This is a genomic window from Aminobacter sp. MDW-2 (assembly GCF_014250155.1).
GTDB lineage: Bacteria > Pseudomonadota > Alphaproteobacteria > Rhizobiales > Rhizobiaceae > Aminobacter > Aminobacter ciceronei.
Genome location: NZ_CP060199.1, coordinates 55,104 through 112,774 on the forward strand (window position 1 = coordinate 55,104; position 57,671 = coordinate 112,774).

Annotated in this window: 41 protein-coding genes and 11 pseudogenes (1 of these 52 only partly in view); 27 read left to right on the forward strand and 25 right to left on the reverse strand. The window is 62.4% G+C overall.

Annotated features, from left to right (window positions below):
- Nucleotides 1-121: 121 nt before the first annotated feature.
- Nucleotides 122-1,318: a DUF932 domain-containing protein gene (locus H5P29_RS31390; RefSeq protein WP_185910463.1), complete on the reverse strand. Its 1,197-nt coding sequence runs from the start codon at nucleotides 1,316-1,318 to the stop codon at nucleotides 122-124.
- Between the two features lie 217 nt (nucleotides 1,319-1,535).
- On the opposite strand from H5P29_RS31390, the gene H5P29_RS31395 reads away from it, so the two are divergent.
- From H5P29_RS31395 to H5P29_RS31405, 3 genes and pseudogenes are all read left to right on the forward strand, one after another.
- Nucleotides 1,536-2,732 carry a DUF1173 domain-containing protein gene (locus H5P29_RS31395; RefSeq protein ID WP_154387118.1) on the forward strand — a complete coding sequence of 399 codons (1,197 nt, stop codon included), beginning with the start codon at nucleotides 1,536-1,538 and terminating at the stop codon, nucleotides 2,730-2,732.
- 185 nt (nucleotides 2,733-2,917) lie between these two features.
- The gene (locus tag H5P29_RS31400; protein ID WP_154387119.1) at nucleotides 2,918-3,658 is read left to right on the forward strand and encodes a DUF6088 family protein; all 741 of its coding nucleotides are present in this window, start codon (nucleotides 2,918-2,920) and stop codon (nucleotides 3,656-3,658) included.
- Nucleotides 3,639-4,343, forward strand: a pseudogene (locus tag H5P29_RS31405) (nucleotidyl transferase AbiEii/AbiGii toxin family protein); the annotation flags it as partial. The gene H5P29_RS31400 and the pseudogene H5P29_RS31405, both read left to right, overlap by 20 nt.
- Here H5P29_RS31405 and H5P29_RS31410 read toward each other — a convergent pair.
- From H5P29_RS31410 to H5P29_RS31435, 7 genes and pseudogenes are all read right to left on the reverse strand, one after another.
- Nucleotides 4,343-4,477: pseudogene (locus tag H5P29_RS31410) on the reverse strand (helix-turn-helix domain-containing protein); the annotation flags it as partial. The pseudogenes H5P29_RS31405 and H5P29_RS31410 sit on opposite strands and share 1 nt — an antisense overlap.
- 297 nt (nucleotides 4,478-4,774) lie before the next feature.
- Nucleotides 4,775-5,977 carry a plasmid replication protein RepC gene (gene repC, locus H5P29_RS31415; protein ID WP_154387120.1) on the reverse strand — a complete coding sequence of 401 codons (1,203 nt, stop codon included), beginning with the start codon at nucleotides 5,975-5,977 and terminating at the stop codon, nucleotides 4,775-4,777.
- 154 nt (nucleotides 5,978-6,131) lie between these two features.
- Nucleotides 6,132-7,139, reverse strand: a complete 1,008-nt coding sequence (gene repB, locus H5P29_RS31420) for a plasmid partitioning protein RepB (RefSeq protein ID WP_154387121.1) — start codon at nucleotides 7,137-7,139, stop codon at nucleotides 6,132-6,134.
- Nucleotides 7,139-8,335, reverse strand: a complete 1,197-nt coding sequence (gene repA / locus H5P29_RS31425) for a plasmid partitioning protein RepA (protein ID WP_154387122.1) — start codon at nucleotides 8,333-8,335, stop codon at nucleotides 7,139-7,141. Before repA ends, repB begins: the two co-directional genes overlap by 1 nt.
- A gap of 761 nt (nucleotides 8,336-9,096) precedes the next feature.
- Nucleotides 9,097-9,420 (reverse strand): annotated as a pseudogene (locus tag H5P29_RS31430) (PIN domain-containing protein); the annotation flags it as partial.
- 8 nt (nucleotides 9,421-9,428) lie between these two features.
- Nucleotides 9,429-9,584: pseudogene (locus H5P29_RS32775) on the reverse strand (prevent-host-death protein); the annotation flags it as partial.
- Between the two features lie 13 nt (nucleotides 9,585-9,597).
- Complete coding sequence (locus H5P29_RS31435; RefSeq protein WP_154387123.1) at nucleotides 9,598-10,713, reverse strand: site-specific integrase; 1,116 nt, start codon at nucleotides 10,711-10,713, stop codon at nucleotides 9,598-9,600.
- Nucleotides 10,714-10,812: 99 nt separating this feature from the next.
- Between H5P29_RS31435 and H5P29_RS31440 the strand changes: the two genes are divergently transcribed.
- From H5P29_RS31440 to H5P29_RS31475, 8 genes are all read left to right on the forward strand, one after another.
- Nucleotides 10,813-11,091 (forward strand): DUF1778 domain-containing protein, encoded by a 279-nt coding sequence (locus tag H5P29_RS31440; protein WP_154387124.1) that lies wholly within the window; start codon nucleotides 10,813-10,815, stop codon nucleotides 11,089-11,091.
- A complete protein-coding gene (locus H5P29_RS31445) occupies nucleotides 11,088-11,615 on the forward strand; it encodes a GNAT family N-acetyltransferase (RefSeq protein ID WP_185910464.1) in 528 nt (175 codons plus the stop codon). Before H5P29_RS31440 ends, H5P29_RS31445 begins: the two co-directional genes overlap by 4 nt.
- 282 nt (nucleotides 11,616-11,897) lie before the next feature.
- A complete protein-coding gene (locus H5P29_RS31450) occupies nucleotides 11,898-12,860 on the forward strand; it encodes a DUF1403 family protein (RefSeq protein WP_154387125.1) in 963 nt (320 codons plus the stop codon).
- A 5-nt stretch (nucleotides 12,861-12,865) separates the two neighbouring features.
- Nucleotides 12,866-13,576 carry an SMC-Scp complex subunit ScpB gene (locus tag H5P29_RS31455; protein ID WP_154387126.1) on the forward strand — a complete coding sequence of 237 codons (711 nt, stop codon included), beginning with the start codon at nucleotides 12,866-12,868 and terminating at the stop codon, nucleotides 13,574-13,576.
- A gap of 58 nt (nucleotides 13,577-13,634) precedes the next feature.
- A complete protein-coding gene (locus tag H5P29_RS31460; RefSeq protein ID WP_154387127.1) occupies nucleotides 13,635-16,286 on the forward strand; it encodes a PD-(D/E)XK nuclease family protein in 2,652 nt (883 codons plus the stop codon).
- Complete coding sequence (locus H5P29_RS31465; RefSeq protein WP_154387128.1) at nucleotides 16,283-19,594, forward strand: exodeoxyribonuclease V subunit beta; 3,312 nt, start codon at nucleotides 16,283-16,285, stop codon at nucleotides 19,592-19,594. Before H5P29_RS31460 ends, H5P29_RS31465 begins: the two co-directional genes overlap by 4 nt.
- 114 nt (nucleotides 19,595-19,708) lie before the next feature.
- Complete coding sequence (locus H5P29_RS31470) at nucleotides 19,709-20,446, forward strand: type IV toxin-antitoxin system AbiEi family antitoxin domain-containing protein (protein WP_154387129.1); 738 nt, start codon at nucleotides 19,709-19,711, stop codon at nucleotides 20,444-20,446.
- The gene (locus H5P29_RS31475; RefSeq protein ID WP_154387130.1) at nucleotides 20,443-21,357 is read left to right on the forward strand and encodes a nucleotidyl transferase AbiEii/AbiGii toxin family protein; all 915 of its coding nucleotides are present in this window, start codon (nucleotides 20,443-20,445) and stop codon (nucleotides 21,355-21,357) included. Before H5P29_RS31470 ends, H5P29_RS31475 begins: the two co-directional genes overlap by 4 nt.
- Before the next feature lie 208 nt (nucleotides 21,358-21,565).
- Here H5P29_RS31475 and H5P29_RS33035 read toward each other — a convergent pair whose 3' ends face one another.
- Nucleotides 21,566-21,718: a hypothetical protein gene (locus H5P29_RS33035; RefSeq protein ID WP_185910465.1), complete on the reverse strand. Its 153-nt coding sequence runs from the start codon at nucleotides 21,716-21,718 to the stop codon at nucleotides 21,566-21,568.
- Between the two features lie 354 nt (nucleotides 21,719-22,072).
- Here H5P29_RS33035 and H5P29_RS33040 point away from each other — a divergent pair, with 354 nt between their 5' ends.
- Nucleotides 22,073-22,309, forward strand: a complete 237-nt coding sequence (locus H5P29_RS33040) for a MipA/OmpV family protein (protein ID WP_185910466.1) — start codon at nucleotides 22,073-22,075, stop codon at nucleotides 22,307-22,309.
- A 60-nt stretch (nucleotides 22,310-22,369) separates the two neighbouring features.
- Here H5P29_RS33040 and H5P29_RS33045 read toward each other — a convergent pair whose 3' ends face one another.
- From H5P29_RS33045 to H5P29_RS31510, 6 genes and pseudogenes are all read right to left on the reverse strand, one after another.
- Nucleotides 22,370-22,552 carry an Rmf/CrpP family protein gene (locus H5P29_RS33045; protein ID WP_371818671.1) on the reverse strand — a complete coding sequence of 61 codons (183 nt, stop codon included), beginning with the start codon at nucleotides 22,550-22,552 and terminating at the stop codon, nucleotides 22,370-22,372.
- Between the two features lie 205 nt (nucleotides 22,553-22,757).
- Complete coding sequence (gene istB / locus H5P29_RS31490) at nucleotides 22,758-23,528, reverse strand: IS21-like element helper ATPase IstB (protein WP_154387131.1); 771 nt, start codon at nucleotides 23,526-23,528, stop codon at nucleotides 22,758-22,760.
- On the reverse strand, nucleotides 23,525-24,976 hold the full coding sequence (istA, locus tag H5P29_RS31495; RefSeq protein WP_154387140.1) for an IS21 family transposase: 1,452 nt from the start codon (nucleotides 24,974-24,976) through the stop codon (nucleotides 23,525-23,527). Before istA (H5P29_RS31495) ends, istB (H5P29_RS31490) begins: the two co-directional genes overlap by 4 nt.
- 162 nt (nucleotides 24,977-25,138) lie before the next feature.
- Nucleotides 25,139-25,824: pseudogene (locus tag H5P29_RS31500) on the reverse strand (helix-turn-helix domain-containing protein); the annotation flags it as partial.
- Nucleotides 25,825-25,911: 87 nt separating this feature from the next.
- Nucleotides 25,912-26,121 (reverse strand): annotated as a pseudogene (locus H5P29_RS31505) (TIGR03756 family integrating conjugative element protein); the annotation flags it as partial.
- Nucleotides 26,121-26,561 (reverse strand): TIGR03757 family integrating conjugative element protein, encoded by a 441-nt coding sequence (locus tag H5P29_RS31510; protein ID WP_210252550.1) that lies wholly within the window; start codon nucleotides 26,559-26,561, stop codon nucleotides 26,121-26,123. The gene H5P29_RS31510 and the pseudogene H5P29_RS31505, both read right to left, overlap by 1 nt.
- Nucleotides 26,562-26,874: 313 nt before the next feature.
- Here H5P29_RS31510 and H5P29_RS31515 point away from each other — a divergent pair, with 313 nt between their 5' ends.
- From H5P29_RS31515 to H5P29_RS31530, 4 genes are all read left to right on the forward strand, one after another.
- Nucleotides 26,875-27,993 carry an acyl-CoA dehydrogenase family protein gene (locus H5P29_RS31515; RefSeq protein WP_154387517.1) on the forward strand — a complete coding sequence of 373 codons (1,119 nt, stop codon included), beginning with the start codon at nucleotides 26,875-26,877 and terminating at the stop codon, nucleotides 27,991-27,993.
- A gap of 14 nt (nucleotides 27,994-28,007) precedes the next feature.
- On the forward strand, nucleotides 28,008-29,150 hold the full coding sequence (locus H5P29_RS31520) for an iron-containing alcohol dehydrogenase (RefSeq protein ID WP_154387518.1): 1,143 nt from the start codon (nucleotides 28,008-28,010) through the stop codon (nucleotides 29,148-29,150).
- 92 nt (nucleotides 29,151-29,242) lie between these two features.
- Nucleotides 29,243-30,301 (forward strand): CaiB/BaiF CoA-transferase family protein, encoded by a 1,059-nt coding sequence (locus tag H5P29_RS31525; RefSeq protein ID WP_246670940.1) that lies wholly within the window; start codon nucleotides 29,243-29,245, stop codon nucleotides 30,299-30,301.
- Between the two features lie 135 nt (nucleotides 30,302-30,436).
- Complete coding sequence (locus H5P29_RS31530) at nucleotides 30,437-31,075, forward strand: TetR/AcrR family transcriptional regulator (protein ID WP_154387520.1); 639 nt, start codon at nucleotides 30,437-30,439, stop codon at nucleotides 31,073-31,075.
- Here H5P29_RS31530 and H5P29_RS31535 read toward each other — a convergent pair.
- On the reverse strand, nucleotides 31,072-32,739 hold the full coding sequence (locus H5P29_RS31535) for an AMP-binding protein (protein ID WP_154387521.1): 1,668 nt from the start codon (nucleotides 32,737-32,739) through the stop codon (nucleotides 31,072-31,074). The two genes, H5P29_RS31530 and H5P29_RS31535, sit on opposite strands and share 4 nt — an antisense overlap.
- Nucleotides 32,740-32,887: 148 nt before the next feature.
- On the opposite strand from H5P29_RS31535, the gene H5P29_RS31540 reads away from it, so the two are divergent.
- The 8 genes from H5P29_RS31540 (at nucleotide 32,888) to H5P29_RS31575 (ending at nucleotide 41,602) form a co-directional block, all read left to right on the forward strand.
- On the forward strand, nucleotides 32,888-34,129 hold the full coding sequence (locus H5P29_RS31540; protein ID WP_154387522.1) for a CaiB/BaiF CoA-transferase family protein: 1,242 nt from the start codon (nucleotides 32,888-32,890) through the stop codon (nucleotides 34,127-34,129).
- Nucleotides 34,130-34,231: 102 nt separating this feature from the next.
- Nucleotides 34,232-35,308, forward strand: coding sequence for a glycoside hydrolase family 88 protein (locus H5P29_RS31545; protein ID WP_210252551.1), 1,077 nt, complete (start codon nucleotides 34,232-34,234; stop codon nucleotides 35,306-35,308).
- A 13-nt stretch (nucleotides 35,309-35,321) separates the two neighbouring features.
- The gene (locus tag H5P29_RS31550) at nucleotides 35,322-36,077 is read left to right on the forward strand and encodes an ABC transporter ATP-binding protein (RefSeq protein ID WP_154387524.1); all 756 of its coding nucleotides are present in this window, start codon (nucleotides 35,322-35,324) and stop codon (nucleotides 36,075-36,077) included.
- A complete protein-coding gene (locus H5P29_RS31555) occupies nucleotides 36,070-36,813 on the forward strand; it encodes an ABC transporter ATP-binding protein (RefSeq protein WP_154387525.1) in 744 nt (247 codons plus the stop codon). Before H5P29_RS31550 ends, H5P29_RS31555 begins: the two co-directional genes overlap by 8 nt.
- Nucleotides 36,814-36,849: 36 nt before the next feature.
- Nucleotides 36,850-38,049 (forward strand): ABC transporter substrate-binding protein, encoded by a 1,200-nt coding sequence (locus H5P29_RS31560; protein WP_154387531.1) that lies wholly within the window; start codon nucleotides 36,850-36,852, stop codon nucleotides 38,047-38,049.
- A gap of 123 nt (nucleotides 38,050-38,172) precedes the next feature.
- Nucleotides 38,173-39,060 (forward strand): branched-chain amino acid ABC transporter permease, encoded by an 888-nt coding sequence (locus tag H5P29_RS31565; RefSeq protein ID WP_154387526.1) that lies wholly within the window; start codon nucleotides 38,173-38,175, stop codon nucleotides 39,058-39,060.
- A gap of 59 nt (nucleotides 39,061-39,119) precedes the next feature.
- Entirely contained in the window at nucleotides 39,120-40,043 is a 924-nt protein-coding gene (locus H5P29_RS31570) for a branched-chain amino acid ABC transporter permease (protein ID WP_210252552.1), read from the forward strand.
- Between the two features lie 107 nt (nucleotides 40,044-40,150).
- Nucleotides 40,151-41,602 carry an NAD-dependent succinate-semialdehyde dehydrogenase gene (locus H5P29_RS31575; protein ID WP_154387528.1) on the forward strand — a complete coding sequence of 484 codons (1,452 nt, stop codon included), beginning with the start codon at nucleotides 40,151-40,153 and terminating at the stop codon, nucleotides 41,600-41,602.
- 78 nt (nucleotides 41,603-41,680) lie between these two features.
- Here H5P29_RS31575 and H5P29_RS31580 read toward each other — a convergent pair whose 3' ends face one another.
- Nucleotides 41,681-42,127 (reverse strand): PaaI family thioesterase, encoded by a 447-nt coding sequence (locus tag H5P29_RS31580; protein ID WP_246670941.1) that lies wholly within the window; start codon nucleotides 42,125-42,127, stop codon nucleotides 41,681-41,683.
- 346 nt (nucleotides 42,128-42,473) lie between these two features.
- Here H5P29_RS31580 and H5P29_RS31585 point away from each other — a divergent pair.
- Nucleotides 42,474-43,489 (forward strand): annotated as a pseudogene (locus H5P29_RS31585) (IS3 family transposase); the annotation flags it as partial.
- Between the two features lie 56 nt (nucleotides 43,490-43,545).
- Here H5P29_RS31585 and H5P29_RS31590 read toward each other — a convergent pair.
- The 7 genes and pseudogenes from H5P29_RS31590 to istA (H5P29_RS31620) form a co-directional block, all read right to left on the reverse strand.
- Nucleotides 43,546-46,521, reverse strand: coding sequence for a Tn3 family transposase (locus tag H5P29_RS31590; RefSeq protein WP_185910452.1), 2,976 nt, complete (start codon nucleotides 46,519-46,521; stop codon nucleotides 43,546-43,548).
- A 211-nt stretch (nucleotides 46,522-46,732) separates the two neighbouring features.
- A pseudogene (locus H5P29_RS31595) lies at nucleotides 46,733-47,538 on the reverse strand (IS3 family transposase); the annotation flags it as partial.
- A gap of 33 nt (nucleotides 47,539-47,571) precedes the next feature.
- Nucleotides 47,572-48,030, reverse strand: a pseudogene (locus tag H5P29_RS31600) (hypothetical protein).
- Nucleotides 48,031-48,069: 39 nt separating this feature from the next.
- A complete protein-coding gene (scpA, locus tag H5P29_RS31605) occupies nucleotides 48,070-50,211 on the reverse strand; it encodes a methylmalonyl-CoA mutase (protein ID WP_154387598.1) in 2,142 nt (713 codons plus the stop codon).
- A 2-nt stretch (nucleotides 50,212-50,213) separates the two neighbouring features.
- The gene (locus H5P29_RS31610) at nucleotides 50,214-52,208 is read right to left on the reverse strand and encodes an acetyl/propionyl/methylcrotonyl-CoA carboxylase subunit alpha (RefSeq protein ID WP_185910471.1); all 1,995 of its coding nucleotides are present in this window, start codon (nucleotides 52,206-52,208) and stop codon (nucleotides 50,214-50,216) included.
- Between the two features lie 98 nt (nucleotides 52,209-52,306).
- A complete protein-coding gene (istB, locus tag H5P29_RS31615) occupies nucleotides 52,307-53,041 on the reverse strand; it encodes an IS21-like element helper ATPase IstB (protein ID WP_154387638.1) in 735 nt (244 codons plus the stop codon).
- Nucleotides 52,974-54,540: pseudogene (gene istA / locus H5P29_RS31620) on the reverse strand (IS21 family transposase). Before istA (H5P29_RS31620) ends, istB (H5P29_RS31615) begins: the two are co-directional and overlap by 68 nt.
- 119 nt (nucleotides 54,541-54,659) lie before the next feature.
- On the opposite strand from istA (H5P29_RS31620), the pseudogene H5P29_RS31625 reads away from it, so the two are divergent.
- A pseudogene (locus H5P29_RS31625) lies at nucleotides 54,660-55,730 on the forward strand (short-chain fatty acyl-CoA regulator family protein); the annotation flags it as partial.
- A 353-nt stretch (nucleotides 55,731-56,083) separates the two neighbouring features.
- Here the strand turns inward: H5P29_RS31625 and H5P29_RS31630 are convergent.
- Nucleotides 56,084-56,539: an Lrp/AsnC family transcriptional regulator gene (locus H5P29_RS31630; protein WP_154387463.1), complete on the reverse strand. Its 456-nt coding sequence runs from the start codon at nucleotides 56,537-56,539 to the stop codon at nucleotides 56,084-56,086.
- A 138-nt stretch (nucleotides 56,540-56,677) separates the two neighbouring features.
- Here H5P29_RS31630 and H5P29_RS31635 point away from each other — a divergent pair, with 138 nt between their 5' ends.
- On the forward strand, nucleotides 56,678-57,671 hold the beginning of the coding sequence (locus H5P29_RS31635; RefSeq protein WP_154387462.1) for a transketolase. 1,394 nt of this gene lie beyond the right edge of the window; only the first 994 of its 2,388 coding nucleotides appear in the window; it begins with the start codon at nucleotides 56,678-56,680; the stop codon falls past the right edge of the window.

Below are 57,671 nucleotides of genomic sequence, written 5' to 3' on the forward strand. Positions count from 1 at the left end.
GCGACCTCCTGACCCGTCACGACGAAAGGCGCCGTCCTCCTGGCTGGGAGGAGCGGCGCCTTGGGTTGCGATGATCGGAAAGCCGACAGTGCGACGTGAGGGGTCGCCGGTGAGGGCAGGATCAGTGAACGAGGTCGAGGAGCTTCTTGGCCTTGCCTTCTAGTTCGAGCCGCACGTCCTGATGCTGCTTGTCGCGTGCGACGCGCGTGATGCCCTGTACGAAGTCGAAGACCGACGATGGTGGATGACCCTCGTCGGTGAGCACGGCGTCGATGATCCTGGTGGTTTCGCCCTTGGAGAATCCGCGCTTGCGCAGGAAGGTCGTGCGATCGTCGTCGTCACGGGCGACGATGCGCTCACGCGCCGCCTTGATGCCGTTGACGAAAGGCATCGGGGAGGATTCCGCGAACTGGATCAGCGCCGGTTCGGCTTCGAGCGCGAACCGCGAGGCGGCATATTTGGAATGGCGAATGGTGATTTCCTGGAAATCTTCGACGCCCCACAAATTGCGATTTTGGCATACGGCACGGAGGTAAAAGCTTGCAATTCCGAGTGTTTTTGAGCCGACCTCGCTGTTCCAGGCGTAGAATCCGCGGAAATACAGATCCGGTTCGCCATTCGGCAGGCGACCGGCTTCGATGGGATTCAGATCGTCCACCAGGAACACGAAGATGTCGCGGTCAGAGGCATAGAGCGTCGTCGTGTCTTTCGAGATGTCGACATTGGGGTTGTAGATGCTGGTCGACCAGTCGAGCACGCCCGGCACTTTCCAGCGTGTGTCGCCGGTGCCGTTGCCGGCGATCTTCTGGACGGCGTCGATCAATTCTGAGTCGAATATCCGCCCGTAGTCCGGCCCCGTTACCGCCCGAAGTTCGAGGCGGTCGTTCTCGATTTCGAGCGTCTTGACCTGCTCGGCGCGGTGCGTGGAGAGCCCATACTGCAGATTGATGCCAGCGAGCGCGGCCGGCAGCTGGCGCAGATAGGTCGCCGGCGCCCCGACCAAGCTGGCGAGCTGACCAAAACTCCAGTGTGTCGGCGCAACCGGGGTGTGTGAGCCGGGAAGCATGAGCGTCAGCCGCTCGGGATTGTCGCGGGATGCTTCGACGCGGATCGCCTCGCTTTCAACGATCCGGGTCTTGCTGCGTTCGGACCGCCGCTTCACCGCATTGTTGAGGTCGGTGAGCGACAGAAAGCGTTCGTCGTCCGGCCGGTTGAACCATTCCGACGACACGCGGCCGATGCGCTGTCCACGGCCGACATCAACCTTGTAGCCGTTTGACACGCTGCGCGCCGGCGCCTGGATTTCCATATGGGTCATGATCGTTCTCCGCGACGGGCGCCGGGAGCCTCTCTCCTGGCCTCGGCCCGCCATCGCATCCCGGCCTCCCCTCTGCCTCTCCCTGCGCCAGCCGGCGCGCGAAGCGCGCGGGCATCGCGGCCGCACTCTCCGTTCGCCTGTTGAAGGTTGCGTCGCCGCCGAAACCATGAATCAATGAAGGACAGGGGATGCGGCGGCGTCCGGAGCGATGGAGGCGATGCGACGATTCAAACTTGCCGAGCAGGTGATCGAAGAGACGGCGCCGGATCTTCACACCGCGTTAGCCGATGCTTACCGTAAGCGGATTCGACCGCTCTGCCTTTGCAGGGAAGGCGGGCTTTTAATGTACATTGCCCATGTCGGCGACCAGTACATCGTCAAGCGCATGCCAATGTCAGGTGGGGAGCACGATCCGGCTTGTCCATCTTACGAGCCGCCGGACGAACTGTCCGGACTCGGCGTGTTGATGGGCAGCGCGATCCAGGTCGATCCGGAGAGCGGAATGTCCGCGCTGAAGGTCTCCTTCAGTCTCACGAAAATCGGCACACGGGCGGCGCCAGGCTCCGGATCTAGCGCAACCGATACCATCGCCGGCGACGCAAGGAAGCTCTCGTTGCGCAGCGTGCTCCATTATCTCTGGCACCAGGCCGAGCTAACAGCCTGGACCTCGCGATGGGCGGGCAAGCGTCACTGGTGGAATATTCGATGGCACGTGATCGAGGCTGCCGGTCAGATGATGGTGAAAGGCGGAATGCTCAACGAGATACTCTTCGTGCCTGAACCGTTCCGGGCGGCGGACAAGGCCGCGATTGAGCAGCGCCGGGCAGCGGCGCTGGTACGCGCACTTCCGCCGAAGAGCGGACCACGCAAATTGATGATCCTGGTGGGTGAGGTTAAGGATTTTGCTCCGACACGCAGTAGCCATCGCTTGATTGTCAAGCACATGCCGGACTTTCCGTTCTTGATGGACGAAAGGATCTATCTGCGTTTAAAGGGTCGCTTCGAGAACGAGCTGGCGCTGTGGGACGCGGACGAGGCTTCTCATTTGATGACAATCGCGACGTTCGGCCTCACGTCGGCCGGCCTTGCGGTGGTTGAGGACATGGCGCTGATGGTCGTCGCCGAAAACTGGGTGCCCTACGACTCCGCATACGAAAAGAGGCTGGTTGACACATTGGCCAAGCTGCGTGATCGCAGCGTCAAAGGGTTGCGCTACAATTTGTCGGGAGAAACACCAACCGCGGCTGCATTGGTGCAGCGTCAATCGCAGCCGATCGCGCTTTATGTCGTTCCGCCTTCGGCGGACAAGGCTTACGAAGAGGCGCTGCAAGAACTGATCAAGTCACGGCCGGAAATCGGCTCCTGGATCTGGCGCACTGCGGAGGGTGAGATACCTCCCCTGCCCTTCCGGTGAACATCGCACGGAGATGGGTCCCGGCTGTCTGTGCATCCTGGTCGACTGGAAGTTCTTCGCTGAGCACCGCCGAGGAAGATGGCGAGGCACTGACCAAAGTTTGAATATAAATTCTGGTCAAAACCTTGGCGCCGATTGCTACTGACCAACTTTTATATATAATCTTCGGTCAGAAAGGCGGCCAAATGCCAGACCCGACATCCGACACGCTCGATCGCATTCACGACCGGATCGCCCAGGCGGCGCCGGCCGGCGTGTGGTCGCGTGCCGACTTTCTCGACATCGGCACACCGAACGCCGTCGAAAAAGCGCTGCAGCGACTGACGCTGCGGGGCGACATACGGCGCCCCTATCGCGGTCTCTACGACAAGCCGACCGTCAGCAAGCTAACCGGCAAGATGGTGTTCCCGCCCCGCGCTTCGTTCGTCGACGCGATCGCGCGCCGCGACAAGTTGCGCGTCCTTGTCGACGGGATGACCGCCGCGAACGATCTCGGCCTCACGACGGCCGTCCCGGCGCGCTCGACGATTCATGCCGATACCTACCCTCGAACAATCGAGATCGAGGCGAGCGCCGGCGATCCGAAGGCGACGACGCCGGTCATCTACAAGCTCGATTTCAAGCGCATCTCCGCCAAGACGGCGTTTTGGGCGGGGCGGCCGGCGATGCGGGTGGTGCAGGCGCTGGCGTGGTTTCGGGATGAGCGATCGAGCCTCGAGGCAGCCGTCAACGGCATCGTCCGCTACCTGTCCCGCACTTCCGATCGGGACGCCATCGTCCAGGACCTGCGCGAGAATATTCACGCGGTCCCCGCCTGGATGTATCCGCTGGTCGAGACCATCACGCGCCGGATCGCCGAGGGTCAAACCGAAAGCGCGCCGGCGTCGGAACCCGCGAAGGGCGATCATGAAGCAGACGTTCATTGAGATCCTGCGCTCGAGCGTCGATGAACGCCGTGCGCTCTTCGAGGCCACCGCCGCCCATTTGGGCACCCAGGCGGCCAATGTCGAAAAGGATCTCTACGTCTGCTGGGTGCTCGACTTCCTGTTCAACCGTCGCGGCGGCGATCCGATCGGGCTCTATTTCAAGGGTGGCACCAGCCTGAGCAAGGCGTATGGGCTGATCCGGCGCTTCTCCGAGGACATCGATATCGGCATATACAAGGCCGATCTACATGTCCCGCTCGAGGACGATATTGCCGCGCTCCCGTCGGTCAACCAGCAGCAGAAGGCGCTTGCCGAGAAGGTCGACGAGGCCGCGCGGCAGTACATTTCCGGGCCTCTCAAGGAGCTGCTGACAAAGGAGATCGCTTCGGTCGAGGAAGCCGCCGAGCGACCCGGACATTTTTCGCTCGGCGTCGGCTTTGATCTTTACCGCAATAAGGACGCGCTCGACATTCTCGTTGTCGGCTACAAGAGCGTCTTCGAGTCCGCGGGCAGCTATGTCCAGGCTGCGGTCCGCATCGAGGGTGGTGCGCGTCCCGATCCCGAACCGGCTGAGCCGCGCGAGATCGTGCCCTACATCGCCGCCGAGATGCCGGAAGCGGCCAACCTCACCGCACGGAACGTGACCACGGTGAGACCGGAACGGACCTTCTGGGAGAAGGTGCTGAAGCGAGGCTCGACCTCGTCGGATCGCAGGTATTTGCGGATCGTGTTCCGCGACAGTCCCGTGCGCCGCGCAATCTCCCGGATCGAAAGTCCATCCCGCAGATGCCAGCGCCGGATAACGCTCAGTAACGCCATGTCTATCACTCCAATGTCCCCTGCGATCATCAAGCAGGGGTGGGTTCAAACATGGGTCACTTCTCGATGGAAAAATCCCTCAATCCCGGGTCAGTTCTCGGCGGAAATCAACACTCTGTACTTTCCCATGATCGCTTCGCCTGACATCGAGAGCGCATTGCACCTCCCATAGGTTAATCTCCGTCGAGCGACGCGCTTGTGTCAAATGACGATTTGCTCACGAGATGATCGGCCAACAATAGTCAAGTGGACAGCCGGCGGCAGCATGGTGGGCGAACCACCACCGAAGACCCCATATCACCCTGCCCTCCTGTCTGGCGCGGCAGTATTGGCCTTGAGCGCAGCCATGAGCATCGGTCCAACCGAGAACTGCCCTGCCCTTGCCTTCTCGGTCAGCACCCGCAAGTAGCCACCCGCGGAATTGATGTGCTGTGCCCGCTGCAGGATGCAGGCGATGACTATCGCCGTGTTTTCCTGCCCCAGAACCTCGAGAGCGTCACCATATGCCGACGGCGAGATCCCCAGGTATCCCCTCACCTGCGCCGCGGTCGCCATCAGGTCGCGCCGGTTCGTAATCCCGTCGACGGCGTAGTCGACAATGTCTGGACAGGCTTTCAGTATCAACCCTAGCGGGTAAGGCTTCTCGTTGGGTCGCCGTTCTGGCTCGATCGTGACCCCGCTTTTCTCTAAAGCAGGTTCAAAATCAAATAAGGGGTCGGTATTTGAATCAGATTGCTGCCGTCCATTATGGGATTCATTGCCGTCCGGATTCTGAACATTCATGTGTGAATCCAGCAAGTTGTCGATTTCCTCACGGATCGCGGCTAGATCGACCACAAACTGCTCCAGGTCCCCGACAGCCGCCCGCCGGGGCAATCTATCGACGACGGCACGGAACCGCCTCCACAGGCCTCCCCAGTCGCCGGCGACGTCTTCCTCGACGGCCGCCTCGATTAGCTTCGAGATATCGCGCCTGTAGAGCGTTATCCGCTCTCTCATGAGCTTCAGGGCCCGATTGTCGGCCCGGACGCGCTCAGCCGCCTCCTGGAACTCGTCAGCGCGCACGAGCAGCGGCGCGAGGGAGAAACCGAAAGCATCCTCGAAGTCCCCTCCCCTGCCTTTGCGGGCGTACCGCTTCCCGTTGGGGCTGTCTCTACGAAGGATGAGGCCGCAGTCGAGCAAGGCCGCCAGATGCCGTCGCAGGGTCGTGTCTGGCATCCCGTGTGCCCTGAGCGACAGCTGCTTGTTCGACGGGAAAACGATCAGGCCGTTTTCCTCGCTCAGCTCGCTGTCTGGGTAGAACGACAGCAGGGCTGCCAGGATCGCCAGAGCGCGATCACCGATCCCCACGAGGCTCTTGCCCTCGCACAGATCGCGGTACACCTGCCATTTGTCGACGGCCTTCCCTTCGGGAATTTCACGTGAATCATTTTGCGCTGCCAATAGGGCAAGCGACATCGGTCGGCTCCCAAAGGGAGTCGTTGCAATTTCCCTCTCCATTTCCTTCACCTTCAATCAGGCAAAAGAAATCTGCTCGCCGAAATGACGCCGTGACTCTTGACAGTGATTCGCGGATTTGCGATTCTCGATCTTGCTAGGAATACGAGAGAGGCTTCCGCGGTTCGCCGTTCGGGGGCCTTTTTCTTTTGCGGTTTCAGACTCCTGTTGATGTTCTTTCCGACTTCCGAAAGGCCTCATAGAGGTCATCCAGTCGCTGTGCGATGTATGTTGCGAAGCTCGGGCCGTCCTTCGCTTCGTAGGTCACAACTGCCTTTTTCGAGGTAGCCCTAACGGTGACACTGACCGAGCCATCTGCGGGCTCCCAAGGCTTAGATCTCGGCGTTTCTTTGATTGGCATGGCCGGCGTCAGCGCATCGAAGGCGTCCTGAAAGCGCTGGTCGCTCGAGTTGTCCGCGGACAACGATCCGAGAATTCTCTTCAATTCGACATGCGTGCTCGCCAACTTTTCAGCAAGTTCCATCCAGCGTCGACGCCCGATCTGCGGCGCAGCGCCGATCGCCTCAATCAACTCGATCGGAATTTGGCGCACTACCGATATCATCTTCGATAACGCTGCTTTGTCGACGTTAAGCGCCGCCATGATCACGTCCCGCTCGAAGGATCGATCCTCAAGCCGCGACGCGAACAACGCCCGTTCTATGTACGACAGATCGGTTCGAGCATTGTTTTCCTGCCCCTGACTCACGACCAATTGGTCGTCGGACAGTTCCCGGATAACAGCCTTTACCCTGAGGCCGAGTTGCCTCACTGCCGCTAGCCGGCGGTGGCCATACGCGACCTGATATCGGCCGTCGATCGCCGGGTGCGGACGAACGAGGATTGGCACTTGCTGTCCATGCTCGCGGATCTGGTCGACGAGGGTGCCCAGTTCCGCGGGGTCCATGCCGAGACGATCGCTGATGAAGGAGCCGTCAACCAGGACCGGATCGAGTTCTACGATCAGCTTGCCCTCAGCCAACTGCTTCTCGATGTCCTGCGCGCGTTCGAACTTCTGGGTGATGTTGCCCAGCGTCCGCGTGATCCCGCCGATAGGGGCGCTCCGCGCCTTCGGCGGAACGAAGCCGGCAATTGGCCTGACATCCGCCGGCGAGGTCGGCGTTTCGTCCGAAGAGGATATCCCTATGAGATTCTTGCGCGCCATTATTTCCTGCTCCACGTGGTACGAAGCAGGCCTTCGATCTCGGAATTCACAGCGTTGAGCGATTCCATCGCCCTGTCATAGGTGCCCCGTGTGAACTGGGAGCGCTCGACCTCATAAAGCGTCTGCTTGGTGACACCGGCGTCGGAAATCGCGGTGGACTTCAGCATATGGTTGTGAAGCATGCGATTTCCGAAAATGGCCCGCATGAAGCCCGTCATCTGGCTTTGTGGACCGTCGTTTGGCTCGTATCTGGTAACGAGATATCGCATCCAATCATAGCTGGTACGGCCGCCGGCTCTCTCCACGACAGCCATCATCTCGCTCGTCATAGCCAGAAACTGGCTCATCGACATCACGTCGAGCATTTGGGGATGTACGGTGATCAGAACAGATGTCGCAGCGCATAGGGCCGACATCGTTAGGAAGCCAAGCTGCGGGGGGCAATCAATGATTACGACATCATAGAGGCTCTCGATGTCGGCCAACACTTCTCCGATCCGCGCAAAGAACATCGATTCCGCCGATCCGGAGGTGATAGCTCTAGGCGTCTCGTGTTCAAACTCCATGAGCTCAAGATTGCCAGGGACGATATGGAGGTTCTGGGTGTAGGTGGCTCGAACGATCCCGGCTATGGACACCGGCTCCTCGTAGCGTATCGCTCCATAGAGTGTTTCGCCTTCGCCGACGTCGAGCTCGGGCTGGTGGCCGAAGAGTGCCGAGAGCGACGCCTGCGGGTCGAGGTCGATAGCCAGCACGCGGTAGCCGCGCAAAGCCATATACTGGGCCAGATGCGCCGATGTCGTCGTCTTCGCGGAACCACCCTTAAAGTTCATGACTGCCACGACCTGGAGCTTCTCACCCGGCCGCCTGATGGGAACATACTTCGGGGTTCCGTTCTTTTCGTCGAGCGATCGACGGATGTTTTCCATGTCGGCGGGGGAATAGACACGGCGGCCATTGGCTAGTGGTTCGGGACCGTTTCCCTCCGAAGCGACTTGCCGCAGGTAGCCCTCGCCGATACCGATATAGTAGGCGGCTTCGGCCGGCGTGAAATGCCGAATCGTCTTTTGGGACGTGGGCGGAAATATCTTCTGCTGATGCAATTGAAGCTGGCGTGACAGCTCCAGCGAATCCGCGGACAACAGCGACGGAAGATGCTCTTGATGATCCCTGCTTCGGATGGTCGTCTGCAGCATGGTAGTCCCTCGAACTGCGCTTCTGATCGGTATTTCGTTCAATCTGCGCAGCTACAGTATGGTCCGATTCGTAAAGAATTTACAAACGTTTAACCAAGAGAGAATTGGCTAGCCGAAACTAGTTGTCCGCGGACAACTCGTCATGCCTGCGAACGTGAACCAGCGTAATCACCGGCGTAAGGGTGCTTAGCTCGATCACGAAGGCATTTGCCTGAGGGGCGGCCGTTAGTCATACGGCCATGTCTTCCTACGGGCATCGGCCGCTTCGGTTGGCGCCTACGTGACTAACCCGCCGTCGGGCAGTCTAGACTGCTAGGGAAGTCCGTTTCGGTCCCCTACGTTCATACACTTGGAAGCCACCGCGTCCGTCCGATGCGTGACACGCTGGCGCGTATTTCCCTAGGGGACCACGCTAAAGGTCCGCTGCGGCCGATTTCGCGAGCTAGCCCGCCAGGTAAGGTCGGTCGCAGGCACGGACGGTGAACGGGGCAAGCTACTCTTACTTATAGAGCGTCGCACGGTTGCTCGCGCGCCATCCCGTCTGAGTGGTCTTCTCCGTCGAAGTGCCCGAGCTGTCGCTTGGACCAGATGCGTATGCCAAAAGATCGCTCATTCACGTCGTGGACAACTTCGTGGAGTCGGCGAAGCGAGGTGTAGTCTCCAATCAGCGAGATGCTCACATGGTTCTTCAACAGGCGAAACGACGCCAAATCCACCCCTCCCTTTGCAGTTAGCTTTGGATGTTTTGTCCGCCTTGCGGCTCAGACGGACCATTGGTCGAAGAGGTCGATTCCGAAGCCCTTGAAATCCTTCGTATTGCCGGTCGCCAAGGTGAGCTGTTTCGCGGTCGCTGTTGCAGCGATCCAGCATCCATGGATGACAGACCGCGACCGCGACTCTTCGCCAGGGCCATCAGATCGCCTCAAGCCAGAGCGATCTGCTCGTAATATGGAGAACCCTTTGCTCGAAACGCTGCGGCAGATCCTGCGCCAGGCAATCGGCCAGATCCTCGCGTCCATGAGGGCGACGCCGCGCCGGATTTCGGCGATCGACACCACGCTGATGAAAGAACGATCGTCATCGAGCAGTAGCCTCACAGCCGCAGATCACGCGGTTCATCGCGCTGGCACGCGAAGTCAAGATCGGTACCGCGCAGCGGCGAATCCATCAGGAACTCCGCAAGCGTGCCCTTGCGCACCGTCTTGCGCTGCCATTCCTCGGCCGAGACGACAACGACGCTCGGCTTGCCGGGGAGGGGACCTTTAGAGTCCCGACGCCTTGGTGAGATTGACGCGAAAGCGGTCGCGGCGTCGCTGGTACTTGCGGGTCATTTCCGCCGAGGCATGGCCAAGCTGCTTTTGGACAAAGCGCTCGTCGACTTCAGCCGAGGAGGCGAGGCCCGCGCGGAGCGAATGTCCGGCGAACAGCTTGCCCCGTTCACCCTCGGCCAGATCGCTGCGCACACCGGCCGCCAGCGCGGTGCGTTTGACGAGGCGGGCCACCTCCTGGTCGTTGAGCCGGTCGGCACCAACGGCCTTTCCCTTGCCGGTGACGCGTCGAAACAGCGGTCCGTGGGCGATGCGCGCGAACTTGAGCCAAGTTTCGAGTGCCACGACAGGACAGGTGGCATCAGACGACCCGCGCCCGACCTCGACCTCGCGCCAGCCGGTCTTGCCGCGCAACGTCACCAGCATGCCCTTATCCAGGATCTCCACCCAGCCGGAAGAATCTTCGGTCTGGTCGCGGCCGACATCGAGACCGACAATTTCGGAGCGGCGAAGTCCACCGGCGAAGCCCAGCAGCAGCATGGCGCGATCACGCAAGCCGCGGAGCGTGCCGCGGTCGAGTGTTTCGAGCATGGCGATCAGATCCTCCGGCAGTACCGCTTCCTTCTGCCGGGGCGGGGCGGCATGCTTATTGAGAATGCCGGCCATGACGGTGGCGATGTGCCTGTCTTTGCGATCGAGTGGCTGGCCGCGCTGCGCAAAATTCCAGGACAGCGCGGACAGCCGCCGCTCGATCGTCGCCACGGACTTTTTGTCCCCTGAGGTTGCACCTGCAGCACTGCCAGAGGCGAGCGCCGTGATGTACAGCCCGACCGTCTGCGGATCGGGCGGCATGAGCGCAAAACCCTGACGACGGCACCAGCTGGCAAAATGCTTCCAGTCGGCGGCGTAGGCGCGCCGCGTATTGGCTGAGCTCGCCGCTTCGACATAGTCGCGCGCGCGGTTGGCCAGCGCTTCAAGGTGAACCAGCAAACGTGGATCCGTGGCGGCTGGAAGGGGAGGGGACGGGGCTTCTCGCCCGGCATCTTCCGTCCGCCCCATCTCCATGACCAGGTCAACAATGTCGGGAAGATCGTCCTCGCCAGGGTTCATGATGACGCCTCATCTCTGTGCGCATTCAATGCGCACATCATTGCAATTGTGCCCCAGCAGATGTATCTGTCCTGGACAAGCAATACCGGAGTCGAAGTCATGCCACGCACCGCGCTCGACGATACCGATCGCATGAACATCCGGGTGAAGCCGGAGGTGAAAGCGCGCCTGCTGCGAGCGGCAGCGCTGCGCCATACCGACCTCACCAGCTTCGTCACTCAGTCGGCGCTGCGCGAAGCCGAAACCGTCATTGCCGAGGCTGATGCCATTAAAGTTTCGGAGCGCGATTTCGGCCGCATCCTAACCCTTCTGGACAATCCTCCGAAGCCGAATGCCAGATTGCGGGCAGCTGCAGCGGCGCTCCCCAAAACTCTGTGAACGTTCCGCCATGGCATGAGGCGGCGATCGCCCGGTCCCACGATCGGAAAGCCTTTGATTGCGGCGACGTCGAGATGAATGGCTTTCTGCAGCGGTTCGCGCGCCAGGGACACGAGCAGAATGCCGTTAAGACCTACTGTGCGGTTCCTGATGATGCGCCCACCAGGGTTCTGGGCTTCTACAGTCTGGCGCCGGCCTCTGTCGAACATGATGCGGTTCCTGCCGCGATGACGAAGGGCATGGCGCGCCACGCCGTGCCGGGTTTTCTTCTGGCGCGGCTTGCCGTCGACCAATCGCTGGCGGGCAGGGGGCTTGGGGGTCAGCTTCTGCTGGCGGCCGCCCTGCGCTGCATCCGCGTCACCGTGGAAGTCGGCGGCGTACTGATGATCATCGACGCCAAAAACGAGCGGGCTGCGAATTGGTATGCGCGCTACGGCGCCGAGCCGCTGAAGGATCGCCCGCTGACGCTTGTCGTGCCACTCGCGACCTTTGCCAAAGCCCTGGAGGCCACCGGGCACCTCTGACGGCGCGCCGGCGGCCGACGACCCCGCACCTAAAACATCGTCCGCGGGCGCTGTGCTGTAGGACGCTCCGGCGGGTCGCTCGGCGTGATTTTTGGGCTTCTGCGCGACAAAAACGGCCATTTCCTATATAGAGAATAAAACGAACGATAATGCAACATTATCGTTCGTTTTAGTAGCGCGACAGGCGCGGCGCTTGTAGGCTTTGACGGTTGCAAAAAGCGCCGCGCCGATTCATCCTCGTCGGCGATGATTCTCCGCCCGAAACTGCTTCGCCATACACCTATGGTAGTCACCAGCGCGGCCTCGGCTGCGCCGGCCGCCGTGCCGACCTGGCTGCGCGCTGCAGCGGTTGGCCCCGGATCGCTTGAAGATGCTGCCTTTGCCGCAGCGGCGGCGCTGACCGCCCTCGACGCCGTGGTGCGCCGGCAGGCGCGATGGGCCGGCGCTTGGCGGCACCGCCTGGCGCTGACAGCGGCCGCGGTGACGGCGAAGCTGGCGGGGCGCGTCGAGGATGAGGCCGTATTGCGCGACGCGGTGCTGCTCACCCGAGCGGGCGATGATGTCGGCCCCGCAGGCCGCATGCTGTTGGCGTGGCGTCGGCTCGCCGCTCGGCCCGCCGAGGATCTTCTGTCGAGAAAGAACATCGCCGCGGTGCTGGAGGAATTCGATCACGCCCACGACGATGAGGCAGTGAGCGATCTGGTCGATGAATTGAAGCAGCTCGCCGCCAAGGGCGGGACGGTCGGCGTTCTGACCGGCGCGTTCATGGCCGTCGAGCGCTGCGGCTTCGACCGCATCCTCGGAGCCTGGCTCGCCGACGCCCTGCTGGCGCAGCGCCTGGGCTGGATTTTTGCGATGCCGTTGCTGGGCGGCGAGGCCGCGTTGGGCGCAGGCGCCGCTCGTCGCCGTCGGGATGTCGTGGCAGGGGTGTCGCCTGCCGAGACCCAAGCTGACCGCGCGAAAAGCCTGCTTGTCGCACAGGCGCGCGCCGCGTTGCGCGCCATCGACCTGTTTGCCGAGCTCGACCGCCGATCAGAGCGGTTGCTCGTGGTGGCGCCGAAGTTGCGTGCGCGAGCGTCGGACCTCGTCGTCGAAAGGCTCTTGTCCGACGACGCGATCGTTGCTTCGGAACAGATCGCCGGCATGAGCGATCGCGGCCTGCGCCGCCTGTTCGACCGGCTCGTTGAGCTTGGTGCTGTGCGCGAGCTCTCCGGCCGCCCCACGTTCCGCATCTACGGGCTGTGAAAACGATGGCGGAGCGTGCGGCCAGGCGACGAAATGGGGAGCGGGGAGGCGAAGGCCGACCAAACGACGGTTTGTTTGATCGGGAGCTGGATCATTTGCCGGCGGAAGCGCGCTGGCGCGAATGGATGCACCGCGTCGAGGCGACCATTTTTGCTGCCAGCGAGCCGGTCGGCCGCGAGACTCTGGCGCGGATCGTCGGCAAGAGCTGCAGCATCGACCTTTTGATCGACGACATTCGCGAGGAGTTGCGCGGCCGGCCTTACGACCTGGTCGCCGTCGCCGGCGGCTGGAAGCATCTGACCCGGCCGGCCTATGCCGACGCCATTCGAGCCGCAGTCGGCAGCAGTGAGAAGGCTGCCGCCCTCACGCAAGCCGAAGTGCTGGTGCTGATGTGCATCGCCTATTTTCAGCCGATCACCCGCGCCGAACTGTCGTCCTTCTTTGGCAAGGAGATATCGCGCGACCTGATCGGCCAACTGCGCGGCGCCGGACTGATTGCTTCGGGGCCGCGCAGCCCGACGCCCGGCGCGCCCTATACCTACGTGACGACCAAAGACTTCCTGCTGGAGTTCGGGCTCGACACGTTGCGCGACCTGCCGGATTTTGAGGCGCTCGAGGACGCTGGGCTGCTGTCGAAAGAAAAGCTGTTGGCCGGCGACATATTGCCAGAGTTCGCTGGCGGCCAAGCCGACGTCGATGCCAATAGCGAGGGATAGCGAAGGCTGACGATCCAACGACGAAGAAATCGCGATCGAGAGGGAGAACAGGGGGACGATGAATCGTCGCACCGTTGTCGTTGAAGGACCGCTCGCCTTCCGCATGAGGCGTGTCGCGGCCGCGCGGAACGCCGAAGCCGGCGTGCAGATCACGACGCTGCCGCAACTGGCGGCTCGGCTGGCCGGCGGTTTTGTGCGGCCGACCCGATCGCAGGATCTCGATCCCGCAATCCGGTCGGCGCTCGAGGCAGGCGGCTTCATTGACCTAGAAGGCATCCGAAGCCTTCCGGGCATGACCCGTTCCGCGGCGTCGACGCTGACACGATTGTGGAACGCTGATTTTTCTTTGGCCGACCGCACCCATGAGAGCACGCGGCTGCAGGATCTCGCGATGATCGAGGCGAGAGTGCAGGACAATCTGCCTGCCGGCGTGCTCACCTCGCGCGATCTCCGCGATGCGGCCCTGCGGCGCGTGCCTTTCGCTCCTGCAGTACTCGGGCCGATCGAGCTTGATCGCGTCGTACAGGTCGCGCCAGTCTGGCGGCCGCTGCTGATCGCCTTGGCCCGTGTCGTGCCGCTCCGCTGGCGAAACCCGGGCGCGGCCGATTTCGCCTGGTTCGCCGGCGCTGTCGAGATCGATGAGCGGCCCACGCCGGCCGCGCCGGAAGTCGTCTCCTGCGCCGCGCCGCGTGCCGAAGTGGTGGAAGCCTTGCGGTGGGTGCGCGAGCTTATCGCGTCGGGGCGGGCACGCCCGGACGAGATCGCGGTTTGCGCGACCGCGACCGAGGATTGGGACGAGCACATGCTGGTGCTGGCCACCGACGCGGGCCTGCCTGTGCACTTCTCGCACGGGGTGCCCGCACTGGCGTCGCGTGAGGGTCAGGCCTGTGCGGCGGTGGCCGACATCCTGCTCAACGGATTGAGCCAGAATCGCGTGCGCCGGCTGTTCGGCCACGCAGCCGGGCGAAGTCGGGCCCTGGAGGCGCTCCCGCAGACCTGGTCTGAGGGCCTGCGGCCGGGTGCTGCGCTATTCGAGCTCGATCAGTGGCGTCGGGCCCTAGAGGACGCGCACGCGCGAAAGGCCGAGGCCGTCGACGTGCGCCCGATTGTCGGGTCCGTTCTCGAGCTGCTCGCCAGAGGTCCCGACGCTGCCGCCGAAGCCGGCGACCTGCTGCTCGGCGCCGCGGCGCGAGCGCTCTGGACGGAGGCGCTTCGGCGCGCGGCGCCGGAGGCGCTCGAATTCTCTTTGCAAGAACTGCGGCTGCCCGACGGTCGCGATCCGGGCGCCTGCGCGGTCTGGTGCCCCGCGAGCCATCTGGCCGCGGCGCCACGGCCGTTCGTGCGGCTGCTGGGGCTGACGACGCGGTCCTGGCCGCGCCGCGTCGGCGAAGATCCGCTGATGCCGAGCCACATCCTGTCGCGCGAGGCGCTGGACGCCGAGTCGATCACCGACCGGGACCGACGCGCATTCGAGCTCGTCAGCGCGTATGCGACCGGAGGCTTAGTGTTGTCGCGAAGCCGCCGCAACGCGCAAGGCGGCCTACAGGCGGCAAGCCCGCTCGTGCCGAAGGGCGCCAATACCACCGCCCTGCGGCGTGCCCGCATTCCGAGACACGCTTTCAGCCCCGCCGACCGCCTGCTCGCGAGGCCGCAGGAGGCGGAAAGCTTTCCTTCGGTGCGCAGCGCTGACGCCTGCTGGCGGGACTGGCGAAACCCCGGCGTGACCGGCCACGACGGTCGCGTGCGGGCCAATCATCCGATGATCGCCAAAGCGATCGGCGAGGTGCAGTCGGCGACCTCTCTGCGCGTCATGCTGCGAGATCCGCTGGCTTTTGTCTGGCGCTACGCGCTGGGATGGCGTTCGCTCGTCGAGGAGGAGCAGCCGCTGTCGCTCGATACCCGCGCCTATGGCGAGTTGGTTCATGACGTTCTGAAGCGAACCGTCGACGCGCTGGAAGCCGGCCCGGGCTATGAGAAGGCCGCCCGCAACGAGATCGAAGCTGCGCTCGAGGCCGCGTGCGCCACGATCAGCGCCCAATGGCCGCTCGAGCGCTCAACCCCGCCGCTTCTGCTCTGGAGGCACACGCTCGACGCCGCTCGCGAACTCGCGTTGAAAGCGCTCACCCTCGACGAGGCGTTTCAGCCCGACACCCGAAGCTGGACCGAGCTGGCGTTCGGCCAAACCGAGGCGGCGGCCGACCCGAAACGCCTGTGGCCGCCAACGGCGCAGGTGATCATCCCAGACACGGCCGTCCGGATCCGCGGCAGCATCGATCGAGTCGACTACAACGCCGCGCGCAACGGCGTGCGGGTGTCCGACTACAAGACCGGCGCCGAGCCGCCGAGGGCGGAGGAGATCGTGCTTGGTCGCGGCGCCGAGCTGCAGCGCGTCCTCTATGCGATCGCGGCACGCCAGCTCGTGCCGGACGATCCTCGGGTCATCGCCCGGCTGGTGTTCCTCGGCGCCGACCAACCGAGACCGCACAGATTGCCGGACGTCGACCAGGCGATCGCCGACATCGGCGTGCATGTCACGGCAGCCATCGACCTTCTGAACCGCGGCGTCGCCTTGCCGGGACCGGATGCGCGTGAGGACTGGAATGACTTCGCGCTGGCTCTGCCGGCGTCGCCGACGACGTATTTCCAGATCAAGCAGGCCGCGCTGGCGCGCGCCTTCGGCGACTTCGCCAGCATCTGGAGTGCACGATGACCGGGCTGGCCGACGATGCCGCGCGGCTGAGAGCGCTGAACGAGCTCGACGCGACGCTGCTGGTCGAAGCGGCGGCCGGCACCGGCAAGACGGCTCTGATGGCAGGACGCGTCACGATGCTGCTGGCCAGCGGCGCACACCCGCGATCGATCGCGGCGATCACCTTCACCGAGCTTGCGGCCAGCGCGCTGGGCGCGCGTGTGCACCGCTACGTCCACGAATTGCTCGCGGGGACTGTTCCCAAGCCGTTGCGGATCGCCTTGCCCGACGGTCTGACGGAGGCGCAGCGCGGCGCGCTGGCGGCGGCCGCGAGCCAGCTGGATGAGCTGACGGCGACGACAATCCACGCCTTCTGCCAGGTGATCATCTGCAGCTATGCGGTCGAGGCCGACATCGATCCGGGCGCGCGCATCCTAGATGCGACCCAGGCCGAGGCGGCGTTCGACGCCGTGTTCGAGCAGTGGTTCCGGCGGCGGCTGAGTGGGTCGCAGCGAGCCGATGATCCCATCGCCGCCTTGTCGCGCTACTACCCGCGTGATGTGGCCGACACGCTGCAGAGCCTGGCGCGGTTTCGCCTGCAGCATCGCGGCGCGCGCGCCCCGGCCGCCGATCTGGGCGGGCGGCCCGACATCGATCTCGTCGAGGCGGTCGCTGACTTCCGCCGTTGGCTGTCGGCGCAGCCCGCGGAGCGCAGGACGCTCGAGCTGGTCGGGCATCTGGAGGCGCTGGCAAATCACTTCGCCGGCAGCTTCGAGACCCCGCCCGGCTTCGATACGCTCTGGCGTCTTGCCCATCCGGAGCGTCTGCCTTGCATGCGGCGGCACACGTTCGACCTGTTGACCCCGAAAACCAAGTCCGCCTGGGACCGCGCTGCCGGCAAGGATCGCGGTGCCGCGCTGAACGAGGCCGCCGGCCAGCATTTTGAGCGGGTGGATCACTGCTACCGGGTGATCCTCGGCCGGATCGCGACCGCTCTTGTCGAGAAGCTGTCCGACGGGCTCGATGAGGTGTTGGGCGAGTACGCCGCCTTCAAGCGCGCCGCCGCAGTGCTCGACTTCGATGACCTTCTGGAGCGGGCGCGCGCGCTGGTGCGCGAGCACGATACTGTGCGTCGCGCGCTCGGGCGGCGTTATCAGTACATCTTCGTCGACGAATTCCAGGACACCGATCCGATCCAGGCCGAGATCCTGTTCTGGATCGCGGCCGAGGACGCAGCACCTCGCTGGCAAGATAGCGCCTTGCGTGAAGGCGGCCTCTTCATGGTCGGCGACCCCAAGCAGTCGATCTACAGATTTCGCGGGGCGGACGTCGGCTCCTATGCCGACGCCCGTGATGCGATCCTGCGGCGCTGGCCTGACAACATCGTCCAGATCACCGCCAATTTCCGGTCGCGGCCGGCTATCCTGACGCATATCAACGGCTGCTTTGCCGCGCCGCTCTCGGGGCCTGACCAGCCGGGCTATGTGGCCCTCACGCCTACCTTGGATCCGCCAGGCCTTGATCTGCCTTGCGTAGCCAAGATCGCGATGGAGCTGCCGCCCAACGCGCGTTCGTCGGAGATTCGCGACGCCGAGGCCGAGGCGGTCGCCGAGGTCTGCACGCGCCTGATCGGCAACGTCGATGTCCGCGACGACGACGGCGAACACGCGCCGCTCACCCCTGGCGGCATCGCGCTCTTGGCGCCGACCGGCGCGGAGCTGTGGCGCTATGAACGCGCGCTGGAAGCCCGCGGGCTGCCGATCGCCTCCCAGGCCGGGAAGGGGCTGTTCCGCCGCCAGGAGGTGCAGGACATTCTGGCGCTGGCGCGCGTGCTTGCCGACGGCGGCGACACGCTCGCATTCGGCGCCTTGATGCGTGGACCGCTCGTCGGCCTGACCGAGGAGGAGCTGCTCGACATCACCGCAGCGCTCCCCCCCGTGCCGGCGGACCGGCCCGAGGCCATGCCGCGGTTTTCGGTGAGGACGCCGGTTGATCAGGTCGGCCACCCGATCGCGAGCGAGGCGCTGTCGATCCTGCAGGGCCTGCGACGCCGCGCCCGCACGACCACGCCGGCGCTGTTGCTGGCCGAGGCCGTCGAGCGTCTATCGGCGCGTCCGATCCTGAGCGCGCGCGAAGGCGATCGCAGCGGCCGGGCCCTCGCCAACGTCGAGGCGGTGCTTGAGAAGGCGAGGCCGTACGGTGTCCGAGGCCTGAAGCGCTTTGTCCGCGACTTCAACCGCGACTGGCGCCTGGGCACGGCGTGCAGCGAAGGCCGTGTCGACGCCGAAGGCGACGCCATCGAGATCATCACGATCCACAGCGCCAAGGGCCTGGAGTGGCCCGTTGTGATTCCGATCAACGCCGCCACGATGCTGCGCTCGCGCGATCGGTTCGTGCATCGCGCCGACGATGACACCCTGCACTGGGTGATCGGCGACGTCGTGCCGCCGGACCTGCTCGCTGCTCTCAGGGCCGACGACGAAAGCCTGAGGCGTGAGCGGGAACGGCTCTGGTACGTGGCGTGCACGCGCGCCCGCGAGCTGCTGATCGTGCCGGAGCTCCCGCCAGCCGAGCAGAATTCGTGGGCGCGGGTGGTCGACCTCGCCCATCGGGCGCTGCCGGAACTCGAGGTCTCGCATCTGGCGCCGGCGCCGGCGACGATCGTCGCCGACTCGCCGAACGCCCAGACCGCCGAGGTGTTCGCCTCCGAGCGCGCCGTCGTCGACGAGACCGCCGTTCCGCTGACGTGGATCCGACCGAGCGATCATGATCGCGATCGCCTGCCGGTGGCTGAGGTTGTCGCATTGGAAGCCGGCGAAGCGCCTGAGGTCGACGGGCCGGTCGGGGCGGGTCGCGTGCGGGGCCTCCTGCTGCAGAAGCTGATGGAGGAGATGCTAACCGGGGAGCTCAGCGAGGACTTGGCGGATTTCGTTGGCCGCGCCCGGATGCTCCTGGGCGAGCTGGTGCTCGACCCGACCGACCAAGGCGCGCTGCCGGATCCGGAAGAAATCGCCAGGACGGGCTGGCGCACCCTGCAGCTGCCGGAGGTCGCAGCGCTGCGCGATCGGCTCATCCCGGAGTGGCCGGTCTATGGTCTGCTTGCCGGCCGCACGGAGCCAAGCGCGCTTGCCGGGCGCATCGACGCCATCGCCTTTGCAGGCGACGCGGCTGAGGTGGTCGTCGATTGGAAGAGCGACATCGATCCTACAGAGGCAGACATGCGCCTGCACGCGGTCCAGCTTGAGGACTACCTGCGCGCCACCGGCGCGGCGCGAGGCGCGCTCGTGTACATGACCCCGGGAACCGTTCGGTGGGTCGTGCCGCGATGAGAGGCGCGATTCAGCGGCAATCTTTTGGTTTGTTGTGAATTGTCGTAGTCCAGCTACGATTGGAGCGTCAATTGCAAACTTGCCGGCGCTTTGAAAAATTCATATCATCGTAGTATGGCTACGACACAACGAAACAAGCTAAATCAACTCTATACGCTTTTGGCGCCAGGGACACCGGTGACTTCCGAGGATCTCGCCAACCTCGGGATATCGGCCGATCTGGCCGTCCACTACGTCCGGTCTGGCTGGCTTGAGCGATTGGCGCGGGGCGTCTATTCTCGGCCCAATGATCCGCCAGCACTGCACCCGAGCCTCGCCCTGCTTCGGCGGAGCTTCGCGGGTCTGCACGTCGGCGGCAAGTCCGCGCTGGATTGGCATGGCATTCGCCAATACGTGTCGCAGCGGCCGGTCCTCCATCTCTACGGCTGGAAGGCGGGACGGCTGCCTGACTGGTTCACGGAGCGGTTTCCAGCCGAGTATCACCGCAAGCGGCTTTTCGAGGAGCAACCCGGCGCGCTGCTTCATGTCCGGCCTTTCGAGAATCGCGACGGCGCGCCGCTTGTGTCGGCGCCGGAGCGCGCGCTGCTCGAGGTATTGAGCGAAGTTGGCGTGCGCCAGCCCCTCCAGGAGGCGCGCGAGCTGGTCGAGAGCGCCTACAGCCTGCGCGCGGACGTCCTGCGCGATCTCCTCAAGCGCTGCCTGAGCGTCAAGACCGTACGTCTTTGCCTGCAGCTCGGTCGCGAGCTACAGCAGCCTTGGGTCGGCAAACTAGATCCATCCAAGCTGCCCAAGGGGAGCGACAGGCCCTGGGTGTCGCGCTCGCCTGACGGGCTTCTTGTGCTGAAGCCATGAACCAGCTCTATCTCGAGACCGCTCGGCTGCTGACGCGCGTGGCTCCGCTGGTGTTCGTCGACGACACGTTCGCGCTGAAGGGCGGCACGGCAATCAACCTGTTCGTGCGCGACATGCCGCGGCTGTCGGTCGATCTCGACCTGGTGTTCCCGGACGCGGCCTTGCCGCGCGAGGAGGCGCTGCTGCGGATCAACGAGGCAATCCGTCAGTCCGCGGGCCGCCTGCAGAAGCGGGGCTTCCAGACGCATACGCCGGCGGCGCCGGAGTCCGGCGAGACCAAGCTGCTGGTGCGGCGCGGCGCCACACAGGTGAAGATCGAGGTGAACTTCGTCATGCGCGGCACGGTTCATCCCGTCCGGGCCGCGTCGCTGACGGGAAACGCGCGCGAGACCTTGGAGGCGGATCTCGAGATCCCGGTTGTGTCGCTGGAGGATATGTACGGCGGCAAGCTGGTCGCGGCGATGGATCGGCAGCATCCGCGCGATCTGTTTGACGTGGAGCAGCTGTTCGCGCACGAGGGGATCACCGCCGGCATCCGTCGCGCCTTCGTCGTCTACCTGGCAAGCCACAACAGGCCGGTGCACGAGGTTCTCTTCCCGTCGATGCGCGACATCCGCCAGGAGTTCGAGCACAATTTCGCGGGCATGACCGTGCAGCCCGTCGAGATCGACACGCTGCTCGCCGCGCGCGAGCGGATGACGCGCGAGCTGCAGCAGGGCCTCACGGCCGACGAACGCCGATTCCTGCTGTCGCTGGTCGCCGCGGCACCCGAATGGTCGCTGCTGGGCGTGCCGCATCTCGAACAGCTCCCCGGCTTGCGATGGAAGCTGCAGAATCTCGAGCGGCTGCGCAAGGCCAACACGCGAAAGTTTGCTGAGCAGTCGGATGCGCTCGCACGATTACTGGCATAAGCCGGTGGATCAAGAGAACCGGTCGAGGTCCCTCGACCCATTCATCATCGTACTTGAAGAGGATCGTCTCGCCTGCACGAGATGATGGGTGTGGGGATTGTCTAGCTGCTTCGCTTGGACTGATTTGCGGATACACTGACATAGTAGTCACGCCCCGAATCGTGTCCCCTAGTAAAGCGCTCCTGATGGTAGAACGAGAAATCCATCTTTACATCGACGACACCGGCAGCCGTGATCCGACAGAGAGCCGTAGGAAAAACGGCGTGACGAGATGGACTGCTTTGGCCTCGGCGGCATTCTGATCAACGAGGAGGATGTCGACGAGTTGTTCGCCGGCCACAAGGAGTTCTGCCAGCGGCATGGCATCGATTATCCCTTGCATTCTTGGGCGATCAGGGGCGGCCGGGCAATTTCGGCTGGCTGAGGAAGCCGGAAGCGGCATTCGCCTTTTTGACGGACCTCGAGAAATTCCTGACCAATTTGCCAATTGTCGGGATCGCGGCCGTTATTGATAGACAGGTTATGTCGCGCGCTACAGGGAAAGATATCAAGATCGGCTTTGGCTGATGTGTAAAACCGCGTACTGTATCCTGATCGAGCGGGCAGCCAAATTCGCTCGCGGCCGGGATCGTAAGCTGCGCGTATTCTTCGAGCGTGTGGCAAGGCTGAAGACAGAGATCTCATCGCCTACACCCGATCGCTGAAGAAGGAGGGCATGCCGTTCGATGAGAACAATACGTCCTCCTACCAGTCGCTGCGAGCGGAAGATTTCAGGGAAATCGTCCGCGGCGAACCGCGTGGCCGGACTAAAGCAACGCCGATGATGCAGATCGCCGACTTAGTGCTCTATTCGCGCATCATTGGCGACGCAGCCGATAGTCCAATAGTTACGGCTGAAGATCAGTTCTCAGGTGGCCTCGGCCTGACCTACACTTTCGATCGCACGGACTGACGCGTCATCGTCGTGAGCAATGAAGCCGGTATCGGGAAATACTTTTAGCTTGGGCTCGGTTCACCCGTCGCTTTCTTCCAGATCGATCCAAGCGGCATCGTCCCAACCTCGAAGCCACGCCTTGCCAATGTCGCTCTGTGTGCAATAAGGACACGCGTCACGAGCAATTCCCCTGCAGTACGCGTCAAGGCCCTCTGTTTTGGCAGAGTTAACCTCAGGTGACCGCTTCGGATGCTCCTTCATAGCGCGACATACCGGCCCTACGCGAACGGCCTCAATCCTGTACCAATACCGATGCCCAAAAACACCACCTCGTGCTCGATCATGTCAACGGCGGCGCAAAAGTCGGCCATTGGGCGGCGCAAAAGTAGGCCACTTGGCGCCGCCAGCGGGGAACGTCGGGAGGGCGTAGCCCGACCAGAGTTTCCCGCTGGCGGCGTCGGCGATCTTATGGGGTGGCGGCGGCGGTTCTTCGTACCCGGCTTTGGGCGAGGCGATAGCTGTCGCCATTCATCTCGAGGATGCTGACGTGGTGGGTCAGGCGGTCGAGGAGTGCGCCTGTGAGGCGCTCGGAGCCGAACGTTTCGGTCCATTCGTCGAAGGGCAGATTGCTGGTGATCAGGGTGGAGCCACGCTCGTAACGCTGCGAGATCAGCTCGAACAGCAGTTCCGCTCCGGTCTTTGACAGCGGCACGAAGCCCAACTCGTCGATGATGAGCAGCTTGTAGCCGGCCATCTGCTTCTGGCAACGCAGAAGACGACGTTCGTCGCGCGCCTCCATCATCTCGCTGACGAGCGCGGCGGCCGTGGTGAAGCCCACGGACAATCCCTTCTGGCAGGCCGCCAGACCGAGGCCGATTGCGACATGGGTCTTGCCCGTCCCGCTGGGCCCGAGCGCGATGACGTTCTCGCGCCTTTCGATCCATTCGCAGCGCGCCAGTTCCAGCACCAGCATCTTGTTGAGCTTCGGGATGGCGGCGAAGTCGAAGCTGTCGAGGCTTTTGGCTGCCGGGAACCTCGCCGCCTTGATGCGACGCTCGACCATCCTGCGTTCCCGATCGATCAGTTCCAGCTCGACCAGCCGTGCAAGGTAGCGGACATGATCGACGCCCTCGACCGCGCATTGCCGGGCAAGCTTGTGGTGCTCGCGCAGGAAGGTCGGCAGCTTCAAGGTCTTGAGGTGATGAGCGAGCAGGAGTTCAGGAGCATCGCTGCTCATGCCGGCTCCTCCTCACGGTCCAGCAGCCGCATATAGGCCTTGGCCGAGGTTGTCTCGACAGTGGCCCTGGGCAGATAGGGATAGATGTCGAGGTCCAGCCTGGGCGGCCTGCGCTCGGCCCGGCACAGGACGAGGTGCTTCACGGCATCGAAGCTGATGGCGGCCAGATGCAGCGCCTGCTTCACGGCCGCATGCAGATCGGCCAGATCGAAGCTTTCCAGAAGGCGCAGCACCTGCACATAGGCGCGTCGGCCCTGTTTGCCCATCCGCGCTTCCATGAGGCGGCGCAGTGTCGTGAACGCCTCCGGTAGTTCCCAGCCCTGCAAGGGTGCCGCCTGGTCAAGCGCGTTGATCTTCTGCTCGATCAGCGGCAGGTAATGCAGCGGATCGAAGACAACCTCCTCGCGCTCATAGCTGCGCGGATGACGGGCAATGATCTCCCCGCCGCAGCCGATCACCACCTCATCGACGTAGCCACGGATCCAAACGTCCTGGTGGCCGAAGGCGACCGGAACGGAGTAGTCGTTGGTCCTGTAGCGCACCAGCGCCTGCGAGGAGACCCGACCGCTGGCCTGGTCGCAGGCTTCGAAGGGCGATGCCGGCAGCGGGCGCATCGCCGCCAGATCGCGTTGCAGCCGTTCGCCGATCGTCTCGCTCTCGCCGCGCAGCCGGTCACCCTGGCGCTTGCTGCACTGCTCCTCGAGCCACAGGTTGAACGCGTCCCACGATGCAAAGCGCGGGATCGGCACCATGAAGTTGCGGCGGGCATAGCCGACCAGTCCTTCGACGCTGCCCTTGTCATTGCCCTTGCCGGGCCGGCCATAGCGATCCCGGATCAGGTAGTAGGACAGGAAGCCGCTGAACAGCGCCGCCCGCTTACGCGTGCCGTCGGGAAGAATCTTCGCCACCAGGCAGCGGTCATTGTCGTAGACGATCGACTGCGGCACAGCGCCGAAGAAGGCGAACGCATGGATATGGCCGTCCACCCATGCCTCGGCCACCGCCCCCGGATAGGCCCGCACATAACAGGCATCGCTGTGCGGCAGGTCGAGCACAAAGAAGTGAGCCTTCTGCTCCACGCCACCGATGACCACCATAGCCTCGCCAAAGTCGGCCTGCGCGTGCCCGGCAGGGTGCGCCAGCGGCACGAACATCTCCTGGCCGCGCCGCTCCCGATCGCGCATGTAATCCTTGATGATCGTGTAGCCGCCGGTAAACCCGTGCTCGTCACGAAGCCGATCGAACACACGCTTGGCCGTATGGCGCTGCTTGCGCGGAACCGTCCGGTCCTCGTCAAGCCACCGGTCGATGATCAGGATGAACGCTTCCAGCTTCGGGCGTCGCACCGGAGCCTGCCGCCGATAGCCGGGCGGAACCGAATACGCCATCATCTTGCGAACAGTGTCGCGCGAGATGCCAAAATGCCTTGCTGCTTCGCGCTGGCTCATGCCGCCATCGCAAGCCACGCGAACCTTCAGATATAATTCCACGGTGTAGATCCCTCGTCCCTCCCTGCGCCTCGCAGAAAAGGGAAAAAGTGGACGACTTTTACGCCGCCCGCAGCAGGACTATCCCGCCGCTACCGTGGTCGACTTTCTCACCGCCGTTCTCACGGATGCTTCCGACACAAAATAGCTTTGAGTGTCGGTGAACGTCACGGCCAATTCCCGGGGCGACAGCTCCGGCTTGTCCAGGGCAAGGTCGACGATCCGATCCCGCACAGGCTCGGGAATGCGGTTCCACACCCGGCCAGGCCGTGGGCTACGATCCTGGAGCGCATCGACGCCGCCCGTCAGGAAACGATCATACCAGCGGTGGAAGGTAGCGCGCGGGATGCCGAGTTTTTCCAGTGTGCGACGCGCCGGCAAGTGGGATCGCTCGACGATCTGGATGATCTCGAGCTTCTCTGAGGCGGGGTATCTCATTCGTCGTCGCCCCCATCCGCGATCATGCTTTTTTTAAGCAGCCGCAGCTCCAGCGCCTGTTCGGCGACGACTTCCTTCAGATCGCGGGCTTCCTTGCGAAGCACCTTCACCTCATCGGTGGTGGCTGCGCGCGCCGTGTCACCCGCCAGCCGCTTCTTGCCGGCTTCCAGGAATTCCTTCGACCAATTGTAATACAGGCTCTCCGCGATGGCTTCCCGGCGGCACAGGGCCGCGATCGACTCCTCGCCGCGAAGCCCCTCCAGCACGATACGGATCTTCTCCTCCGCGCCATACTGCTTGCGGGTTACCCGGCGGATGTCCTTGATCACCGTCTCCGCTGACGGCTTCTGCGTCCCGGCTTTCTGTCTCATCGTCGTTCCTCTGAAAGGCTACGATGAACCAGAAATCCTCCTCTCTCAATTAGCCCAATTCTGTCTCATCGGTGCTGACGCCGGACAGGGTACATAGTGCCGGATCTTCGCCGAGGTGCGCACCGAGCAGCCGAAGGCGCCGCAACGCAGCCAGTAGCAGATGCCGACGACCCGGTATTCGAGGCAATCAGGCGAAAGCGCCGATGTCGCAATCTTCGCAGTATCCAGCGCGAACGCCGACGCCGTGCTGCCGAGAAGCAGCGCGACGACGCCGGCTCGAAGGCGACAGGCGCGCATCACGGCTGCGCACTCCGGAACGCCTCGATCCGAGCGAGCGCGCGTGACACATCGGCATCGCCATAGACGACGTACCGTCGCTCGACGACCACAGCGGGGAGCGTTGTGATGCCCAGGCTCCATGCCTGTGCGATTTCCTCGTAGGCGTCGCCAAGTTCCCGGTCCAGCGTGCCACCGCCGTCCCGCAGGCGTAATAGGGCAATAGCTTGCGCCCGCGCGGGATCGGAGGGCAGATCAGCAGAAATCCGTTTCTCGATCGCTCCGGCATCGTCAAGATGAATGACTAACGTCTCAGCGGACGCATCTACGGGGAGGGACCGGGTCGTGTAGACTTTGACTGGTACAGCGCCTGCCGGCCAGGCAGTGATGGCAACGAGTCCGGCTATCGCCCCGATTCGCAGGATATCCAACGCGGTTAGGACATGAAACAGCATGGGCATTGTTGGCTCCTGTAGATCGACAACCCGAAGGAGCCCGGAATTGAATGCGAACGTGAGGCGAGGTCAGCCAACAATTGGCACAGACGCGTGACCGGATTCACCACTGCTCCCCTGGCGGCGCATCCGGCTCACTCTATCGCGATGACGACTTTTGCCCCGAGGCCAGGACATTCACGGCCGGAAGTTGTGCTACCAGGCGCACGACCCAATCACATTGACAGCTGCCAAATCGCAACGCATACTATACAGACAGTATGTAATTAGCTGAGCTGATGCACGGATGGTTGCGGCAGCGCGACTTGGAGAGGTTTTCATGGACATGCAGAGTTACGAGGCCTTCCGCGAGAGCTTGCGGCGGTTTGCCCTTGAGAAAATCGAGCCCCACGCGGCGGCATACGATCGGGAGCAGCGCTTCCCCGAGGAGTCTCTCGAAGCCTTCAAGGAATTAGGACTCGTCTCTCTCGCCTTCCCGGAAGAGGATGGCGGGCAGGCGGGAGATGTCCTGTCCCAAGCAATTACGCTCGAAGAACTCGGCCGTGTATGCGCAACTTCCTCGCTAACGTTGATGGTGATCTGGGCTGGTCTCGGGCCTGTTGGAAAGCACGGATCGCAGAAGCTGCGCGACGAGGTCATCCGTCCGGCAATGGCGGGAGACGTCGTCGCATCGATCTGCCTCACCGAACCGGCCGGAGGCTCAAATCTCTTCGGGCTTAAGACGAGGGCCGAGAAGGCCGGTAGTGAGTGGGTGTTGAACGGTCAGAAGCGTTTCATCACCAATGCGACGCGCTCCGACTGGTACACGGTGCTCGCACGTACGGGCGAGAAGACGCTCGGGCTGTTCTCCGTTCACAAGGACGATCCCGGGATTTCGTTCGGCCATCGGGAAACCAAGATGGGTATCAAAGGCAGTCCGACGGCTGATGTCATCCTCGACAACTGCCGGATACCCGAACACCGCGCGGTCGGCGATGCAAGCAAGGGGTATCACTACATTACAGACTCGCTTACCTGGACGCGTGTGCTGATCGGCGCGCAGGCGCTCGGCATCGCCCAAGGCGCGCTCGACCAAGCCGTAAAGTACACGTCTGAACGTGAACAGTTCGGCGAGACTTTGTCACGCTTCCAGATGATCCGCGGCAAGATCGCGGACATGGCGACGGAGATCGAGGCCGGACGGGCGCTCCTCTACAATGCCGCGCAGAGCATCGACGCTGGCGACCCCAAGGCGCGTGCGCTTGCATCGATGGCCAAGCTGTTCTGCAGCGACGTTGCGATGCGTGTCACGACGGAGGCGGTGCAACTCCATGGCGGCGCGGGTTATCTCGCCGATTTCCCCGTGGAACGTATGATGCGTGATGCGAAGATCACGCAAATCTATGAAGGCGTCAACGAGATCCAGCGCCTGATCATCGCAAAGCACGTCTACGGATAGAGCGGGAGATACATATGAGCCTCATTACCTATCTGACGCGTATCCAGTTCGACCATGGGGCCGTCGGGCTGCTGCGGGAGGAAATGGATCTGCTTGGCGTCTCGCGGCCGCTAATCGTCACTGACAAGGGAATCGTCAATGCCGGGCTGATCGAGAAAGTGTTAGAAGGAGCAGGCGGCGACCGCAAATTTGCGATCTACGACGGTACTCTGGAAAACCCCGACGAAGCGTCGGTGATCGACGCCCGGAACCTGTTCCAGCAAGAAGGGTGCGACTCAGTCGTCGCGGTCGGCGGCGGCTCCTCGCTCGATCTGGCCAAGGCCGTTTCCCTTCTCGTGACCCATTCGGAGCCGCTTGAGCAATATGCCGCGATCCTGGGGGGCATACCGAAGATCACGGCGAAGAAACCGCCCCTGATCGCCATTCCCACGACCTCCGGCACCGGCAGCGAGGTCGGTCGGGCCGCGCTGATCACGCTCAACGACGGCCGCAAGCTCGGCTTCATCTCCCCGTACATGATTCCGGAAGTCGCGATTTGCGACCCCGATCTCACCCTTGGCCTGCCGCCATATCTTACGGCCGCGACCGGCATGGACGCCGTAACCCATTGCATCGAAACCTTCCTGAGTCCGCGCGAGAATCCTCCCGCAGAGGCGATCGCGCTCGACGGACTCGGTCGCGCCATGCGTTTTCTCCGCCGCGCCTTTCGCGACGGTCGTGATCGCGAGGCCCGCAAGGAGATGATGATGGCGTCTCTCGAAGGCGGCATGACCTTCCAGAAGGGCCTCGGCGCGGTTCACGGCATGTCGCATGCCCTGGGCGGCCTGAAATCGCCGCGCCTGCACCATGGCACGCTCAATGCGGTAATCCTGCCGTCCGTGCTGCGATTCAACCATAGCCATGCGGGCGATAAATACGCGGCGCTGCGCGCGGCTATGGGCTTGGCCGAAAATGCCGATCTCGCCGAGGCGATCGCGCGGCTGTCGGCCGATCTCGGCCTGCCTTCCAGCCTGTCGCAAATGGGGGTACCGGAAGATTGCATTCCGCTGATGGTCGAGCGCGCCATGGAAGATCATTCGACCGCAACCAACGCGCGGCCGCTGTCAGCAAGCGATTACGAAGCACTCTTCCGAGAGGCCATGGAGGGCGATCGATGAGTGGTCCTGGCGCATCTGCAGGCGGGGGCAGCGGCCTGCATGGAGTTCGGGTACTCGACCTGTCGCGGTTGGCGCCAGGGCCATACTGCACCATGCTCCTGGCCGACATGGGCGCCGAGGTTATCGCCGTCGGCGGTGGAGCCGGCAGCCTGCCGATCCCGGTCTTCCTGCGTGGCAAGACATTGATAAGCCTCGACCTCAAATGCAAGGAAGGCCGGCAGGCCTTCCACCGGCTCGCCGAAGGCGCCGACGTCGTCGTGGAGGGGTACAGGCCCGGTGTGGCAGCACGGCTGGGCATCGATTACGATACACTGAAGGCGATCAATCCGCGGCTGATCTACTGCTCGCTTACCGGCTATGGACAGACGGGGCCGCTTTCGCAGGAAGCCGGCCACGACATCAACTATGCCGCGCTGTCGGGCGCGCTAGGCGCTTTCGGCCCGGTGGACGACGTGCCGGTCTTCCCGCTCAACCTCCTGGCCGATTTCGCCGGAGGAAGCCTATTCGCCACCAACGGCATCCTGTGCGCCCTCTATGAGCGAGAACGGACCGGCGTCGGCCAGTACATCGACGCTGCAATGGTGGACGGGTGCCTGTCCCTGATGGCGATGCATTTCCCCGACTGGGGCAATCCGGTGCTCGCTGCGCGAGGCGACGGCCTGGTGGCGGGGACCGCCCCCTATTATCGCTGCTATCTCTGCGCTGATGGAAAGTATGTGGCGACTGGGGCGCTGGAACGGCGCTTCTTCGAGAATTTGTGGGCTGGACTCGGTTATGACGACCCGCCGCCACCGCATCTCGACCGCTCCTCCTGGGATGCGATGACGGCCAGATTCCAGGAAACCTTCAGCCTACGTTCCCGCGATGACTGGACCGCCCATTTTGCTGGAAAGGATGCCTGCGTCGCGCCGGTGCTCGACCCCGAGGAAGCACTCGCGCACCCTCACAACCGCATGCGGCACCCGGCTTTCAGCAAGGACGATGCGGTGAAAGCTCCCATCATGCCCGCCACCGCAGGTCGGACTCCCCACACGGATCTGACGGATCGCACCGCAGAGGTGTTGAACGCGGCCGGTTCGAGCAGGGAAGAGATCGAGAAGGCGAAAGCTCCTGCAGCGGATATCTCAGGGCTTGCGTGGCCACCACTGTAGAGCATCGGAGGGAATTCAATCTCAATCCGATGAGGACGCACCAGCTAACAGCATTGGAGAGCCTGGCATTTTGATCTATTCCCAAAGGACGCAGTCCGAATCCTTCGGTCGGTGAAACTTACCGGAAGCTACTGCATGCCAAAATCCGCAACTCCCAAGCTGAACAAGAAAGCGCTCCTTCGCGAGGAGAGCATCGGTCGCCTCACGCAAGCAGCCTTCCGCCTGATCGTCGCCAAAGGCTATCATGCCTGCACCTTGCAGGATATCGCGGAGGCGGCCGGCCTTACGAAGGGCGCGATCTTTTTCTACTTTGAAAGCAAGGAGAATCTGCTTCTCCAGCTCCTCGACATTGCCGAGGCGCATATCGTCGATCCGCTGATCAGCCATCTGGACGAAAAGGAAAGAACTGCTCCGGAAAAGATCGCCGAGTTCTTCCGTTTCACCTCGAAACAGGGAATTGATCGACCGCATGAGCTGCTCTGCCTGATCAAGATGTCGATCGAGAGCCGCAACGGCACCGATATCGCCGACCGGCGAGTGTCAGAGATTTACCAGCGCATCTACGGCGTGCTCGAGGGCATCGTCGATCAGGGCAAAGCCCGCGGCGAGCTTCCTTCGCACCTTCCGACGCGTGAGTTTGCCACACTTGTCGTCGCCACCCATGACGGCATGATGCTCGAATGGCACCGCCGCGGCGGGGGCATAGACGGGCGTCTGTTCGTGCGCACCGTTTGGCAGACTTTCCTCAACGGCATTCTTGGCGAGAAGTCCTAGCCCGATCCGATCCCGCTCTTTCCCGACGCCAGGTCGCGTAGCCTCAACCCAGCCTTTTGCCTGTCCCAGGTAGCATCGTTGATGCCCGCTTCTCGCAAGTCGCGCTTGCGTACCTTGTTCGTGGGTGTTCTTGGCAAGTTCGGCACAATTTCGATGTAGCGCGGCACCATAAAGTGCGGCAGGCGCCGGGCTAGATATGTCAGAAGCGCTGCGGGGTCCAACTGCTCCGTGGCGCCGACGCACAGCTTGATATCGTCATCGCCTTCCATCCCGGAAGGAACGCCGACGGCAGCAGCTTCGCGCACGCCGGGGAAATCAAGAGCGGCGCTCTCTATGTCGAAGGACGATATGTTCTCCGCTCGGCGCCGAATCCGGTCCTTGATGCGATCGACGATGTAGAAGTTTCCATCGGCATCGCGCCACGCTGCGTCGCCCGTGTGAAACCAGAGATTTCGCCATGCTGCGACGGTTTCGTCCGGCATGCCCATGTAGCCGGTCATCATCATCCAGGGATGGCGCGGACGCACCACGATCTCACCCACTTCGCCCTCACCCACTTCCCAGTCGGTCGCCGGATCGACGATCTTCACCTCGTGCCAGTCCAGCATGGGGCGGCCGCAAGAACCTTTCGGTCGATCGCCCTCAAAGCTGGTCCAGCATGGGCAGGTGATCTCTGTCATGCCCCACATCTCGATGCCGCGCAGGCCGAAGCGCTCTTCGAAGGCTTCACCAATGGATTTCGGCAATGGACAGCACATCAAGCGACGCATGGCGTGGTCCCCGTCGACAGCGGTCGGTGGGGTCGCGTAGATCATCTCGATCATAGGACCATGCGCGAGGCTTAGCGTTACACCGTTCTCGCGGATGGCTGCTAGCCAGCGCTCGGCATCGAAACGCCGGTCGATCACGACGCGCGCACCCATGGCGAACGCAGCCAGCACGCCCATGAACTTGCCGGCGATATGGTTGAGCGGATGAGCGCAGTAGTAGACGTCGTCCTCCGTCAGGCGAGCGTTGACGATCGCCTGGTGCGCGAGAAGGCAGACATGGGCGTTGGGCATCAACACGCCCTTGGATGGTCCGGTGGTGCCGGACGTGAACATGACCGCGGCAGCGTCGGAAGGTTTCAGATCAATATCGGACGGAATGCACTGTGGGGAGGAGACGATGGATTCGTATGGATGGCACGCTATGCCGGGTAGCCCGGGTAGCGCCGTTTCCGCCTGATCCTGGACGAGGACCACATCTTTCAGAAAGGGAAGATCGCTCGCGATTTCGGCGAGTTGCGGCATAAGCGACGCATCGGCGAGCACAAGCGACGGCTTCGTGGTCGACAGTACGTGACGCAGTACATCCCCGCGATAGCCGGCGTTGATCGTCACGTCGACGGCTCCGATGAGGTTCGCCCCCATCCACCCATGCAACGACGGAATACCGTTCCTGCACAGTATGCCGATCATGTCTCCTTTCCTGATGCCGCAATCCAGGAGGAAAGCTCCAAGGGATGAAGCGCGGCCGATAAAGGTTGCATAGCTTTCGGCGCCGCCTCCCACTTCCTCGATGAAGGGCCGGGTTGCACTTTCAGCCAGACGATGTTCGGCAAGCGTTCGGATCGTCCAATCTTCCAGTGGCCCCAGCGGCATTGCCAGGTGCGATTGCGTCATTGTCTCCTCCGTCTCCCATGCAGAACGAGCGGTGGGCGGCCGACTTATCCATAGATCCGCTCTCCCTCGCAACGACCGCAGAATAGTGTTGCATTAGCCGTCCTGTTCACATACCATCCGGATAGTATTTTTGGAAGCAGAGAGTTCGATGTCCGATCAAAGCACGGTTCACGAGAGCGCCACGCCGCCGAAAGGTGCACTAGCCGGAATCAAGGTGCTGGAACTTGGCATGGTGATGCAGGTTCCGCTTGCAGGGCAAATGTTCGGTGACTTCGGTGCAGATGTCATCAAGGTCGAGAGGCCAGCGCCAGGCGAGATACTGAGGACCCTTGATCCCTTGGCCAGACAAAAGCAGGCGATGAGCTGCTACTATGCCGCCCTCTGCCGGAACAAGCGAACGATCTCTCTTGATATCAAGTCTCCATCTGGACGCGAGGCCCTGCTGAAGCTGGTAGATCGCGCCGATGTGCTTCTTCATAATTTTCGACCGGGAGTGATGGAGAGGCTGGGGTTTGGGTTTGAGGATCTCGAGCAGCGTAATCCACGCCTGGTCTACGCGGTTGGCTATGCCTTCGGCGAGACCGGCCCGATGGCGGGGATGCCTGGTCAGGACATGCTGGCGCAAGCCTACAGCGGCTTTGCTCGAAGCGGTGTAGCCGATGGACAGCCGCCGGTTGTGAGCAACACCCCGGTTATCGACTATATGACCGCGCAGTCGCTCGTACAGGGCGTGATGGCGGCGCTCATCGAGCGGCAGGCATCCGGTCGCGGGCAGAAGGTGACGACGTCGTTGCTCGATGTGGCGTTCGCCTCGCAGGTGCTGGAAATTTCCAGCATTGCCATGCACGGCGAGCGCACGAGTTGGGTCAAGCAGTCGATGACGTTCCGCACGGCGGACGGCTGGTTGATGGTATTGACATTGTTCCGCGACAATCCGCTTCAGGGTATGTGCAAGGCCTTCAATGTCCCTGATTTCAGTGGCGAGACCCGCTTCTCGACCCACGATCTTCAGGTCGAGAATCTGGGGGAGATCGAGGCGCGCTTCCGGCCGATTGTTGCTGCTTACACCACTGCGGAATGCGTCGCGAGGCTCTCGGAACAGGATGTGCTGTGCTCCCCGGTGAACACGCTGGAGGAAGCAATGAAGGCGGAACAGATTCGGCACAACGGCATGATCTGGGACGTGTCTGTCCCAGGCTATGGACAGATGCCATTGGCGGGAAATCCGGTCAAACTTTCGAGAACGCCGACAGTGATTGCGCAGGCGCCGACGCCGCTCGGCCATCACGGCATGGCGGTTCTTGGCGAGTTCGGCTTCTCCGACGAGGAGGCGCGCAAAATGAAAGAGCTTGGTGCTGTATACGTGGAGGATGCAGCCGAGGCCGGGTGACAGGCGCGACGCGCGCCTTTGAATACGAATTGATGGTGAGGAGCTGCAATGCAGAGAATTTCGGAAGCAGGCGCTGGTGCCTGGCAGGAAGCACTTGATCGTATGACCGGTCGGGTCGGGCGGTCGATGGAAGCCGGGCTTGAGGGGTTCCCTCACTATGGCGATCAGGAAACCGGCAAATGGACGACGACGCCGGATGGATTCTGGACCGGTGGGTTCTGGGTTGGCGAATTGTGGCTTGCGGCCAGCGTAACCGGGGAACAAAGGTTCCTTGATGCTGCCCGCCAGTGGCTCGGTCGTCTCGAGGCGCGCGTCGAAAGCCGCACAGTTTTCCGGGGCTTCCTCTTCTACTATGGCGCGATCACGGGCGCGCTGCTTCATGGCGATCGGCTTGCCGAACAGCTGGCGCAGCGCGCGGCGGTGTCGCTCGGCGAGCAGTTCGATCCGACGGCGGGGCTGATCCCACTCGGCAAGGAAGCGGAGGAGGCGCACACCGTCGGCGACGGCGAGGCGAATATCGACGGCCTGCCGGCGGCTCCGGTAATGCTTTGGGCTGCTGCCCGCCTCGGCGATCCGGAACTGCGGAAGATCGCGCTCGATCATGCATACAATAGCGCGAGCTTCTTCATCCGTCCCGACGGTGGCGTCATCCAGTCGGCGAGTTTCGACACCGCCACGGGCGAGGTGACGCGGCGTTACACGCATAAGGGTTACGCCGATGATTCAATCTGGACCCGCGCCCAGGCATGGGCGATGCTGGGTTACGTGCTCGCGGCGCAGCTGGAGCAGGGAGAGCCTCGGCTGGTTGAGCTTGCCGAGAAGGTTGCCGATTGGTGGATCGCCAATATTCCGGACGACTTTGTCGCGTACTGGGATTTCAGCGCGCCTGTGACGGCGGAGACGAAGCGTGACACGTCGGGAACCGCAATCGCCGCTGCTGCTCTTCTGAAGCTCTCATCGGTACATCCCGACCGAGAAAAGGCCGAACGGTACGGCAGGGTCGCGCACGCCACTGCGGAAGCGCTGGTGAAACGCCACCTTACCCGAGACGGTATCCTTGCTGACGGTTGCTTCGACCCGAAGAACGACAAAGCGACGGCCAACGAGCTCATCTGGGGGGACTATTTCCTTCTGGAGACGCTCGCGCGCCTGAGCGGTCGCCTGAATGTCGCGATCTGAACAGAGAACCGGCATGGATAGCGACACGATTCTTGCCGCCTCTGGCTTGACGAAGGAGTTCAAGGGCTTCTTTGCGGTCGAGGGTGTGGACCTTCGGGTGAAGCGCGGTCAGATCCATGCGTTGATCGGTCCGAACGGGGCGGGCAAGACGACCTGCTTCAACCTCCTGACCAAGTTCCTTCCCCCGACCCGGGGGAAGATCACCTACAAGGGCGAGGACATCACCGCGATGTCGCCGGCCGATATCGCCCGGCTGGGTCTGGTGCGCTCGTTCCAGATCTCGGCCGTGTTCCCGCATTTGACCGCGCTTGAGAACGTGCGCATCGCCTTGCAGCGCAAGCGCGGCGACAGCTTCGACTTCTGGCGTTCGCAGAAGGTGCTGTCGGCCTTCGACGACGAGGCGCGGGCGCTGCTCAACGACGTCGGACTGTCGGAGTTCGAGACGGTGAATGCGGCGGATCTGTCTTACGGGCGCAAGCGGGCGCTGGAGATCGCCACGACGCTGGCGCTCGACCCCGAGATGCTGCTGCTCGACGAGCCGATGGCGGGCATGGGCCATGAGGATGTGGAGCGCATCGCCGCGCTGATCAAGCGCATCTCAGCCAACCGCACCGTCCTGATGGTCGAGCACAATTTGTCGGTGGTGGCCTCGCTGTCGGACACGATCACCGTGCTGGCGCGCGGCAAGGTTCTCGCCGAGGGTGACTACGCCACGGTGTCGAAGGACCCGAGGGTGATCGAGGCCTATATCGGAGCGGGACATGGTTGAGGCGGCTGTGGCAACCCCTGTCGGCGCGGCCGCTTCCGCGCCGCTGTTGGCGGTGAAGGATCTTGAGGCCTGGTACGGCGAGAGCCATGTGTTGCACGGCGTGTCGTTCGACGTGCGCCCCGGCGAGGTGGTGACGCTACTCGGCCGCAACGGCGCCGGCAAGACGACGACGCTGAAGTCGATCATGGGCATATTGCCGAAGCGCAAGGGCTCGGTGGTGTTCCAGGGCAAGGAGCTGATGCACGCGCCGGCGCGATATGTGGCGCGCGAGGGCATCGCGTTCTGCCCCGAGGAGCGCGGCATTTTCGCCTCGCTGGACGTGCGCGAGAACCTGATGCTGCCGCCGCAGGTGAAGCCCGGCGGCATGAGCGTGGAGCAGATCTTCGAGCTGTTTCCGAACCTGAAGGAGCGGCTTTCGAGCCAGGGGACCAAGCTTTCGGGCGGCGAGCAGCAGATGCTGGCGATCGGGCGCATCCTGCGCACCGGCGCCAAGATGCTGCTGCTCGACGAACCTACCGAGGGTCTTGCGCCGGTGATCATCCAGCAGATCGGCCGCACCATCGCCAGGCTGAAGGGCGAAGGCTTCACCATCGTGCTGGTGGAGCAGAATTTCCGCTTCGCCTCGACCGTCGCCGACCGCCACTACGTTGTCGAGCAGGGAAAGGTCATCGACATGATCCCCAATGACCAGCTCGACGCCAACATCGACAAAATCGAAGCATATCTGGGTGTTTAGCGACTGAATTCACAAGCAAGGGAGTGAGAAATGCAAATGAAAACCAGTATTCTTGCCGCCACGATCGGCCTGCTTATGGGAAGCATCGCCTCCGCGCAGGAGCCGATCAAGATCAAGATCGGTGTCCTCAACGATCTTTCCGGGACCTATGCCGATCTTTCGGGCGAGGGGTCAGTTGTCGCCGCGCGAATGGCGGTCGAGGACTTCAACGTCGCCGAGCACGGACTTGAGGTCGAGGTAATCTCCGCCGACCACCAGAACAAACCTGATATTGCGTCCAACATTGCAAGACAGTGGTACGATCAGGACGGAGTGGACATCATCGTCGATCTGCCAACGTCATCCGCCGCGTTGGCCGTAAGCGACATCTCACGAGAGAAGGACAAGCTGGTGATCGTTTCGGCGGGAGGTTCGTCCGACCTCACCGGTTCGAAGTGTTCACCAAACACGATACACTGGGCCTACGACACCTGGGCGCTCGGCAATGGCACCGGTCGGGCGCTGACGCAACAAGGATACGACAGTTGGTTCTTCCTGACGGCGGATTATGCGTTCGGCCATTCGCTTGAGCGTGACACATCTTCAGTGGTCGAGGCTGCTGGTGGTACCGTCATCGGTACAGTCCGTCATCCGTTTCCCGGCCAGGATTTCTCCTCGTTCCTCCTTCAGGCACAGTCCTCCGGAGCCAAGGTGATTGGACTCGCCAACGCGGGCTCCGACACGATCAACTCGATCAAGCAGGCCTCGGAGTTCGGCATCACCCAGGCCGGTCAAACGCTCGCTGGTCTCCTTGTGTTCATCAGCGACGTGCATGCTCTCGGTCTTGATGCGGCACAGGGCCTGGTGCTCACGGAAGCGTTCTACTGGGATCAAAATGATGGCACACGCGAGTGGTCCAAGCGCTTCGGGGAGAAGTTTGGCGGTACCATGCCAACCATGGCTCATGCAGGCGTTTACTCCGCAATTACGCACTACCTGAATTCGGTTGTGGCTACGAAGACCAAGGAAAGCGGACCTGTTATGGCGCATATGAAGGCAACGCCGACAGAGGATGCGCTTTTCGGCAAGGGTGAGATTCGAGCCGACGGTCGCAAGATCCACGATATGTACCTGTTCCAGGTCAAGACTCCGGAAGAGTCGACAGGGCCGTGGGATTATTACAAGCAACTCGCGACCATTCCCGCAGCGGAAGCCTTTCGTCCTATCGAAGAGGGCGGCTGCTCTCTGATCAAGTAGCGGCGAAGTTTGCAATCGGGACGCGCTGCTATTACCTGGCGCGTCCCAAATACGAGATCCGACACCTTGAACGATGCTGCGTGGCACGCCGCGTACGTGAAGTATTAGGACTGGGACCAGGCGATGTTCGAATTATTGGGAATCCCACCACAGACCTTGTTTGGGCAGTTGTTGCTAGGTCTGATCAATGGGTCGTTCTACGCCATCCTCTCGCTTGGTCTGGCGGTGATCTTCGGGCTTCTAAACATCATCAACTTCGCCCATGGCGCCCAGTACATGCTCGGTGCCTTCGTGGCCTGGATGCTGCTGAACTATCTTGGCATCGGTTACTGGTGGGCGCTGCTGATCGTCCCGATTATGGTCGGCGCATTCGGCATCGTGCTCGAACGGCTGATGATCGCGCGGCTCTACCATCTCGACCATCTTTATGGGTTGCTGCTCACCTTCGGCCTCGCTCTAATCATCCAGGGCCTGCTGCGTAACGCCTACGGCATATCGGGCCTGCCGTATTCGATCCCACCGCAGCTCGCAGGCGGCCAGAATCTTGGCTTTATGTTCTTGCCTAACTACCGAGGCTGGGTGGTGGTGGCCTCGCTGATCGTGTGCTTCGCCACCTGGTTTGTAATCGAGAAGACCCGCCTTGGCGCCTATCTGCGTGCCGCCACCGAGAACCCCACCCTGGTCGGAGCCTTCGGCGTCAACGTACCGCGCATGATCACGCTCACCTACGGCTTCGGCGTGGGGCTGGCCGCCTTTGCCGGCGTGCTCGCCGCGCCGGTCTACTCGGTCAACCCGAACATGGGCGCTGACCTGATCATCGTCGTCTTCGCCGTGGTGGTGATCGGCGGTATGGGCTCAATCCTCGGCTCTATCATAACCGGTTTCTCGCTCGGACTGATCGAGGGCCTAACGAAAGTGTTCTATCCGGAAGGCTCTGCGGTGGTGATCTTCGTCATCATGGCCATCGTGCTGCTCGTCAAGCCGGCCGGCCTGTTCGGGAGGACCGCCTGATGTCCGTTGCAGTCGAGACAGAGACCACTGGCATCGCCGTTCAGCAGGTCCGCGGAGGCATGCCGCGCCACCATGCGGCGATCTTCCTCGCCCTGCTTGCCGCAGGGCTGGTCGCGCCCTTTTTCCTCTATCCCGTCTTCCTGATGAAGGTGATGTGCTTCGCGCTGTTCGCTTGTGCCTTCAACCTGCTTCTCGGCTATACGGGGCTGCTTTCCTTCGGCCATGCAGCCTATTTCGGCGGCGCGAGCTACATTTCCGCCCATGCCGCCAAGGTCTGGGGTTTCCCGCCTGAACTCGCGATCCTGTCGGGCATCGTCGTAGCCGCGCTTCTGGGCCTCGCCATTGGCGCGCTCGCCATCCGCCGCCAGGGCATCTATTTTGCGATGGTGACGCTCGCCTTCGCCCAGATGGTGTTCTTCTTCTCGTTGCAGGCGCCGTTCACCGGCGGTGAGGATGGCATCCAGGCGGTGCCGCGCGGCAACCTGTTCGGCCTGCTCAGCCTGCGCTCGGACTTCACGCTCTACTTCGTCGTGCTGGCGATTGCACTCGGCGGTATGCTGGCGATCTACCGCATCATCCACTCGCCCTTCGGGCAGGTTCTGAAGGCGATCCGCGAGAACGAGCCGCGCGCTATCTCGCTCGGCTACCGGGTCAACCGCTACAAGCTCGCCACCTTCGTGCTGTCGGCGGGCTTTGCGGGCCTTGCCGGCGCCACCAAGGCGATCGTCTTCCAGCTCGCCTCACTGACCGACGTGCATTGGTCGATGTCGGGCGAGGTGGTGCTGATGACGCTGATCGGCGGCATGGGCACCGTGTTCGGCCCGATCGTCGGCGCTGCAGTCATCGTCACCATGCAGAACTACCTAGCGACAATGGGTGCTTGGGTCACCGTCATCCAGGGTGTCACGTTTGTTGTTTGCGTCCTCCTCTTCCGCGAGGGCATCGTCGGCGTCATACAGAAATGGTTGAGAAAGGGATTGTGATCGCATTCGACCCTGATCAGCTATTCGAAGGTCCTCTGGCGCATCGCCGAGCCACTCAATCTCCGGAATCTATCTCCACCCTGGCCAATACTGAAAGTTTGCATCCCATGTCTACGACCTTCTCCGACTATCGTGACACGCGCTTGTTTATTGATGGCGAATGGCGTGACGGCGTCGAAGGGTTGACGATCGACGTCCTCGACCCGGCCACCGGCGAGGTCATCGGCAAGGTCGCGCACGCGACCAGGGCCGATCTCGACGCAGCGCTGGCGGCGGTCGACAGGGGCTTCAAGGTATGGAGCGCGACGTCGGCCTTCGAGCGCTCGAAGCTGATGCGCAAGGCAGCCGACATCCTGCGCGAGCGCGCAGGACAGATCGCCGTGATGATGACGCGCGAGCAGGGCAAGCCGCTCGATCAGGCGAAGGACGAGGTGCTGGCCGGCGCCGACGTCATCGACTGGTTCGCCGAGGAAGCGCGCCGCACATACGGCCAGATCATTCCCGCGCGCGTCGCCGGCGTGACCCAGATGGCGATCAAGCTGCCGGTCGGCCCGGTCGCCGCCTTCACGCCGTGGAATTTTCCGATCAATCAGGTGGTGCGCAAGCTGTCCGCCGCGGTCGCCGCAGGCTGCTCGATCATCGTCAAGGCGCCTGAAGAAACGCCGGCCTCGCCGGCCGAGCTGATCCGCGCCTTCGTCGATGCCGGCATCCCGGCTGGCGTCGTCAACCTCGTCTACGGCGTGCCGGCGGAGATTTCCGAATATCTCATCCCGCATCCGGTGATCCGCAAGATCTCCTTCACCGGCTCGACGCCGGTGGGCAAGCAGCTTGCGGCCCTTGCCGCGCAGCACATGAAGCTCTCGACCATGGAGCTCGGCGGCCACGCGCCGGCGATCATCTTCGGCGACGCCGACGTCGACAAGGCCGTGAAGGTGATGGCGATGTCGAAGTTCCGCAATGCGGGGCAGGTGTGCGTGTCGCCGACGCGGTTCCTCGTGCAGGACAGCGTCTACGACAAGGTGGTCGGGTCCTTCACCGAGGCCGCCAGGGCGGTGAAGGTCGGCAACGGCATGGAAGCCGGCATCGAGATGGGCCCGCTTGCCAACGAGCGCCGCATCCCGGCACTGGAGGCGCTGGTCAACGACGCCGTCGAGCACGGCGCGGAGCTGAAGACCGGCGGCCGCCGCATCGGCAACAAGGGCAACTTCTTCGAACCGACCGTGCTGTCCAACGTGCCGAAGGAAGCGCGCATCATGAACGAGGAGCCGTTCGGCCCCGTCGCCGTGTTCAGCTCGTTCACCACGCTTGACGAGGCGATCGACGAGGCCAACCGCCTGCCGTTCGGCCTCGCCTCCTACGCCTTCACCGGCTCGGCCGATACGGCCAACCAGATCGGCCTACGTATCGAGGCGGGCATGACCACGATCAATCACAACGGCCTCGCCCTTCCCGAAGTGCCCTTCGGCGGCATCAAGGATTCGGGCTACGGCACCGAGGGCGGATCAGAGGCAATCAACGCCTATCTCGTTACCAAATTCGTTACGCAAACGGCTCCCTAGTGTCATGAAGCTCCAGCGACGAGATTGAACGATATCGCGACCAAATCTTTGAGTCCAGTTTGGCCTAACTGCGGTGAGTTAGCCAAGAATCCCGTCGCGACCCTCCACAGCGACGAGCGTTGCCGTAAACAGGGCAATAAGCTGCTCCTGCCCGTCGCGTTCCGAAAGGACCTCGCATTGGCAGAATGTCAAGGTGCGGCCGGTTTTAGCTACCTTTCCCCGAGCGATGATCCGGTCGCCCTGGGCGGGAGCGAGGAAATTTATATTGTACTCGGTCGTGAAGACGCCTCTATCGGGGGGCATGAGGCTCAGGGCAGACAACGCGACAGCGCTCTCGGCCAGGGCGCCCAGCGCGCTTCCATGGACAAATCCGTTCTGCTGGGAAATTTCGGCATGCGGCGTCAGAGCGAGCTCGACCTGGCCCAGCACGGCGGAGCCCAGCTTCGCCCCCATCGTGCGCATCAGGCCTTGCCTCTCAAAATTTGCTCTGATCCGCTGAACTATCTCGCTATCGTCGACGCTCAATGTCCTCTCCCTCATATTGATGCCCTCTTGGTCGACTGGGCGTCTGCCCGGCAGGCGCCCGAAACAGTTATACCGGCCGCTCCTTTAGCATCCAGATGAATGAGCCGCCGTCTAGAGCCTTGCCGCGTGGTCAGTGCAACGAAGGTTCGTTCCGGCCCGCGTCAGAATCGGCCTGATAGAGCCAGTATCCCGGGCCAACTCAAGACGGCAACGAGCAAGTCAAAGGTGGTAATCATTGTCCGTCGTCAGGGTTTTTGAGTGTCCGGCGTCAGCACCGATGAGACAGAATTGGGCTAATTGAGAGAGGAGGATTTCTGGTTCATCGTAGCCTTTCAGAGGAACGACGATGAGACAGAAAGCCGGGACGCAGAAGCCGTCAGCGGAGACGGTGATCAAGGACATCCGCCGGGTAACCCGCAAGCAGTATGGCGCGGAGGAGAAGATCCGTATCGTGCTGGAGGGGCTTCGCGGCGAGGAGTCGATCGCGGCCCTGTGCCGCCGGGAAGCCATCGCGGAGAGCCTGTATTACAATTGGTCGAAGGAATTCCTGGAAGCCGGCAAGAAGCGGCTGGCGGGTGACACGGCGCGCGCAGCCACCACCGATGAGGTGAAGGTGCTTCGCAAGGAAGCCCGCGATCTGAAGGAAGTCGTCGCCGAACAGGCGCTGGAGCTGCGGCTGCTTAAAAAAAGCATGATCGCGGATGGGGGCGACGACGAATGAGATACCCCGCCTCAGAGAAGCTCGAGATCATCCAGATCGTCGAGCGATCCCACTTGCCGGCGCGTCGCACACTGGAAAAACTCGGCATCCCGCGCGCTACCTTCCACCGCTGGTATGATCGTTTCCTGACGGGCGGCGTCGATGCGCTCCAGGATCGTAGCCCACGGCCTGGCCGGGTGTGGAACCGCATTCCCGAGCCTGTGCGGGATCGGATCGTCGACCTTGCCCTGGACAAGCCGGAGCTGTCGCCCCGGGAATTGGCCGTGACGTTCACCGACACTCAAAGCTATTTTGTGTCGGAAGCATCCGTCTATCGCCTGCTCAAGGCGCACGACCTGATCACCAGTCCGGCCTTCATCGGGATCAAGGCCGCCGACGAGTTCAGGGACAAGACCACGGCGCCCAACCAACTCTGGCAGACCGACTTCACCTATCTGAAGGTCATCGGCTGGGGCTGGTTCTACCTCTCCACCATTCTCGACGACTTCTCCCGCTACATCATCGCCTGGAAGCTGTGTACCACCATGAAGGCCGAGGACGTCACCGACACGCTGAACCTGGCGCTCACAGCATCGGGCTGTCATCGGGCGACGGTGCGTCAGCGCCCGCGTCTGCTTTCCGACAATGGGCCGTGCTACATGGGGTCGGGACAAGAGCTGTTCAAAATCTTGCGCTAAGAGCGAACGGATCGTGAACTCTATGCTGCTCGACGGATTGGGGTCGGAAGTCTTAGCGATCGGAATCCTTCAGGCATTTGATGTTCCGCGTCCCAAGTGTAGATGCCGGTCAGGTTGATGTGCTCCCAACTCAACGGCGAGATGTGCTTCAGTAGATGATCCGGAATCTCGCGACGTGCACTGCGCAAATGGGTAACCGCCCGCTCTATGTAAACTGTATTCCAATGGACGATCGCGCTGACGACGAGGTTCAAGCCTGATGCGCGAAACGCCTGGCTTTCGAACGACCGATCGCGGATTTCGCCCCGCTCATGGAAGAAGACGGCACGCTTGAGCTTGTGTGCCGCCTCGCCTTTGTTGAGACCGGCTTGGCAGCGCCGGCGCAATGACGGACTTGAGTACCATTCGATCATGAAGAGGGATCGCTCGATGCGACCGAGTTCCCGCAGCGCCCTGGCGAGTTGGCTCTCCTTTGGCGATGCCGAGAGCTTCTTCAGGATGGTCGACGGCACGACGGATCGCGTCGTGATCGACGCTGCCAGGTGAAGCAGATCGTCCCAGTGGTCGAGAATGAGCGTGGTGTTGATCGGTGCTCCGATGTGATTCGACAGTGCCGGGTATGCGTCGCCCTTCTCGAACGTGTGGAACTTCCGATCTTTGAGATTGCGTAACCGAGGTGCGAAGCGTTTGCCGATCAAGGCGAACAATCCGAACACGTGATCGCTGGCGCCGCCGGTGTCGGTGAAGTGCTCTTGGATATCGAGGACCGTGTCCTGATCGAAAAGCCCGTCGAGTACATAGGCGGCCTCGCTTTCGGTCGGACTGATCGGCAGGATACTGAAATAGCCGTACTGGTCGGACAGGTGGCTGTAGAACTTCGATCCGGGCTCGCTGCCGTAGTGCAAGTTGATATCTCCGCGCTTGGCGGCACGGTCGCTTGCGCGGAAGAATTGGCCATCCGACGAAGATGTCGTTCCGTCGCCCCAAAGTCGGGAATGCGGGTGCCGGGCATGCGCATCTGTCACGCACGCCTGAGCCGCGCGATAAGTCTCTGAACGGGCATGGAATGTGCGCATCCAGCCGATCTGGTGTGCGCTGATCCCCTTGGACGCGCTCGCCATCCGCTTCGGCCCGAGGTTGGTCGCATCCGCCAGAACGCCCGCCAGCATGGCCGAGACATTCCTTGGGTTGTCACCCGTGCGAACATGCGTGAAATGATCGGCGAAGCCGGTCCACTCGTGCACTTCTCGTAGGAGGTCCGGCACCTCGACAAGCGGATAGAGCTCGCTGATCTCGGCGTTCAATTCTTCGGCCGCCGCCGGCACCTCACCGGCATTCGGCGTGACGATCAACGTTCCCCCTTCAAGACGAACACCTTCGAGCTTTCCGGACCGCGCTCTATGCGCCAGTCGCTTCAGGTTGAAGTCGAGCATTTGCCGCGCTTCGGCTAGCCACTCGGCGGCATCGCCCTGTACGCCCAGTCCGAGGCGATCCTGCTCCTTCATGGTGATGAACGTTGATCGCGGCATCAAATGCTCGTCAATCGGTCGGAAGGATCGACTGCCGTCGACCCAGATGTCCGCTGATCGAAGCCGGTCTCTCAATGCCGCTAGTGTTGCAATCTCATAGAGGCGGCGATCAGGTCTTTCCTGCCCGAAGATCAGCTTCCGATCAGCTTGGCTGAGGTGGGTGACTGGGACGGCCTCCGGCAATGTCCGACGCTTCTCCGAATAGAGCCGTTTCAGGACCCCGACCGCGGCAAGAAGCGGGTCATAGCGGCGCGCCGAGCGGAACGTGAATGCCTGCAGGAAGACGCCGGCGTACTTGTTGACGGTCGCATATTGTTCGGCTGCCACGGTCAGGGGTGGTGCCTCGTTGACCTCGACCATCGACTCAAGTTCAGGCTTCATTCGGAGCAGCCGATGCCAACCAACTTCCTGATCAAGAACCTCCAGTGCGTTCCGGCCATAATCGTTCGCGGATTGCAGGGCAGTGATCGTGTCGAGGAACATGCGCAGCGCCTTGGCGGTGTCCGTACGACCTTCAATATGCCGCTGTTTCTTGCGGCTGTTGGCTTGCGAGAACAGCCGACCCATGAGCTTGATGAACATCGTTACAGCATCATCGGTGAGCTTCTGGCCGAGTTTGATTGCTTGAGCCACGATCAGAGCGTGACGGCGACTTGCGTTGAAGTCGTTGGCCAGCCATGCCGGCGTGGCGTTGCCTTCGCGGATCATCTGATCCCAACGTCCCGAAGATATGCGCGCTTGAAATTTCGGGTCGATCTCCAGCGTCCGCAGGAATGCAATCCGTTCAGTCAGTCCGACCAGGTTGGATGCACCCGGCGCTTCTGGCGCCGATCGCAGCCAATGAAAGCGCGTCTGCCCGATTGTTGGGTCAACCTCCAGAAGACGGTCGAGGTCTTGTAGCCTATCAGACGAAATGCCTTCGATCAGGGTCTTTTCCGCCCGCCGACGAGCGATAGCGCGAGCCGCGAGCCCCATCCGCTCGATAATATTGGCCGCCGGGAGCAGCGAATTTCGATTGCGGAGCTCCGCCACAATGGCGCCAGCAATCGAAGTACCGGCGTCTGTTGTTGAGGCCATCTCGATTGCCGACAGCAATGCGGCACGCCGATCTTCGGCTGTTGCGTTTCGCTTCTGCAGATAACCCAGGAGGTGAGCAATGTGATTGCTGCGGGTCTCCTCACGACGGGCATACAGCCTGAATGCGGTCGAGCTTGCGCCTACTTGCTCGGCAACATAGTCGAGCATCGCTTTCGGCGGAACCTCGTTAGCCAACAGTGGCCGGCCGGGGTGGCGCATCAAGCAGAGTTGGATCGCGAAGCCGAGCTGATTGTGTTCGCGCCGCCGTAGCTGGATTTCCAGCAAATCGGCCGGTGAAAGAGAATAGTGGCTGATCAGACTGTCTTCATCGACCGGAATGTCGAATAACGTCTTTCGCTCGAGTTCTTTGAGAAGCGCTCGTCGGGCCACTTTCCACTCCACTCCAAAACGGTAGTGGCCAAGCCTCTGTCCAAAGCGGCCTAACGGTACAGGAGGCAAATGGCGTATCCACAGCGAACATCCGGGCGTTCACTATCCGTTCGACCTTAGCGCAAGATTCTGCACAGCTCTTGTTCCGGCCCCAGTAATACGTCTAGCAAATACAATAAGAAATATTGCCTCTAAGAATTTGTTTCATTTCCCCGCGCAGGATGAACAGGTCCGAGAGCGTGTCGATCACGTCGACGGCTTTCAGCTTGCGGCCGATCCCGATCGTCAGGCATTCCCGGGTGAACTCGTCGATTACATTGAGCACTCGGAAGCTCCTTCCGTTGTGGGTGCGGTCCTGAACGAAGTCGTAGGACCAGACATGGTTGGGATGTTGCGGGCGAAGCCGGATGCAGGAGTTCTCGTTGCACCATAGCCGCCCGCGCTTGGGCTACTTGTGCGGAACCTTCAGCCCCTCGCGTCGCCAGATACTCTCGACCCGCTTGCGGTTCACCGCTCAGCCCGCTCGATGCAGCATCGCCGTGATGCGACGATAGCCGTAGCGGCCATACTGGGTGGCGAGCGCGACGATGTCGGCGGTCAGTCCCGCTTCATCGTCGGATCTCGTGGAGATTTTGCGCTGCGTCGATCGATGCTGGCCTAGAACCAGGCAAGCCCGTCGCTCGGACACGCCAAGTTCGGCAACCACATGATCCACGCAGGAACGGCGACGCGCGGGGCTTAGTAGTTTCCCCGGGCAGCCTCGGCCAGGATCATCTTGTCCAGCGTCAGATCCGAGATCGCTCGACGAAGCCTGGTGTTCTCGGCCTCGAGCTCTTTCAGCCGCTTTACCTGGTCGCCTTTCAGGCCACCATATTCCTGGCGCCACCGGTAGGATGTAACTTCCGTCACGCCTATCGACCGAACCGCTTCCGCGACCGGACGCCCCTGCGATGCCAGCACGTCAACCTGACGCAGCTTCGCAACAATCTCTTCTGCTGTGTGCCGTTTCCGGGCCATCTCTGCACTCCTCAAAAGGCTCAAAAGCCATACCTAATTGAGGACCACTTCAAGGGGGGCAGACCAGATCGCGCTCGTATCGCCCAGCCGTTGCCCGTCTCGCAGCGCCGGAAGCAGATAGCCGCCTCGGCTCATGCTTTCTGCGCCCCCCGCTACGGCACAGTCGGTATCCTCCAGCATGATTGTCTGTGCGGCCGAGATGATTGCCTGAAGGCCCGAGCCACACAGCCGGTTCAAAGTAAGTCAGGCGACTTCCTTGCAGAGGCCAGCTTCCAATGCGGCCACGCGTGAGAGATAAGCGTCGCGCGGCTCGCCGTGGATGACATTTCCCATGACCACATGGCCAACGCGCGATTTTTCGATGCCGGCCCGTTCTACAGCCGAATTGATGGCGACCGTTCCGAGACGGGTTGCCGGTACATCGTTGAGCGTCCGCCCGAACGAGCCGATTGCTGTTCGCGCGCCTGAAACGAAGACAACATTTTTCGCCATTCTCTACCTCCTGAAAATACCGGGTTTGTTCGAAATGAACTATCGATTGCGGCGCTTGCCCTGCATCAGGTCGAGTACGCCGCTTGCTGCATCCAGCACATTGGTGCCGGGACCGAAGACGGCGGCGACCCCGTGGTCGAGAAGGAATTGGTAGTCCTGCCGCGGCACGACACCACCGACAACGACGACGATATCGCCAACGCCGCGCGCCTTCAGAGCCTCGACCAATTTTGGCGCAAGCGTCTTGTGGGCGGCCGCCAGAGACGACATGCCGACGACGTGCACCTTGTTCTTTGCAGCAAGCTCAGCCGCCTCGTCTGGGGTTTGGAACAATGGACCCGCGATAACCTCGAAGCCGATGTCACCGAAGGCTGACGCAATGATCTTGGCGCCGCGGTCGTGACCGTCTTGCCCGAGCTTGACGACCATAAGCTTCGGCTTCTCGCCGAGCGTTGCGGAAAAATCGGACAGCCGAGACACTAACGTAAGGAACTCCGGCTCGTCGCGATAGGCTTCTCCATAGACCTTGCGCACCACCTGCGGCACGGCCACATGATCGCCGAACACGCGGCGCAGGGCGTCGGACATCTCGCCAACGCTCGCGCGGGCGCGGGCGGCTTCCACCGCCCCCTCCAGAAGGTTTCCGTCGCCTGTGCGCGCGACTGCTTCAAGCGCCGCCAGCGCGGCCTCGACACGCACCGGATCGCGATGGCGCCGGGTCATGCCCAGCCGGGTGATCTGCGAAAGGCGGACGGCGGCGTTATCGATGTCCCGGCTTTCGAGAGCGTCCTCGCTCTCAATGCGGTATTTGTTGACGCCGACGATGACCTCATCGCCCCGGTCGACGGCGGCCTGGCGGCGCGTTGCGGCCTCCTCGATCAACCGCTTGGGCAGGCCAGTGGCTACCGCCTTGGTCATGCCGCCCATAGCCTCGACCTCCTCGATCAGCGCCCAAGCCTTTTCGCCGAGATCTCTGGTCAGGCTTTCGACGTAATAGGAGCCGGCCAGCGGATCGACGACTCTAGTCACACCGGTCTCGTGCTGCAGGATCAATTGCGTGTTGCGGGCGATTCGAGCCGAGAACTCGGTCGGCAGGGCTATTGCTTCGTCGAGCGCGTTGGTGTGCAGCGACTGCGTGCCGCCGAGCACTGCCGACAGTGCCTCATAGGCGGTGCGGACGACGTTGTTGTACGGGTCTTGCTCGTGCAGCGAGACGCCTGACGTTTGGCAGTGGGTGCGCAGCATCAGCGACGCGGCCTTCTTCGGCTCGAACTCCTCCATAATGCGGGTCCACAGGAGTCGTGCGGCGCGCAGCTTGGCGACCTCCATAAAGAAGTTCATGCCGATGGCGAAGAAGAAGGATAGTCGGCCGGCGAAATCGTCGACATCGAGCCCTCTATTTAGGGCGGCGCGCACATATTCACGCCCGTCGGCCAACGTGAAGGCGAGTTCCTGCACAAGCGTCGCCCCGGCCTCTTGCATGTGGTAGCCCGAGATCGAGATTGAATTGAACTTCGGCATCTCCCTGGCGGTGTACTCGACAATGTCGGCGATGATCCGCATCGAGGGTTCCGGCGGGTAGATGTAGGTGTTGCGGACCATGAACTCCTTAAGGATGTCGTTCTGGATGGTCCCGGACAGCTTGGCGCGCGGCACGCCTTGCTCTTCGCCGGCCACAATGAAACTGGCAAGGATCGGGATCACCGCACCATTCATAGTCATCGAGACGGAGATCTTTTCGAGCGGGATGGCCTCGAACAGGATCTTCATGTCCTCGACGGAATCGATCGCCACGCCCGCCTTGCCGACATCGCCCTCGACGCGAGGATGGTCGCTGTCATAGCCGCGGTGGGTCGCAAGATCGAAGGCGACGGAGACGCCCTGCTGGCCGGCAGCCAGCGCCTTGCGGTAGAAGGCGTTGGATTCCTCTGCCGTCGAGAAGCCCGCATACTGCCGGATCGTCCAAGGTCGGCCGGCGTACATGGTGGCGCGCGGCCCGCGGAGGAACGGCTTCAGGCCGGGCATGGTATCCAGGTGCCCGATGCCTTCGAGATCGGTTTGCGTGTAAAGCGGCTTGACGTCGATGCCTTCCGGCGTCTGCCAGACCAGGGCATCGTGCGAAGTCTTCAACTCGCGTTCCGCAAGCGCTTTCCATGCGTCAAGATCGGACTTGTCGGCCATGGTCACTCGAACTCAATGATCAGTTCGTCCACCGCCAAGCTCTCGCCGGCTTGCGCAGCGACCCGCTTGACGACGCCGCGACGCTCGGCTCGCAGTACGTTTTCCATCTTCATGGCCTCGACCGTCGCCAGCGCTTGGCCCGCCTCGACGGTTTCACCCTCTCCAACCGTGATGGTGGTGACGACGCCGGGCATCGGACAGAGCAACATCTTTGAGGTGTCCGGCGGCTGTTTTTTCGGCATCAGCCCGGCAAGCTCGGCTACACGTGGGCTGCGCACATGAACGATCTCGTCAATGCCGCCTTGGCGCAAGCGCCAGCCGCCGCCGGAGGCGGCCGTTTTCACGCCGACCGCCACTCCGTCGACAAGGAACGTGGCATGGCTGCGGCCGGGCAGCCAGTCGCTCGACACAGTGTGCGTGACGCCGTCGTCGAAGCTGGCAGTCAACTTGCCTCCTTCCTCGCGCGTAGAAAGCGCAAAGGAGAAGTCGCGTAGCGTCGCCACCCATTCGCGGCCGACCTTGCGCGGATGGTTGGCGAGCGCGCCCGAAATCAGCACGCTGCGCTTCTGCTGGCGCAGATTGAGGAAGGCCGCGACCGCAGCGAGGCGGCGCGCCGCGTTCCCTACCGGATGCACGCCGGTAAACCCGTCCGGAAACTCCTCGGCGATGAAAGCGGTGGTGATACGCCCCTCGCGGAAACGCGGATGCTCCATCACCGCTGACAGGAAGGGCAGGTTGTGGCCGATTCCGTCGACTTCGAAGTCGTCGAGCGCCTTGGACATGGCCTCGATGGCGGCGAGTCGGTCTGGCGCCCATGTGCAGAGCTTGGCTATCATCGGATCGTAATACATTGAGATCTCGCCGCCTTCGAAAACGCCGGTGTCATTGCGCACCACCGTGCCGTCTTCGCGCTTTCCTTCGAGCGGCGGCTGATAGCGGGTCAAGCGGCCGATCGACGGCAGGAAGCTGCGGTACGGGTCCTCGGCGTAGAGCCGGCTTTCAACCGCCCAGCCAGTCAGCTTGACGTCGTCCTGGGTCATCCGCAAGCGTTCGCCGGCGGCGACGCGGATCATCTCCTCGACAAGGTCTAAGCCGGTGATCAACTCGGTCACCGGATGCTCGACCTGGAGGCGCGTGTTCATTTCGAGGAAGTAGAATTTACGGCTGCCGTCGACGATGAACTCGACGGTTCCAGCTGAGAAATAGCCTACCGCCTTTGCGAGCGCCACCGCCTGTTCGCCCATCGCCTTGCGCGTCGCGGCGTCGAGGAAAGGCGAAGGCGCCTCCTCAATGACCTTCTGGTTGCGGCGCTGGATAGAGCATTCGCGCTCGCCGAGATAGAGGAGCGTGCCGTGCTGGTCGCCCAGCACCTGGATTTCGATGTGACGCGGCTGCGTGACGAATTTCTCAATGAAGATGCGATCGTCGCCGAAGGACGATTTCGCCTCGTTCTTCGACGACTGGAAACCCTCACGCGCCTCGGCGTCATTCCAGGCGATGCGCATGCCCTTACCGCCGCCGCCCGCCGAAGCCTTGATCATGACGGGATAGCCAATCTCGCTCGAAATCTTGGCTGCCTCCTCGGCGTCGGCGATCAGTCCCATGTGCCCGGGAACCGTTGACACGCCGGCCGAGGCGGCGATCTTCTTGGATGTAATCTTGTCGCCCATTGCCTCGATGGCGACCGGCGGCGGGCCGATGAAGGCAACACCGGCAGCCTTAAGCGCTTCGGCGAAATTGGAGTTTTCCGAGAGGAAACCGTAGCCGGGATGAATGGCGTCCGCGCCGGTGGTCTTGGCCGCCTCCAATATCCTGTCGATGACGAGATAGGACTGGCTGGAAGGCGCCGGGCCGATACGTACGGCTTCGTCCGCCATCTTCACATGCAGTGCCTCGCGGTCGGCATCTGAATAGACTGCCACGGTCGCTATGCCGAGTTTGCGGGCCGTGCGGATTGTCAATCGGCGCGCAAAACTGACCCTCGATCGGCGTCCAATTTTGACCCCCTTGTAACGCTCGGCGGTGAGCGCCCGACCGGGTGGAGCTGGTCGGGGTTGCGCAGCCCGGTCGGGCGCGTTGGTTAGGCTCGTCGGCTTTAGCTTTGAGAGCGGCTTTTGAAGCGCCAGGATTCGTTGCCGGTCTCGATGATCTCGCAGTGGTGGGTAAGACGGTCGAGCAACGCGGTCGTCATTTTGGCGTCACCGAAGACGGCGGGCCATTCGCCGAAGGCGAGATTGGTGGTGACGATGATCGAGGTCCGTTCGTAGAGCCGGCTGATGAGATGGAAGAGCAGCTGTCCGCCGGCCTGGGCGAAGGGCAGATAACCGAGCTCATCGAGCACCACGAAGTCGAGACGGGTGAGGTAATCGGCGGTGCGTCCCTGCTTGCCGGCACGGTGCTCGGTCTCGAGCCGATTGACCAGATCGACGACGTTGAAGAAGCGCCCACGCGCTCCGTTGCGGATGAGCGCCCGGGCAATCGCGATGGCGAGGTGCGACTTGCCGGTTCCGGTGCCGCCGATGAGGACGGCGTTGCGCTGGTCGGCGATGAAGGTGCCGGTAGCGAGGTCGCGGACCAGCGCCTCGTTGACGGGCGTATCGGTGAAGTCGAAGTCTTCGATGTCCTTGGCCAGCGGCAGCTTGGCGACGGTGAGCTGGTATTTGATGGAGCGGGCCTGCTTCTCGGCGATCTCGGCCGACAGCAGGTCGCCGACGATCCTGGGCGGCTCGTGCTGGCGCTTGATGGCGGTGGCCATGACCTCGTCATAGGCTCCGCGCATGCCGTAGAGCTTTAGCGTGCCCATCAGATCTAGAACTTCGGTTCGTTCCATCAGCTTGCCCTCCTGAGGCTGTCGTAGCGGGCGCAATCGGCCTGCGGCTCGTGGCGCAGGCGAAGCGCATCGGGTGTGAGGATAGTGACGGCCGGTGCCGGATCACGGCGGCGAGCCAGGATGTTGAGAACGACGGCCGACGAGCAGACGTTCTCGGCGAGCGCCTGTTGGCAGGCGGCCTCAACCGTATCGAGCCCGTCCGATAGCACCGCCGTCAGGATCAGCACCATCTGCCGGTCGCCATCGTCGGCAGCCTTCAGCCGACGACGCACCCGCTCCATCGCCGGCGGCAGATCCCAACCCTGGAACGGCGCGCCATTGCGCAGTGCTCCGGGCTTGCGGGCCAGGACCGGAACGTAGTGCCATGGATTATAGACCGTCTCGCCGCGGCCGAAGCTGCGGGCATGCTCGGCGACGATGGTGCCGTCCTGGCGGATGACGATACGGTCGGCATAGGCCTGGATCTCGACCGGGCGACCAACTGCCGTCGAGAGCACCGAGTATTTGTTGTTGTCGAAGCGCACGGTGCAGGTCTTCGAGACCGAAGCGGAAACGCAGTGGAAGCCGTCGAAGGGACCGCGATAGCCGACCAGCTTGTCGCGCTCCTCCTCGAACACATCCCAGATCGTGCGCTCCGGCTGATCGACATGGCGGTGGGCCTTGGCCCAGGCGACGCACTTGTCGAGCAGCCAGGCGTTCATCTCCTCGTAGCTCCGGAAGCGCAGCCGCGGCGTGAAGAAGCGCTCGCGCACCAGCCCGACCTGGTTCTCGACCTGCCCCTTCTCCCAGCCCGATGCCGGGGTACAGGCCACCGGCTGCACCAGATAGTGGCTGCACATCTGCAGGAAGCGGCGATTGTATTGCCGCTCCTTGCCGACAAAGACCGTCTCCACCGCCGTCTTCATGTTGTCATAGATGCCGCGCGTGCAGGTGCCGCCGAAGAAGGCGAACGCCCGGTCATGGGCATCGAACACCATCTCCTGCGTCTCCCGCGGATAGGCGCGCACGAACATCATGCGGCTGTGGCAGAGCCGGACATGGGCGACCTTCACGGTCACCGTCACGCCGTTGATCAGGACGATCTCGTGGCTCCAGTCGAACTGGTAGGCCTCGCCCGGCGCGAAGAACAACGGCACATAGGCCTCAGCCATTGCCGCACCCCGCGCCGTGTCCCGGCTCTTTGCATGCCGCCGGACAGCATCGTAGCTGCCCTCATAGCCGAGCGCGCAAAGCTCCTCGTAGATGCGCACCAGCGTCAGGCGCTCCCGCTTCGCCTTCGCGTCATTGCTGTCCAGCAGTGCATCCAGTTGCACCTGCCACGGCCCGATCTTCGGCTTCGGCTGATGCTCACGCTCGTAGGAGAACGACGTCTCGTTCGACCGCAATATCCGTCGCACCGTGTTGCGCGACACATGCAGATCCCGGCTGATCCGCTTCAGCGACCAGCCCTGAACATAGAACGCGCGCCGGACCCGGGCGATCGTATCCACTGACTTCATCCCCTCTCCATCCGTTCGCAAACACAAACGGATGGGTGCTGATCCACTGAATGAGGGGGGTCAATTTTGGACGCCGATCCTCCCAGCTAAGGGGTCAATTTTGCACGCCGGATCACAGCCATCAGGCATACCGGCGCAACAGCGAGCAACTCGCAAGCATCGATGACCAGATGGTGCGCACCGACAGCTTTTCCGAGCCGACCCCTTACGAGGAGGTGCGCGACTTCTTTCATTTCGTAGACAATTACATCGACGACCTGGATATGGCCGCCGAGAGCCTTGCGAGCGATCTGCTGATCGGCGAGAAGGACGGTATTACCGCCATGCTGGCACACTTGGAAAGACGCCACAGTGTGCGCGTCGCGAGTTCGGATGAGGGCAGTGAGAATTTGCGTCGCTATGACGGCAAGGCCAGGGTGCTCTATCTCAGTCCCAATCTGGATAGCGCCTCGCGCGCCTTCCAGCTCGCTTTCCAGATTGCTTCGCTGGAGCGACGGACGGAGGTCGACGCGATCATCGCTCGTGCCGGCTTCCGCACCTCCGACGCAGGCGACATCTGCCGCATCGGGCTCCGCAATTATTTCGCCGGGGCGCTGGTGTTGCCCTACGGGCGCTTTCTCGCCGCAGCGAAGGAAGTGCGGCACGATATAGAATTGCTGGCAACTCGTTTCGGCGCCAGTCTCGAGCAGGTGGCGCACCGGCTCTCCACCTTGCAACGGCCGGGGCAGAAGGGGGTGCCCGTCTTCTTCGCCCGTATCGACAGGGCCGGCAACATCACCAAGCGCCATAGCGCCGCGAAACTGCAATTTGCGCGCTACGGCGCGGCCTGTCCGTTGTGGAATGCTTACGAAGCCTTCGAGACCCCGAGTCGCATGGTGCGCCAGCTCGCCGAGATGCCGGACGGCGCGCGCTATCTGTCCATCGCCACGGAGATTTCCAAGCGCAGCGGCGGCTTTGCCGCGCCCCAGCGGCGCTACGCGATCACGCTGGGCTGCGAGGTCTCGCATGCCGACGACTTCGTCTATGCCGACGGCCTCAACCTGGCAAGCCGCGCCGGCTTCCAACCGATCGGCATCTCCTGTCGTATCTGCGAGCGGGTGAACTGCGGCCAGCGCGCAGTGCCGCCACTAAAGCGGCGGCTCCGCATCGATCCGGATGTTCGCTCAGTGCTGCCTTATGCCATTTGCTGATTGAAGATCGTGCTCGGGACCAAGGCGCGTCCTGGATAAGAAGGGCCATTAATAAGCACTCGTTGTGACTAGCATCGCCGTCAAGAAGACATTGCCAGCCCATTTTGTTGCGTCCAGGGAACCGCGCAAGATGCGCCCGCGACGAAAACAGTTCGATGAACATCGAAACCTAGCGGTCGAAGGCTTCCCCATTTGATCCAGACAAACGAATGATTCGGTCCCCGAGCCGATCGTGAGAAGTCAAAAAGACCACCTTCGGATGGTTTGCAGCGACAGCGACCTATCCAGACGGGCGCGATGCCTGGCTCTTTTTTCGAGCCCCCTTCATCTTTAGCTCTATACGGAGCGCCCCGCTATTCCAGCGGAAGGATTTCCGATCTTTTCACTTGGCCTAGCGCGAAGCTCGTCTCGATTGAAGCGACATTGTCTAGGCGGGTGAGTTTCTGCTTCAAGAAACGTTCATAGGCCTCCAAATCGTGGGCGACAATGCGCATAAGATAGTCCCGCTGGCCCGTCATGAGATAGCAGTCCACTACCTCCGGCCAATGAGCGACAGCCTCGGCGAAGCGATCAAGATCCTCCTCGCGCTGGCGTTCCAGTTTGATCGAGGCGAAGGCGCTGATGGGCAAACCGACCTTAGTTTGATCAATCACCGCGACGTAGCCCTTGATGACGGCAGAGCGTTCGAGGTGTCGCACGCGTCGCGCGCATGGCGACGGCGAAAGGCCGACGCGTTCGGAGAGGTCAGCCACGGTCATCTTGCCGTCCATCTGCAGCGCCTGAATGATTTTGCGGTCGATCCTGTCCATCCTAAATCTGCCTCAAATCATCTTCAATGCGGGAATTTATGGCATTGTCAGCTAAAATCAGACGCTTGGCGATCGAAAAATAGCCGCAGCCGCTATCGGTCCTACGCTATTGTTCCGGCACAAACGAGAGGTATTTCGATGGCTGACGACGCGATCCTTGCCGCCCTTGAGAAAAAAGTGCTCTGGTTGGCAACATGGATGATCCACAACGCGAACCATCTTCGGGCCGGCGAGGACGGGCTTAAAGTCGGCGGCCACCAAGCATCTTCGGCCTCGCTCGCGACCATCATGACGGGGCTTTACTTTTCTGTGCTGCGTCCCGAGGACCGTGTCGCCGTCAAGCCACACGCGAGCCCCATCTTCCACGCCATCAAGTATCTGCTCGGAGAGCAAACGCTAGAGAAGATAAAGGACTTTCGCGCTTACAGCGGCGCTCAGTCGTATCCTTCGCGCACGAAGGATATCGACGACGTAGACTTCTCCACCGGCTCTGTTGGGCTAGGCGTGGCGCACACGCTGTTTTCGTCGCTGGTGCAGGACTATGTCCACGCCAAAGGCTGGGCCGACGATCTGCCCGAGGGCAAGATGGTCGCCTTGATCGGCGACGCAGAGATGGACGAGGGTAATATCTTTGAAGCCTTGCTGGAGGGCTGGAAGCACGACCTGCGCAACACTTGGTGGGTGGTCGACTACAATAGGCAAAGCCTCGACGCAGTTGTTCGCGAAGGGCTGTGGTCGAAGTTCGAGGCCATGTTCCGTAATTTCGGCTGGGATGTCGTGGTGCTCAAGCATGGCAAGTTGCAGCAGGCAGCTTTCGCCCAACCCGGTGGCGCTCGCCTGCGTGAGTGGATCGATACATGCCCTAACCAGCTTTATTCCGCTCTGACATTCCAAGGGGGGGTGGCGTGGCGAAAGCGGCTGCTCGACGATCTCGGCGACCAGGGACCTGTTTCGGGCCTCATTGAAAGCCACAGCGACGCGCAACTGGCCGAATTGATGAGCAATCTCGGCGGGCACGATCTGCCATCCATCCTCGATGCGTTCGCGGAAGCGCGCACCCATGATCGGCCAGTTTGCTTCATCGCATATACCATCAAGGGTTTCGGCCTGCCGCTGGCCGGCCACAAGGACA

Excerpts from the sequence above, each read along its gene's own strand:
- H5P29_RS31390 (WP_185910463.1), bottom strand. The coding sequence starts at position 1,318 with ATGACCCATATGGAAATCCAGGCGCCGGCGCGCAGCGTGTCAAACGGC.
- H5P29_RS31395 (WP_154387118.1), top strand. The coding sequence starts at position 1,536 with ATGCGACGATTCAAACTTGCCGAGCAGGTGATCGAAGAGACGGCGCCG.
- H5P29_RS31400 (WP_154387119.1), top strand. The coding sequence starts at position 2,918 with ATGCCAGACCCGACATCCGACACGCTCGATCGCATTCACGACCGGATC.
- repC (WP_154387120.1), bottom strand. The coding sequence starts at position 5,977 with ATGGAGAGGGAAATTGCAACGACTCCCTTTGGGAGCCGACCGATGTCG.
- repB (WP_154387121.1), bottom strand. The coding sequence starts at position 7,139 with ATGGCGCGCAAGAATCTCATAGGGATATCCTCTTCGGACGAAACGCCG.
- repA (WP_154387122.1), bottom strand. The coding sequence starts at position 8,335 with ATGCTGCAGACGACCATCCGAAGCAGGGATCATCAAGAGCATCTTCCG.
- H5P29_RS31435 (WP_154387123.1), bottom strand. The coding sequence starts at position 10,713 with ATGAACCCTGGCGAGGACGATCTTCCCGACATTGTTGACCTGGTCATG.
- H5P29_RS31440 (WP_154387124.1), top strand. The coding sequence starts at position 10,813 with ATGCCACGCACCGCGCTCGACGATACCGATCGCATGAACATCCGGGTG.
- H5P29_RS31450 (WP_154387125.1), top strand. The coding sequence starts at position 11,898 with ATGGTAGTCACCAGCGCGGCCTCGGCTGCGCCGGCCGCCGTGCCGACC.
- H5P29_RS31455 (WP_154387126.1), top strand. The coding sequence starts at position 12,866 with ATGGCGGAGCGTGCGGCCAGGCGACGAAATGGGGAGCGGGGAGGCGAA.
- H5P29_RS31460 (WP_154387127.1), top strand. The coding sequence starts at position 13,635 with ATGAATCGTCGCACCGTTGTCGTTGAAGGACCGCTCGCCTTCCGCATG.
- H5P29_RS31465 (WP_154387128.1), top strand. The coding sequence starts at position 16,283 with ATGACCGGGCTGGCCGACGATGCCGCGCGGCTGAGAGCGCTGAACGAG.
- H5P29_RS31470 (WP_154387129.1), top strand. The coding sequence starts at position 19,709 with ATGGCTACGACACAACGAAACAAGCTAAATCAACTCTATACGCTTTTG.
- H5P29_RS31475 (WP_154387130.1), top strand. The coding sequence starts at position 20,443 with ATGAACCAGCTCTATCTCGAGACCGCTCGGCTGCTGACGCGCGTGGCT.
- H5P29_RS33035 (WP_185910465.1), bottom strand. The coding sequence starts at position 21,718 with ATGCCGCTGGCAGAACTCCTTGTGGCCGGCGAACAACTCGTCGACATC.
- H5P29_RS33040 (WP_185910466.1), top strand. The coding sequence starts at position 22,073 with ATGCCGTTCGATGAGAACAATACGTCCTCCTACCAGTCGCTGCGAGCG.
- H5P29_RS33045 (WP_371818671.1), bottom strand. The coding sequence starts at position 22,552 with ATGAAGGAGCATCCGAAGCGGTCACCTGAGGTTAACTCTGCCAAAACA.
- istB (WP_154387131.1), bottom strand. The coding sequence starts at position 23,528 with ATGAGCAGCGATGCTCCTGAACTCCTGCTCGCTCATCACCTCAAGACC.
- istA (WP_154387140.1), bottom strand. The coding sequence starts at position 24,976 with ATGAGCCAGCGCGAAGCAGCAAGGCATTTTGGCATCTCGCGCGACACT.
- H5P29_RS31510 (WP_210252550.1), bottom strand. The coding sequence starts at position 26,561 with ATGCCCATGCTGTTTCATGTCCTAACCGCGTTGGATATCCTGCGAATC.
- H5P29_RS31515 (WP_154387517.1), top strand. The coding sequence starts at position 26,875 with ATGGACATGCAGAGTTACGAGGCCTTCCGCGAGAGCTTGCGGCGGTTT.
- H5P29_RS31520 (WP_154387518.1), top strand. The coding sequence starts at position 28,008 with ATGAGCCTCATTACCTATCTGACGCGTATCCAGTTCGACCATGGGGCC.
- H5P29_RS31525 (WP_246670940.1), top strand. The coding sequence starts at position 29,243 with ATGCTCCTGGCCGACATGGGCGCCGAGGTTATCGCCGTCGGCGGTGGA.
- H5P29_RS31530 (WP_154387520.1), top strand. The coding sequence starts at position 30,437 with ATGCCAAAATCCGCAACTCCCAAGCTGAACAAGAAAGCGCTCCTTCGC.
- H5P29_RS31535 (WP_154387521.1), bottom strand. The coding sequence starts at position 32,739 with ATGACGCAATCGCACCTGGCAATGCCGCTGGGGCCACTGGAAGATTGG.
- H5P29_RS31540 (WP_154387522.1), top strand. The coding sequence starts at position 32,888 with ATGTCCGATCAAAGCACGGTTCACGAGAGCGCCACGCCGCCGAAAGGT.
- H5P29_RS31545 (WP_210252551.1), top strand. The coding sequence starts at position 34,232 with ATGACCGGTCGGGTCGGGCGGTCGATGGAAGCCGGGCTTGAGGGGTTC.
- H5P29_RS31550 (WP_154387524.1), top strand. The coding sequence starts at position 35,322 with ATGGATAGCGACACGATTCTTGCCGCCTCTGGCTTGACGAAGGAGTTC.
- H5P29_RS31555 (WP_154387525.1), top strand. The coding sequence starts at position 36,070 with ATGGTTGAGGCGGCTGTGGCAACCCCTGTCGGCGCGGCCGCTTCCGCG.
- H5P29_RS31560 (WP_154387531.1), top strand. The coding sequence starts at position 36,850 with ATGAAAACCAGTATTCTTGCCGCCACGATCGGCCTGCTTATGGGAAGC.
- H5P29_RS31565 (WP_154387526.1), top strand. The coding sequence starts at position 38,173 with ATGTTCGAATTATTGGGAATCCCACCACAGACCTTGTTTGGGCAGTTG.
- H5P29_RS31570 (WP_210252552.1), top strand. The coding sequence starts at position 39,120 with ATGCCGCGCCACCATGCGGCGATCTTCCTCGCCCTGCTTGCCGCAGGG.
- H5P29_RS31575 (WP_154387528.1), top strand. The coding sequence starts at position 40,151 with ATGTCTACGACCTTCTCCGACTATCGTGACACGCGCTTGTTTATTGAT.
- scpA (WP_154387598.1), bottom strand. The coding sequence starts at position 50,211 with ATGGCCGACAAGTCCGATCTTGACGCATGGAAAGCGCTTGCGGAACGC.
- istB (WP_154387638.1), bottom strand. The coding sequence starts at position 53,041 with ATGGAACGAACCGAAGTTCTAGATCTGATGGGCACGCTAAAGCTCTAC.
- H5P29_RS31630 (WP_154387463.1), bottom strand. The coding sequence starts at position 56,539 with ATGGACAGGATCGACCGCAAAATCATTCAGGCGCTGCAGATGGACGGC.